Annotated in this window: 53 protein-coding genes, 1 other RNA gene and 2 pseudogenes (1 of these 56 running past the window's edge); 34 read left to right on the forward strand and 22 right to left on the reverse strand. The window is 30.1% G+C overall.

Annotation, left to right across the window (positions count from 1 at the left end; all coding sequences use genetic code 11):
• The 14 genes and pseudogenes from H2280_RS03360 to H2280_RS03425 all read left to right on the forward strand — a co-directional run.
• Positions 1 to 1,133 (forward strand): DUF2972 domain-containing protein (locus tag H2280_RS03360; RefSeq protein WP_337215668.1); only part of this gene is annotated, 1,133 nt, incomplete at its 5' end.
• A 64-nt stretch (positions 1,134 to 1,197) separates the two neighbouring features.
• Positions 1,198 to 1,973: pseudogene (locus tag H2280_RS03365) on the forward strand (class I SAM-dependent methyltransferase).
• An 18-nt stretch (positions 1,974 to 1,991) separates the two neighbouring features.
• A pseudogene (locus H2280_RS03370) lies at positions 1,992 to 2,755 on the forward strand (class I SAM-dependent methyltransferase).
• Between the two features lie 11 nt (positions 2,756 to 2,766).
• Positions 2,767 to 5,109, forward strand: a complete 2,343-nt coding sequence (locus H2280_RS03375; RefSeq protein ID WP_337215669.1) for a PEP-utilizing enzyme — start codon at positions 2,767 to 2,769, stop codon at positions 5,107 to 5,109.
• Complete coding sequence (locus tag H2280_RS03380) at positions 5,100 to 5,711, forward strand: gamma-glutamyl-CDP-amidate hydrolase (protein ID WP_337215670.1); 612 nt, start codon at positions 5,100 to 5,102, stop codon at positions 5,709 to 5,711. Before H2280_RS03375 ends, H2280_RS03380 begins: the two co-directional genes overlap by 10 nt.
• Complete coding sequence (locus H2280_RS03385; protein WP_337215671.1) at positions 5,708 to 6,469, forward strand: phosphocholine cytidylyltransferase family protein; 762 nt, start codon at positions 5,708 to 5,710, stop codon at positions 6,467 to 6,469. The genes H2280_RS03380 and H2280_RS03385 overlap by 4 nt, the downstream gene beginning before the upstream one ends.
• A gap of 92 nt (positions 6,470 to 6,561) precedes the next feature.
• Complete coding sequence (gene aepX, locus H2280_RS03390; protein WP_337215672.1) at positions 6,562 to 7,887, forward strand: phosphoenolpyruvate mutase; 1,326 nt, start codon at positions 6,562 to 6,564, stop codon at positions 7,885 to 7,887.
• The gene (aepY, locus tag H2280_RS03395; RefSeq protein WP_337215673.1) at positions 7,887 to 9,068 is read left to right on the forward strand and encodes a phosphonopyruvate decarboxylase; all 1,182 of its coding nucleotides are present in this window, start codon (positions 7,887 to 7,889) and stop codon (positions 9,066 to 9,068) included. Before aepX ends, aepY begins: the two co-directional genes overlap by 1 nt.
• 4 nt (positions 9,069 to 9,072) lie before the next feature.
• A complete protein-coding gene (locus tag H2280_RS03400; RefSeq protein ID WP_337215674.1) occupies positions 9,073 to 10,125 on the forward strand; it encodes a phosphonoacetaldehyde reductase in 1,053 nt (350 codons plus the stop codon).
• Positions 10,122 to 12,209: a capsular polysaccharide biosynthesis protein gene (locus tag H2280_RS03405; RefSeq protein ID WP_337215675.1), complete on the forward strand. Its 2,088-nt coding sequence runs from the start codon at positions 10,122 to 10,124 to the stop codon at positions 12,207 to 12,209. Before H2280_RS03400 ends, H2280_RS03405 begins: the two co-directional genes overlap by 4 nt.
• Positions 12,188 to 13,390, forward strand: a complete 1,203-nt coding sequence (gene kpsS, locus H2280_RS03410) for a capsule polysaccharide modification protein KpsS (protein ID WP_337215676.1) — start codon at positions 12,188 to 12,190, stop codon at positions 13,388 to 13,390. Before H2280_RS03405 ends, kpsS begins: the two co-directional genes overlap by 22 nt.
• 62 nt (positions 13,391 to 13,452) lie before the next feature.
• Positions 13,453 to 14,574 (forward strand): DUF829 domain-containing protein, encoded by a 1,122-nt coding sequence (locus H2280_RS03415; RefSeq protein ID WP_337215677.1) that lies wholly within the window; start codon positions 13,453 to 13,455, stop codon positions 14,572 to 14,574.
• Positions 14,571 to 15,953 carry a cytochrome P450 gene (locus H2280_RS03420; RefSeq protein ID WP_337215678.1) on the forward strand — a complete coding sequence of 461 codons (1,383 nt, stop codon included), beginning with the start codon at positions 14,571 to 14,573 and terminating at the stop codon, positions 15,951 to 15,953. Before H2280_RS03415 ends, H2280_RS03420 begins: the two co-directional genes overlap by 4 nt.
• Positions 15,934 to 16,350, forward strand: a complete 417-nt coding sequence (locus H2280_RS03425) for a hypothetical protein (protein WP_137623783.1) — start codon at positions 15,934 to 15,936, stop codon at positions 16,348 to 16,350. The genes H2280_RS03420 and H2280_RS03425 overlap by 20 nt, the downstream gene beginning before the upstream one ends.
• On the opposite strand, the gene acpS is transcribed toward H2280_RS03425, so the two are convergent.
• Positions 16,347 to 16,694: a holo-ACP synthase gene (acpS, locus tag H2280_RS03430; RefSeq protein WP_337215679.1), complete on the reverse strand. Its 348-nt coding sequence runs from the start codon at positions 16,692 to 16,694 to the stop codon at positions 16,347 to 16,349. The two genes, H2280_RS03425 and acpS, sit on opposite strands and share 4 nt — an antisense overlap.
• Positions 16,694 to 17,230, reverse strand: coding sequence for a flagellar basal body-associated protein FliL (fliL, locus tag H2280_RS03435; protein ID WP_137623781.1), 537 nt, complete (start codon positions 17,228 to 17,230; stop codon positions 16,694 to 16,696). Before fliL ends, acpS begins: the two co-directional genes overlap by 1 nt.
• Positions 17,231 to 17,343: 113 nt before the next feature.
• On the opposite strand from fliL, the gene H2280_RS03440 reads away from it, so the two are divergent.
• Entirely contained in the window at positions 17,344 to 18,714 is a 1,371-nt protein-coding gene (locus H2280_RS03440; RefSeq protein WP_137623780.1) for a phosphomannomutase/phosphoglucomutase, read from the forward strand.
• A 38-nt stretch (positions 18,715 to 18,752) separates the two neighbouring features.
• Positions 18,753 to 19,130: a DUF1090 family protein gene (locus H2280_RS03445; RefSeq protein WP_137623779.1), complete on the forward strand. Its 378-nt coding sequence runs from the start codon at positions 18,753 to 18,755 to the stop codon at positions 19,128 to 19,130.
• Between the two features lie 58 nt (positions 19,131 to 19,188).
• Here the strand turns inward: H2280_RS03445 and rsfS are convergent, their stop codons facing one another.
• Positions 19,189 to 19,509, reverse strand: a complete 321-nt coding sequence (gene rsfS / locus H2280_RS03450; protein ID WP_337201036.1) for a ribosome silencing factor — start codon at positions 19,507 to 19,509, stop codon at positions 19,189 to 19,191.
• 28 nt (positions 19,510 to 19,537) lie between these two features.
• Entirely contained in the window at positions 19,538 to 20,083 is a 546-nt protein-coding gene (gene nadD, locus H2280_RS03455; RefSeq protein ID WP_137623777.1) for a nicotinate (nicotinamide) nucleotide adenylyltransferase, read from the reverse strand.
• A gap of 60 nt (positions 20,084 to 20,143) precedes the next feature.
• On the opposite strand from nadD, the gene gap reads away from it, so the two are divergent.
• From gap to H2280_RS03480, 5 genes are read left to right on the forward strand one after another with little or no spacing between them, the layout of a single operon-like run.
• The gene (gene gap / locus H2280_RS03460) at positions 20,144 to 21,142 is read left to right on the forward strand and encodes a type I glyceraldehyde-3-phosphate dehydrogenase (RefSeq protein WP_337215680.1); all 999 of its coding nucleotides are present in this window, start codon (positions 20,144 to 20,146) and stop codon (positions 21,140 to 21,142) included.
• A gap of 1 nt (position 21,143) precedes the next feature.
• Positions 21,144 to 22,343 (forward strand): phosphoglycerate kinase, encoded by a 1,200-nt coding sequence (locus H2280_RS03465; RefSeq protein WP_137623775.1) that lies wholly within the window; start codon positions 21,144 to 21,146, stop codon positions 22,341 to 22,343.
• Positions 22,344 to 23,015, forward strand: coding sequence for a triose-phosphate isomerase (locus H2280_RS03470; protein WP_337215681.1), 672 nt, complete (start codon positions 22,344 to 22,346; stop codon positions 23,013 to 23,015).
• 3 nt (positions 23,016 to 23,018) lie between these two features.
• Positions 23,019 to 23,843, forward strand: a complete 825-nt coding sequence (gene fabI / locus H2280_RS03475; RefSeq protein WP_137623773.1) for an enoyl-ACP reductase FabI — start codon at positions 23,019 to 23,021, stop codon at positions 23,841 to 23,843.
• 3 nt (positions 23,844 to 23,846) lie between these two features.
• Entirely contained in the window at positions 23,847 to 25,355 is a 1,509-nt protein-coding gene (locus tag H2280_RS03480; RefSeq protein WP_337215682.1) for a hydrogenase small subunit, read from the forward strand.
• Between the two features lie 32 nt (positions 25,356 to 25,387).
• On the opposite strand, the gene H2280_RS03485 is transcribed toward H2280_RS03480, so the two are convergent.
• The 5 genes from H2280_RS03485 to H2280_RS03505 are packed head-to-tail and all read right to left on the reverse strand — an operon-like array spanning position 25,388 to position 31,138.
• A complete protein-coding gene (locus H2280_RS03485; RefSeq protein WP_337215683.1) occupies positions 25,388 to 26,719 on the reverse strand; it encodes an MmgE/PrpD family protein in 1,332 nt (443 codons plus the stop codon).
• Positions 26,720 to 26,727: 8 nt separating this feature from the next.
• Positions 26,728 to 28,095 carry an adenylosuccinate lyase gene (gene purB, locus H2280_RS03490; RefSeq protein WP_337215684.1) on the reverse strand — a complete coding sequence of 456 codons (1,368 nt, stop codon included), beginning with the start codon at positions 28,093 to 28,095 and terminating at the stop codon, positions 26,728 to 26,730.
• On the reverse strand, positions 28,092 to 29,264 hold the full coding sequence (gene metC, locus H2280_RS03495; RefSeq protein WP_337215685.1) for a cystathionine beta-lyase: 1,173 nt from the start codon (positions 29,262 to 29,264) through the stop codon (positions 28,092 to 28,094). The genes purB and metC overlap by 4 nt, the downstream gene beginning before the upstream one ends.
• Before the next feature lie 12 nt (positions 29,265 to 29,276).
• Positions 29,277 to 30,773: a C4-dicarboxylate transporter DcuC gene (gene dcuC, locus H2280_RS03500; RefSeq protein WP_337215686.1), complete on the reverse strand. Its 1,497-nt coding sequence runs from the start codon at positions 30,771 to 30,773 to the stop codon at positions 29,277 to 29,279.
• Between the two features lie 2 nt (positions 30,774 to 30,775).
• Complete coding sequence (locus H2280_RS03505; protein ID WP_137623767.1) at positions 30,776 to 31,138, reverse strand: RidA family protein; 363 nt, start codon at positions 31,136 to 31,138, stop codon at positions 30,776 to 30,778.
• A 121-nt stretch (positions 31,139 to 31,259) separates the two neighbouring features.
• Between H2280_RS03505 and H2280_RS03510 the strand changes: the two genes are divergently transcribed.
• On the forward strand, positions 31,260 to 31,928 hold the full coding sequence (locus H2280_RS03510) for a helix-turn-helix transcriptional regulator (protein ID WP_337215687.1): 669 nt from the start codon (positions 31,260 to 31,262) through the stop codon (positions 31,926 to 31,928).
• Here the strand turns inward: H2280_RS03510 and H2280_RS03515 are convergent, their stop codons facing one another.
• Both H2280_RS03515 and H2280_RS03520 read right to left on the reverse strand, forming a co-directional pair.
• Positions 31,929 to 32,399, reverse strand: coding sequence for a Cj1386 family hemin-binding protein (locus tag H2280_RS03515; RefSeq protein ID WP_137623765.1), 471 nt, complete (start codon positions 32,397 to 32,399; stop codon positions 31,929 to 31,931). It abuts the gene before it with no gap.
• A 57-nt stretch (positions 32,400 to 32,456) separates the two neighbouring features.
• Positions 32,457 to 33,881: a catalase gene (locus H2280_RS03520; protein ID WP_337215688.1), complete on the reverse strand. Its 1,425-nt coding sequence runs from the start codon at positions 33,879 to 33,881 to the stop codon at positions 32,457 to 32,459.
• Positions 33,882 to 34,060: 179 nt separating this feature from the next.
• Here H2280_RS03520 and H2280_RS03525 point away from each other — a divergent pair, with 179 nt between their 5' ends.
• Genes H2280_RS03525 through H2280_RS03535 form a run of 3 tightly spaced genes read left to right on the forward strand, consistent with a single transcriptional unit; the run spans position 34,061 to position 35,546 of the window.
• The gene (locus H2280_RS03525) at positions 34,061 to 34,378 is read left to right on the forward strand and encodes a DUF2325 domain-containing protein (RefSeq protein WP_137623763.1); all 318 of its coding nucleotides are present in this window, start codon (positions 34,061 to 34,063) and stop codon (positions 34,376 to 34,378) included.
• The gene (locus H2280_RS03530; protein WP_337215689.1) at positions 34,378 to 35,064 is read left to right on the forward strand and encodes a hypothetical protein; all 687 of its coding nucleotides are present in this window, start codon (positions 34,378 to 34,380) and stop codon (positions 35,062 to 35,064) included. Before H2280_RS03525 ends, H2280_RS03530 begins: the two co-directional genes overlap by 1 nt.
• Positions 35,055 to 35,546: a flavodoxin gene (locus tag H2280_RS03535; RefSeq protein WP_137623761.1), complete on the forward strand. Its 492-nt coding sequence runs from the start codon at positions 35,055 to 35,057 to the stop codon at positions 35,544 to 35,546. The genes H2280_RS03530 and H2280_RS03535 overlap by 10 nt, the downstream gene beginning before the upstream one ends.
• A 28-nt stretch (positions 35,547 to 35,574) precedes the next feature.
• Here H2280_RS03535 and H2280_RS03540 read toward each other — a convergent pair whose 3' ends face one another.
• Positions 35,575 to 37,212 carry a 4Fe-4S dicluster domain-containing protein gene (locus tag H2280_RS03540; RefSeq protein ID WP_337215690.1) on the reverse strand — a complete coding sequence of 546 codons (1,638 nt, stop codon included), beginning with the start codon at positions 37,210 to 37,212 and terminating at the stop codon, positions 35,575 to 35,577.
• A gap of 72 nt (positions 37,213 to 37,284) precedes the next feature.
• Here H2280_RS03540 and selA point away from each other — a divergent pair, with 72 nt between their 5' ends.
• Genes selA through H2280_RS03560 form a run of 4 tightly spaced genes read left to right on the forward strand, consistent with a single transcriptional unit; the run spans position 37,285 to position 41,682 of the window.
• Positions 37,285 to 38,601: an L-seryl-tRNA(Sec) selenium transferase gene (gene selA / locus H2280_RS03545; RefSeq protein WP_337215691.1), complete on the forward strand. Its 1,317-nt coding sequence runs from the start codon at positions 37,285 to 37,287 to the stop codon at positions 38,599 to 38,601.
• A complete protein-coding gene (gene selB, locus H2280_RS03550; protein ID WP_337215692.1) occupies positions 38,601 to 40,403 on the forward strand; it encodes a selenocysteine-specific translation elongation factor in 1,803 nt (600 codons plus the stop codon). Before selA ends, selB begins: the two co-directional genes overlap by 1 nt.
• Positions 40,404 to 40,450: 47 nt before the next feature.
• Entirely contained in the window at positions 40,451 to 41,161 is a 711-nt protein-coding gene (locus tag H2280_RS03555) for a thioredoxin fold domain-containing protein (RefSeq protein ID WP_337195594.1), read from the forward strand.
• A 32-nt stretch (positions 41,162 to 41,193) separates the two neighbouring features.
• A complete protein-coding gene (locus tag H2280_RS03560; RefSeq protein ID WP_337215714.1) occupies positions 41,194 to 41,682 on the forward strand; it encodes a hypothetical protein in 489 nt (162 codons plus the stop codon).
• Here the strand turns inward: H2280_RS03560 and H2280_RS03565 are convergent.
• On the reverse strand, positions 41,672 to 42,967 hold the full coding sequence (locus H2280_RS03565) for an MFS transporter (RefSeq protein ID WP_337215693.1): 1,296 nt from the start codon (positions 42,965 to 42,967) through the stop codon (positions 41,672 to 41,674). The two genes, H2280_RS03560 and H2280_RS03565, sit on opposite strands and share 11 nt — an antisense overlap.
• 151 nt (positions 42,968 to 43,118) lie before the next feature.
• On the opposite strand from H2280_RS03565, the gene rdgB reads away from it, so the two are divergent.
• Positions 43,119 to 43,730, forward strand: coding sequence for an RdgB/HAM1 family non-canonical purine NTP pyrophosphatase (rdgB, locus tag H2280_RS03570; RefSeq protein ID WP_337195595.1), 612 nt, complete (start codon positions 43,119 to 43,121; stop codon positions 43,728 to 43,730).
• A gap of 42 nt (positions 43,731 to 43,772) precedes the next feature.
• Here rdgB and H2280_RS03575 read toward each other — a convergent pair whose 3' ends face one another.
• From H2280_RS03575 to mqnE, 6 genes are read right to left on the reverse strand one after another with little or no spacing between them, the layout of a single operon-like run.
• Positions 43,773 to 46,226: an efflux RND transporter permease subunit gene (locus tag H2280_RS03575; RefSeq protein WP_337215694.1), complete on the reverse strand. Its 2,454-nt coding sequence runs from the start codon at positions 46,224 to 46,226 to the stop codon at positions 43,773 to 43,775.
• Positions 46,227 to 46,793, reverse strand: coding sequence for an MlaC/ttg2D family ABC transporter substrate-binding protein (locus H2280_RS03580; protein WP_337215695.1), 567 nt, complete (start codon positions 46,791 to 46,793; stop codon positions 46,227 to 46,229). It abuts the gene before it with no gap.
• A gap of 8 nt (positions 46,794 to 46,801) precedes the next feature.
• On the reverse strand, positions 46,802 to 47,491 hold the full coding sequence (locus H2280_RS03585) for an MlaA family lipoprotein (RefSeq protein ID WP_337215696.1): 690 nt from the start codon (positions 47,489 to 47,491) through the stop codon (positions 46,802 to 46,804).
• A gap of 31 nt (positions 47,492 to 47,522) precedes the next feature.
• Positions 47,523 to 47,966 (reverse strand): phosphoribosyltransferase, encoded by a 444-nt coding sequence (locus H2280_RS03590; protein ID WP_137623751.1) that lies wholly within the window; start codon positions 47,964 to 47,966, stop codon positions 47,523 to 47,525.
• An 11-nt stretch (positions 47,967 to 47,977) separates the two neighbouring features.
• Positions 47,978 to 49,297 carry an NCS2 family permease gene (locus H2280_RS03595; protein WP_337195614.1) on the reverse strand — a complete coding sequence of 440 codons (1,320 nt, stop codon included), beginning with the start codon at positions 49,295 to 49,297 and terminating at the stop codon, positions 47,978 to 47,980.
• A gap of 8 nt (positions 49,298 to 49,305) precedes the next feature.
• Entirely contained in the window at positions 49,306 to 50,370 is a 1,065-nt protein-coding gene (mqnE, locus tag H2280_RS03600) for an aminofutalosine synthase MqnE (RefSeq protein ID WP_337215697.1), read from the reverse strand.
• Positions 50,371 to 50,580: 210 nt separating this feature from the next.
• Here mqnE and glmS point away from each other — a divergent pair, with 210 nt between their 5' ends.
• Positions 50,581 to 52,377, forward strand: coding sequence for a glutamine--fructose-6-phosphate transaminase (isomerizing) (gene glmS, locus H2280_RS03605; protein WP_337215698.1), 1,797 nt, complete (start codon positions 50,581 to 50,583; stop codon positions 52,375 to 52,377).
• A gap of 136 nt (positions 52,378 to 52,513) precedes the next feature.
• Positions 52,514 to 53,905, forward strand: coding sequence for a class II fumarate hydratase (gene fumC, locus H2280_RS03610; protein WP_337215699.1), 1,392 nt, complete (start codon positions 52,514 to 52,516; stop codon positions 53,903 to 53,905).
• Positions 53,906 to 53,934: 29 nt separating this feature from the next.
• Here the strand turns inward: fumC and H2280_RS03615 are convergent, their stop codons facing one another.
• A complete protein-coding gene (locus H2280_RS03615; RefSeq protein WP_137623746.1) occupies positions 53,935 to 54,978 on the reverse strand; it encodes an AI-2E family transporter in 1,044 nt (347 codons plus the stop codon).
• Between the two features lie 4 nt (positions 54,979 to 54,982).
• Entirely contained in the window at positions 54,983 to 55,990 is a 1,008-nt protein-coding gene (gene ruvB, locus H2280_RS03620; protein WP_337195601.1) for a Holliday junction branch migration DNA helicase RuvB, read from the reverse strand.
• Positions 55,991 to 56,079: 89 nt separating this feature from the next.
• Here ruvB and H2280_RS03625 point away from each other — a divergent pair, with 89 nt between their 5' ends.
• Positions 56,080 to 56,490 (forward strand): histidine phosphotransferase, encoded by a 411-nt coding sequence (locus tag H2280_RS03625; RefSeq protein WP_137623744.1) that lies wholly within the window; start codon positions 56,080 to 56,082, stop codon positions 56,488 to 56,490.
• A 1-nt stretch (position 56,491) separates the two neighbouring features.
• Positions 56,492 to 56,851: a transfer-messenger RNA gene (ssrA, locus tag H2280_RS03630) on the forward strand.
• Here the strand turns inward: ssrA and H2280_RS03635 are convergent.
• Positions 56,852 to 57,671 carry the 3' end of an RNA degradosome polyphosphate kinase gene (locus H2280_RS03635; RefSeq protein ID WP_137623743.1) on the reverse strand. The gene runs 1,265 nt beyond the window's last position, so only the last 820 of its 2,085 coding nucleotides appear in the window; its start codon lies beyond the right edge, outside the window — the gene reads right to left on this strand; its stop codon occupies positions 56,852 to 56,854. It abuts the tmRNA gene before it with no gap.

Genomic DNA, 57,671 nt, shown 5'->3' on the forward strand with positions numbered 1-57,671 from the left:
AGTTTGTGTTGATGTTTAGTCATGGTGCTGGTGCTTGTGTTTTTATGAATTTTTTATTTTTATTAGGGCGTTTTTATAGTATTGATTATTTTTGTGGAGGTGAAGGGGATGTGCGCTATAGTAAGTTTTATAATAGACTTTTAGAGTTGAAAAATGAAAGAAATATTGTTACTATTAGTGATGTTCATCCGCTATGGTATGGCAATCAAACCAAAAGAGATAAATTATTTTCATCTTTTCAAAAAATAACACCTATTTTATTTCAAATTAGAGATCCTATGGAATTAATAAAACATGCATATGGTAATAAATGGGGAAATGATTTAGCTAAATCAAGAGATTTTGATCTAACTTTTAAATTCGATGATATTGTAAAAGAAGTTCAAGAATATACTTATGATTTGCCAGATGATCTAGAGGGGCAAAGACCTCAAAGTTTTTTATGGAAAACTTTAAAAGATTGTTTTTCAAAATTTACAGATTGTACCTATCTGGATGTTTCTAAGATAAGGGGCAGGGAAACTATAAAGACTATGCAAATTTTGGCCAAAAAATTTAATTTTCAAAGTCCAAAACAAGAAGATGAGGATTATCTAACAAGAAAATTATTTGGCGGAAATTTATATTTTTTATTCCCTTTGATACTCTATGTCAATAAAGAAGATTTGTTAAAATCAAAACGCAATATAAATGTTAATAAAAAAGCAGATAGCATTATAATTTATATTAAAGCTTTAGAGCATGATAAGAATTATATAGATCTTTATCGTGAAATTGGATTGCCAAAAACAGATAATTTAATCGGTATTTATATTAAAAAAGATGATTATTCTCAATTAAAAAAAGACAGCATTTTTTGCGAAGAAGTATTTTTATATATAAAAAAATTAATGGAAAAATTATATCATAGAATTCAAATAGAAGATAATTTAATGCTTAAAGTTGAAGATGTTTTAAAACATTTACGCAGCAACTCAAGTGCTAGGGTAAGTGCCAAAAATATTTTAGATGAAGAACTTATTTACATAAAACAACATCGCCCAGATATAGTAGCTTCTTGGAAATACTACCAAGAATTTGAAAAAATGTGTGAGGAATTGGATGGTAAAAATGAAATAACAAATAAAAAATAGCAGCAATTAATAAAGCCATTAAAGATATTAAGATATAATTTAAAAATCAATTTAAAGGAGAGTTATGAAACAAGGTGATTTTACAGAAGTTGCAAAGCATTATCACAATAGGCCCGCTTATAGTCCATTTTTATTGGAAAAATTGGTTGCTTGTATCAATGACAATAAAAAGGATCTAAAAGATCTTAATATTGTTGAAGTTGGAGCTGGAACAGGTAAGCTTACTAAGATGTTAGCTCAAATGTTTGCATGCCAAATCAATGCAGTAGAGCCAAATGATAATATGCGCGAAGAAGGAAAAAAATTCACTCAAGAACTTTCTAATATCTCTTGGCATAAAGGAAGTGGCGAACAAACTCATATGCAAGATCAAAGTGCGGACTGGGTTATCATGGCTAGTTCTTTTCACTGGACAGATCCAAATAAATCTTTACCCGAATTTGCAAGAGTGTTAAATGGGGGGGGTATTTCACTGCGATCTGGAATCCTCGTCACATTGTAGAGGGTTCGCTTTTTGATGAGATCGAAAAGGAGATTAAACATATTGTTCCAGAGCTTGCTCGTGTGAGCAGTGGAAGTCAAAATGTTAAAAAATGGGAAGAAATCCTCGTTTCAACAGGGGATTTTACAGACTGCTTTTTTATGGAATGTGATTATAAAGAAATTTGGGATAAAGAACGTTATCTTGGAGCTTGGCATTCTGTAAATGATATACAAGCACAAGCAGGTGAAAAAAGATGGAAAGAAATTTTAGAAATGATAGAGGCTAAAATTTCAAAAATGCAAAATATAGAAATACCTTATAAAATAAGGGCTTGGACAGCTAAAAAAGCTGATTAAATTTTTAAAGGAATATAAATGGAAAAATTAGTAGAACAAGTATGGGATTACACCAAGCATGCAAAATTTTATAGCTATAGACCAAACTATGCGCCAAAAACTATAGACATGTTGATTACTTTGTTGGGGGGGGTAAGAATTTAAAAGTTGCTGATATTGGAGCTGGAACGGGAAATTTGAGCATCATGTTGCTTGAGAGAAATTGCAACGTTGTTTCAGTAGAGCCAAATGACGCTATGAGAGAAATTGGTATTGAAAGAACTAAAGGGCAAAGTATAGAGTGGGTTAGAGCAACTGGAATTGACTCAACTTTGGAAAATTCTTGTTTTGATTGGGTTACTTTTGGAAGCAGCTTTAATGTTATGGATAGAAATGAAGCTTTAAATGAAGCACATCGTTTGCTTAAAAAAGGCGGTTATTTTTCTTGTATGTGGAATCACAGAGATTTAAATGATCCGATGCAAAAGATCGCTGAGGATACCATCATAGAATTTGTGCCAAATTATACAAGAGGAACTAGAAGAGAAGATCAAAGACCTATTATAGAGGCCCGTAAAGATCTTTTTGATAATATAGTTTATATAGAAGAAGATTTTTATTTTCATCAAAGCATTGAAAATTATATCAATGCGTGGAGAAGTGTTAAAAATCCTTATTGGGATTTGGAAACAAAAGAAGGAAATGAGCTTTTTGAAAAGATCAGTCAAAAGATCACAGAAAGACTTCCTAAAGAATTCGATATCAAATACACTACACGTTGCTGGAGTGCTAAAAAAATATAAATGGGGAAAATATGGCGGAGTTAAATTTTCAAACCAAGGCTAAAAATCTTTATAACTTACAATCGAAATTAACCAAAGCAAAAGTTTTGCCTTTGGTTTTAACTTCGCTTAAAGAATTAGAGCAAAACGAAGAAGCGATCTTAGAAAAAATTTCTCATTTAAATACCAAAAAAGTGATTATCAGAAGTTCATCTTCAAGTGAAGATAGCATGGTAAATTCTAACGCTGGAGCTTTTTTATCCCTTGCAAACGTTTTAACTAACGATAAAATAGAACTTTTGCAAGCTTTAAAAAAAGTTGGAAATTCTATGCCTTTACAAGATGATGAAATTCTAATTCAGCCTATGCTCGAAAATATAGAGCTTTGTGGGGTTGGATTTAGTGTAGATAAAGATAATTTTGCACCCTATTTTTGCTTACAATACGATGAAAGCGGTTCGAGTAATTCCATCACCGATGGAAGTGTAAAAAATGCCAAGACTTATTATCATTATCGCCAAAGTTTAGAATTTAAAGATGAAAAAGTAAAGCAAATTATAGAGCTGATTAAAGAGTTAGAGAATTTATATGATTGTCATTTTTTAGATGTTGAATTTGCCTTTGCTAAGTTAGGACATAAAAGTGAGCTTATTTGTTTGCAAGTTAGACCTCTTATTATGCACAATAAAAACAATCTTTTTGATGCTTTACCTAAAGAAGCTTTAGAGAGATTTGCTAAGCGTTTTATGTCTTTACAAGAATTACGCCCTAGGATTTTAGGCGATAAAGCACTTTTTGGAGTGATGCCTGATTGGAATCCTGCAGAGATTATAGGCTTAAAGCCAAAGCGTTTAGCTTTTAGTTTATATAAAGAAATTATAACCGATAATATTTGGGCTTATCAACGTGATAATTATGGCTATAGGGATTTAAGATCTCATCCTTTGATCCATTCTTTTTTGGGTATACCTTTTGTAGATGTAAGACTTTCTTTTAATTCTTTTATTCCAAAGAATTTGGATGAAAAGATCGCTGAAAAACTAGCGAATTTCTATCTTGATAAATTAAATAAAAATCATGAATTACATGATAAAATCGAATTTAGTATAGTGTATTCTTGTTATGATTTTAACACCCCGGCTAAACTCAAAGAGCTTTTAACACATGGTTTTAATGAAAATGAAATCAAGCGTTTAGAATTTAGCTTACTTGAATTAACTAATAAAATTATCAATCCTTCTTCTGGACTTTATTTAAAGGATATTAAAAAAGCTTCTAAATTAAGGCAAAGATATGAAAACATTATCAAATCCGATTTTTCTTTGATCGATAAAATTTATTGGCTTTTAGAAGAGTGTAAGCGTTATGGAACTTTACCTTTTGCGGGTGTTGCAAGAGCGGGTTTTGTAGCGATGCAACTTCTTAATTCTTTGGTCGAAATTAATTTTTTTACCAAAGAAGAAAAAAATAGTTTCTTAAATTCTTTAAACACTGTGAGTAAAATTTTAAGTGAAAAAACTTGCGAACTTAATGAAAACAATAAAGAAGAATTTTTATATGAATTTGGACATTTAAGGGCTGGAACTTATAATATTTTATCACCTAGATATGATGAAAATTTTGATTTGTATTTTAATATCAGCGAGAAAAAAGAAAATAAATCACATTTTAACGATGAAACATTTAAAATGTCAAAGCAAAAACAAGAACAATTAAATACTTTACTTAAAGAGCATGGCTTAGAGATTGATTTTAAAGAATTTTTTGATTTTTTAAAGCAGGCCATAGAAGGAAGAGAATGGGTAAAATTTGAATTCACGCGTTTATTATCTAAAGCTTTATTTTATATAGAAGAACTAGGGCATTACTATAAAATCGAAAAAGAAGATTTAGCGCATCTTGATATAAAAAGTATTTTAAATCTTTATTCAAGTCTTTATTCTATCAATCCTAAAGAGCAGTTTTTAGAAGAAATTTCACGTCATAAAAAAGAATACGAATTAACTCAAGCTATAAAATTACCTTCTTTATTATCTAATCCTGATCAAATTTTTTCTTTTTACACGCATCGTATTATTCCTAATTTTATTACTCAAAAAAGTATTATTGCAAATACAGCTAGAGAAAATGATCAAGATTTGGAAGGAAAAATAGTTTTAATTTACGCTGCAGATCCAGGGTATGATTATTTGTTTGCTAAAAAAATTGCAGGGCTTATTACTTGCTATGGAGGTGCTAATTCTCATATGGCGATCAGAGCTTCAGAATTAGGACTCCCTGCTGTGATAGGTGTTGGAGAAGAAAATTTTAAAACCTATCTTAAGGCAAGTAGAATTAATATAGAATGTGAAAGTGAGCAAATATTTTGTTTATAGGGATCACTCAAAGACTTATTTGCAATCAAAGCTATTTTGAAGAAAGAGAAACATTGGCTTTAGATTGGGGTAGGCTTTTTAATTTAGAAATATTTTCAGGATTTTTACCTTTGTCTTTAAGCTATGAAATCGATTTTAGCATGTATGAAAAACATCTTAGTGCTGTGATTTTAAGCGGAGGAAATGATTTAAGCATTTATGATCATGGTGCTTTATCTTGTAAAAGAGATGACTATGAGAAGAAAATTATCGAGTATTGTTTAAAAACAAATACTCCACTTTTAGGAATTTGCAGAGGTGCACAAATGATCGCACATTATTTTGATTCTTCTTTAAATTCTTGTATAAATCACATAGGAAATCATGAAATTCTTTTGAATGATGGTGCAAATTGCGTGGTTAATTCTTTTCATAATTATGCTATTTCAGCTTTGGGAAAGGATTTAATAAGTTTAGCAAAAGCAAGCGATAAAAGTATAGAGGCTTTTAAGCATAAAGATAAAAATATTTATGGCATAATGTGGCACATAGAAAGAGAAAACGGGCTTGAAAATGTAAATATTTTAAAAGAATGGCTTAATCTTATAAAGGAGAAGCAATGAGAGCTATTATTTTAGCGGCTGGTTTTGGATCAAGATTGATGCCTTTAACGCAAAATAATCCAAAATGTATGGTTAAGTATCAAAATCAAGAGCTTATATCTTATGAAATTCAGGCTTTAAAAGAAGCTGGGGTTGATGAGATTGCTATTGTGGGTGGATATTTATTTGATGTTTTAAAGAAATTTGTTCAAGAACGCTTTAAATTGGATTGTTTTTACGTCAATGAAAATTATTCTTCGACTAATATGTTACATACTCTTTTTTGTGCGAGAAAATTTTTGCAAATCTGTGTTCAAGATAAGCAAGATTTGATTGTTTCTTATGCGGATATTGTTTATTTTAAAAACACAATCGAGCTTTTAAAAAAAGCAAAAGATCCTTTATCTATCGTTGTTGATGAGGATTGGAAAAAACTTTGGGAAAAAAGATTTGAAAATCCTCTTGAGGATGCAGAAACTTTAAAAATAGATGAAAACGGCTTTATAATAGAACTAGGTAAGAAAGCACAAAATTATGATCAAATTCAAGGACAATACATAGGTCTTTTTAAGATAAGTGCTGAATTTTTATCCTCTTTCATTGATTTTTACGATCATTTGGATAGAAATGCTTTGTATGATGGAAAAGATTTTGATAATATGTATATGACAAGTTTTTTGCAAGCCTTAATTGATCATTTTCACAATGCTAAAGCTGTGAGAATTCAGAGCAATTGGTGTGAAATTGACTTTAAAAGCGATTTGGAAATTCAAATTTAATTTATAGTATTTTTAGTATTTTTTTAATTAAAAATGATATTATTCTCTATGCCTAAAAATTAGTTTTAGTTAGTAATTTAAAGGATATAAAGATGAATAAAACACCTGTTGTGTATATAGCTATGTCAGCTGATCTAATACATCCTGGTCATATAAATATTATGAAACTAGCAAGAGAATATGCTGATAAAATTAATGGTAAGGTCGTTTTGGGCTTATTAACCGATTCTGCTATAGCTTCTTATAAGCGTCTCCCATATATGAATTATGAGCAAAGAAAAATTATTGTTGAAAGTATGGAATTTATCGATGAAGTTATTCCGCAAAATACTTTAAGCTATGCTGAAAATATTACAAAGCTAAAACCACGTTTTGTAATTCATGGTGATGATTGGAAAGAGGGGCCTCAAAAAAATGAAAGATCAAATGTGATCGCGTTATTAAAAGAGCTAAATTGTGGAGAGCTTATTGAGCCTAAATATACAGAAGGTATTAGCTCTACTGAATTAAATCAAAATGCAAGATCTTTAGGGATTACAACTAATACTAGATTATCACTTTTAAGGCGCTTGATTGATGCTAAAAAGCCATTGAGAATTTTAGAAACCCATTCAGCAATTTCTGCATTAATAGCTGAAAATACTTTTGTAACTAAAGATGGTATAAAGGTTGAATTTGATGGTTTTTGGTCAAGTTCTTTGGCTGATTCAACTATTAGAGGTAAGCCTGATATTGAAGCTGTAGAATTATCAAGTCGCTTAAATACCCTTAATGAAATTTTTGAAGTTACTACCAAACCTTTAATTTATGATGCAGATACGGGTGGAAAATTAGAACATTTTGTGTTTACGGTTAGAAGTCTTGAAAGAATCGGCGTCTCTGCTGTTATTATTGAAGATAAAATAGGTCTAAAAAAGAATTCCTTACTTGGCAATGATGTGGTTCAAAATCAAGATAATATTGAGGATTTTTGTGCAAAAATTCAAGCTGGAAAAAAAGCTCAAATAACAAATGATTTTATGATTATTGCTAGAATAGAGTCTCTAATTTTAGATAAAGGTATGGATGATGCTTTACAAAGGGCTTTTGCTTATATTAAAGCAGGTGCTGATGGAATAATGATACATTCGCGTCATAAAGATGCAAATGAAATTATTGAATTTTTAAAAATATTTAGATCTAAAGATCAAGAGACTCCTATTGTTGTTGTTCCTACGAGTTTTTGTGGAATTAAAGCCGATGAATTAGCTAAATATGGTGTTAATATAGTTGTATATGCAAATCATATGATTCGTTCTTCTTTTGTGGCAATGCAAAGTATAGCTAAAGAAATTTTAGAGAACGATAGAAGTGAAGAATCTGAAAAAAAATGTATGAAAATTGATGAAATTTTAAATCTCATACCTGGGACAGTTTAATGCTAAAAATGGAGTTATTTGGAGAATCTTTAAAGCAAATCGGATGTTTTCAATTTAGCGGTGTTCCTTGTTCTTATCTTGCTCCTATGATTAATTATGCGATTAATACTAATTCTTTCATTATGTCTAATAATGAAGGTGATGCAGTGGCAATCGCTAGTGGTATTAGTTTAGCAAACTATAAAAAAAGTTTCGGCGTTGTTTTAATGCAAAATAGTGGACTAAGTAATGCCTTATCTCCTCTTACTTCTTTAAATTATACTTTTGAAATTCCTATTTTAGGTTTTGTATCCTTAAGAGGTGAAAGAGACGATATGGGGAATAATACAGATGAGCCTCAGCACGAACTTTTGGGAATAATTACAGATAAATTGCTTCGAACTTGTGATATCGCTTATGATTTTTTAGATAGTAATTTTAATAAGGCTGAGCAGCAATTGCAAGTAGCTTACGATTATCTAGCAAAAGGAAAAAGTTATTTTTTTATTGTTAAAAACAATACTTTTGAAAAATGTGCTTTAAATCACGATAAGAATATTTTTTTTGAAAAAAAAATAAATACACTTCAAGTAAAAGATTCTAATTCTAATTTTTTACCAAAAAGAATAGAAGTGCTACAGCATTTAAGTTATTTTTCTAAAATGAATGAAATTGCTTTATTTGCAACCACAGGAAAAACAGGTAGAGAGTTATATGAAGTTGAAGACTTAGATAATCAATTATATATGGTTGGTTCAATGGGGTGCGTGAGTTCTTTAGCTTTGGGCGTAACTTTGCAAACTTCTAAAAAAGTCATTGCTATTGATGGAGATTCTGCTTTGCTTATGAGGCTTGGAGCTTTAAGTACAAATGCTTATTATACTAGTTTGCATAATAAAGGTAATTTTTGTCATATATTATTAGATAATGAAAGCCATGATAGCACTGGAGGTCAATTTAATCTTTCTCCTAATGTAAATTTTGCAGAAGTGGCATATTTTTGCGGTTATGAGAAAGTTTTTATTATATCTTCATTTGAAGAACTTGAGCAAACTTTGTGCTTTTTTAAAAATAGAAATACTGGAGGAGCAATTTTAATTTATGTTAAAATTCTTAAAGGAAGTAAAGAAAAATTAGGAAGACCTAAAGTTACTCCAAGGCAAGTTGCTTTAAGAATGGCAAATTTTTTGAGTAAAGATTAACAAGATGAATTTCAAATACTACAATCCTGTAAAAATGAATTTTAATGTTGAATATACTAAAGTATTAGACAGTCTTAAAACGAATTCTATATTGCTTATTACATCTAAAAGTTTTTATGAAAAAGGTTTTGTTGGAGTTTTTAAAGAAAGATTAGGACAGCGTTTAAAAGCTTACATCTTTAATATAGCTTCTAATCCTGAAATAGAATTTGTTAAAGAATTAAAAAAAGAATTCGATGGCTATAGTGAAATTATAGCATTGGGCGGAGGAAGCGTTTTAGATGCGGCAAAATATTTTAGTGTATCTGGTGAAATTTTAAAAGAAGGAAAAGATTTAAAAATTTCAAAGAATTCTTCATTTATTCCTATCTATGCTATACCTACCACAGCTGGAACAAGTAGTGAATTAACTCAGTGGGCGACATTTTGGGATAGCGCTAATAATATTAAATTTTCATTGTCTAATGAAAATTTATATTGCAAAGAAGCCTTTTATGATCCAAATTTATACTTAAATATACCTAAAGATTTAACAATATATACGGCTTTAGACGCTCTTTCTCATTCTATAGAATCAATTTGGAATAAAAATTCTAATGATATATCTACAAATCATGCAATTAAAGCTATTGAATTGATTTTAAAATATTTACCACAGTTGCAAAATAATTTAAATTCTAAAGAATTAAGATTAAAGTTAATTTTAGCAAGTATTTATGCAGGTTTAGCCTTCTCAAATACACAAACAGCTTTAGCTCATGCAATTAGTTATCCTTTGACTATGCAATTTAGAATTCCGCATGGATTAGCTTGTAGTTTTACAATTCCAATTTTGCTTGAATGCATAAGTGATGAAAATAGCATTTTATTGTCTTACAAAAAAGATATTATAGATTTGTTTGATGTTCTTAATATATCAACAAATTTTAAAGATTATAAAATAACTAAAAAAGATTTTGAAAATATTTTTAGTAATCTTAATTCTAGAGCAAAAAATGGACTATTTAACTTGGAAAAAGTAAAACAGAAAATTTTATCTTGTTGTGAAAATATATGAAATTTTATAGTGTTTCAAAAAAATTAATTATTAATGTTCAAAATTTTCATTCTGTTTTATGGTTTAATATTTTTTCAAAATGTGAAAAACAAGATATTTTTGTAGGCTGGGGGCAAAAAAAATCCGGCTTAAAAGCACAAGAATTGGCCCAAAAATATAATACAAAATTTATGCTTTTAGAAGATGGTTTTATAAGATCTTTAAATTTGGGCGTTGAAAATGCACCTAGTTTTAGCTTAGTTTGCGATGATATAGGGATTTATTATGATGCTACCAAGCCTTCAAAATTAGAAAATCTTTTAAACACTTATGAGTTAAATCAAGAAGAATTAGACAAGGCTAAAAAAGCTATAGAACTTATAAAAAAATATAAAATTAGCAAATACAATAACAATTTAGATATCCCAAATGATTTTTTTTCAAAAGATGAAAACCGCGTTTTAATCATCACTCAAACTGCAAATGATGCATCTTTAAAATACGGCTTAGCGCAAAATTTTAATACCAATGAAATGATAAAAGATGCTATAAAAGAAAATCCAAACTCTCAAATTTATATTAAAATTCATCCTGATGTATTAAGCGGAAAAAAACAAAGCGATTTTGATATACATTCCTTGCCTAAAGAATACAAGATTATAAGTGAGAATTTTAATCCTATGGCTTTATTAAAACATTTTAATAAAGTTTATACTAAAACCTCTGGGATGGGTTTTGAAGCTTTGATTATGGGTTGTGAGTGTGTTTGTTATGGTATGCCTTTTTATGCGGGTTGGGGTTTGACGCAAGATAAGCAAAAATGTTTAAGAAGGGTTAAAAAAAGAAGCCTTGAAGAAGTGTTTTATATCGCTTATATGCTTTATAGTCAGTATTTTAATCCTTATTTAAATCAAAAAAGTGATATTTTTGACACGATTAAAACCTTGGCAAAATATAAAAGTATAGAACAAGAAAATTCCAATAGATTGTTTATGTTAGGATTTACTCTTTGGAAAAGGTATTTTATGAAACCTTTTTTTAAGGCTAAGGATAATGAAATATTTTTTTTAAATTCCTTAAAAGCTTTAGATAAATATAAGCTAAAAAAAAGTGATAAATTTTTCATTTGGGGCAAGAGAGTCAATTTTAATGAGTTAAGAAATACTCTTGTAAAAAAAGCACAAGATGAAAATTTAACTAGCTTTATTCCAAAAATTTCTTTAGTAGAAGATGGTTTTATCCGTTCTATTTCTTTGGGTTCTGATCTTACGCGCCCTTATTCTTTAATTGTTGATGATCAAGGACTTTATATTGACCCAAATCAAGAGAGTCGCCTAGAAAATATCTTGCAAAATGAGGTTTTTGATGAGCAAATTTTATCAAGGGCAAAAAATATTATCCAAATTTTAAAAGAGAATAAATTTTCAAAATACAATGGTATCAAACATCAAGATATTAAGATTAACGCTGAAAAAGGACAAAAAATTATTCTTATCCCTGCGCAAGTTGAGGATGATGCTTCGATGATTTTAGGTGGCTTTGGGTTATCGACTTTGAATTTGATTAAGGAAGTAAGATCGAAAAATCAAGATGCTTATATTGTTTTTAAGCCTCATCCTGATGTTTTAAGTGGAAATCGCAAAGGCTTAAAGGATGAAAAAATTATTTTAAAATATTGCGATGAGATTATAAAAAATTGTAGCATTGATAGTGCGATAAAAATTTGCCATGAAGTGCATACGATCACTTCTACTTCAGGATTTGATGCACTTTTGCGCTCTAAAAAAGTTTTTACTTATGGTATGCCTTTTTATGCGGGTTGGGGCTTAACGCAAGATAAGCAAAAATGTTTAAGAAGAACGAGAAAATTGACTTTAGAAGAGCTTGTAGCTGGTGTTTTAGTGCAATATCCAAGATATATTCATCCAAAAACAAAAAACTTATGTGAAATTGAACTTTGTTTAGATATAATGTTAAAAATGCAAAAAGATTATTTTTCTAAACCTTTTCAAAAAATAATCATTGATTTTAGAATTTTTATATTAAGAAAAATAAGAAGAATTTACGAATTTGTAGCATTAAAATGGAATTTGATAAAAAAGTAAAAAAAGAATTTAGCGGAAAAAATGTCATTCTTTTGCAAGGACCAGTGGGTAATTTTTTTTATCGTTTGGCAAAAAAACTAAAAAAATACAATGCTCAAATTTTAAAGATTAATTTTAATGGCGGGGATTTTTTATTTTATCCTAAAGCAAAAATTTACAAGGATAAGGAAGAAAATTTAACACAATTTTATGAAAAACTTTTTAAGCAACACAAGACTCAAGCTATTTTGATGTATAATGATTGCCGGTTAATCCATAAAAAGGCCATAGAGGTTGCTAAAAAATTAAACATCGATGTTTGGATTTTTGAAGAAGGGTATCTAAGACCTTATTGTATTACTTTTGAAAAAAACGGCGTTAATGCAAATTCTTTGCTGCCTCGCAATAAAAATTTTTATCTCAATCAAAAAGTTTGTAGTAAAAAATCTATAAAAGAAATCCCTGGTGGATTTAAATACATGGCCTTTTATGCTTTTTTATATTGGTTATTTTCTTTTCTTTTAGCTCCATTTTTTAACAATACCCTTCACCATCGTACCTTATATCCTTTTGAGTTTTTATTTTGGTTTAGATCTTTATATAGAAAATATTTTTATAAATTTGCAGAAAAAAAACTAAACAATAAGATTTATGATCTTAAAAAGAAATATTTTTTAGCTATTTTACAAGTCTATAATGATACACAAGTTAAATATCACTATAAAAAAAGCATAGAAGAATTTATAGAAGAAACCATACTTTCTTTTGCCAATCATGCTAGGGCTAAATCTTATCTAGTTTTTAAACATCATCCTATGGATAGAGGATATAAAAATTATTCTAAATTGATTCAAGAGCTTAGTGAAAAATATCATGTTGAAGGACGAATTTTATATGTCCATGATTCTCATTTGCCAAGACTTTTAAAAAATGCTTTAGGGTGCATTACTATAAATTCTACTGTTGGCTTAAGTGCTATTTTGGAAGGTTGTCCTACTAAGGTTTGCGGCAAGGCTTTTTATGATTTTGAGGATTTAACCTATCCAAAAAAACTTCATTTTTTCTGGAGAGAAGCTCACGCTTATAGACCAAATCCGGTTTTAGTTTGCCATTTTAAAAATTATCTTTTAAGAAGTAATCAATTTAACGCTAATTTTTATAAAAATTCATTTTTAAATCATAAAAGTAAAAATTTTAATTAACAAAGTTTTTAAAAAAAATTGTTATAATTTTGAAAAAAAATAGTTTAAGAAATTGATTTTTTATGGATAGAGAAGTATTTTATATAGCAGGATATGATCCTAAAAGTTATAGATATTATTATGATTTGTTTAAAAAAAATTTAAAAAAATATTCCAATCAATTTGATATTCAAGCCAGTATAAGTAAAGTTGATCATCATAAAACTTTTCCTTTTTTTCAAGTCGATACTCAAAATGTAAAGCTTAAATATCATTTTTTAACTTGGAATGATATAGTAAAAAAAAATTGGTCAGAAAGTTATTTGGATGCTTTAAAAGACTGCTACAGTTTTTTTAGAATTTATACGATCACAGGTCTTTTTATCAAATTTGGTAAAGAATCAATTTATCAATTAATCACTGGATATTATCCATTTTTTTATGTACTTTTTTCTTTATTTTTTTCTTTATTTGCTGGTTTTGCAGCTTTTTTTCTTGCAAAAAATTATATACATTTTTCTTTTTCCATTATTTTAGGAATTTTGCTTTCTTTTTTAATTTTTCGCTTTTTGTTTAAACTTGGTAAAAAATTAGCAGTATTTTGGATAGCTAGAATTTGTGCTTTTTGTGCAAATTGGCACTATAAAAAACAAGGCTTGATGGAAGAGAGAATCAAAATATTTTCCAATACAATCTTGCAAAATTTAAAGCAGAATGAAAATAATGAAAACTATGAATTAATTTTAATAGCTCATAGTGTTGGAACGATAGTTTGTATTGAGGTTTTGGATTTTATTTTAAAGCAAAATTTAGAACAAAAAATATTAAATAAGCTAAAGATTATTACTTTGGGCGAGTGCATTCCTTTGGTGAGTTATCAAAAAAAGTCCAATGATTTTAGAAAAAAATTAGAATTTGTTTCTCAATTTGATTTAAAATGGTATGATTACACTTCGGTTATTGATGGAGCGTGTTTTCCTCAAGTTGATTTTTTTCGTACAAGTGGTGTCAATGCGAAATTTACTCCGCATTTTTTAAGCGCTAAATTTCATACTTTGTATGAAAAAAATGAATATAAAAAAATCAAAAAAGATAAAAACAAAGCACATTTTTTATATCTTTATAGTCCAAGTATTAAGGGCAGTTACGATTTTTTTAATTTTGTTTTGTCATCTCAATTTTTAGAAAAGGAAATAAAAATATGAGCAGGTGTCCTTTCTACCCAAAACCTTATAAAAATAAGGCTTCAACTTTTTTAACCTTTTTGCTTAAGCGTAGATCTTGGCTTGATGGGCTTTATGAGCGTAGCTATAAAATGCAAACAGGCTATGTTAAAATGCCTAATTTTGATCTTTATGTGATCAATGATACCAAAGAAGTAAAAAGAATGATGGTTGATGAGGTTAAAGAATTCCCAAAAAGTGCCTTTTTGCATGAACTTTTAAGCCCACTTTTAGGAGAAAGTATTTTTACAACCAACGGAGAGGTTTGGAAAAAACAACGTGAGCTTTTAAGACCTAGTTTTGAAATGACACGCATCAATAAAGTTTTTAATCTCATGAGTGAAGCTGTAGCAGATATGATGGAGCGTTTTAGTAAATATCCGGATAATTCAGTGATTGAAGTGGATGAAGCTATGACTTTTGTTACAGCCGATGTTATTTTTCGCACTATCATGTCTTCTAAGCTTGATGCACAAAAAGGTAAAAAAATTCTTGATGCTTTTGTGATTTTTCAAGAACAAAGTGTGCATACGGCTATGCGTCGCATGTTTTATTTTCCAAAATGGCTTTCTTATATTCTAGGAGATCGCAAACGAGCGAAAGCAGGAGATACTATAAGGCAAGTTTTAAGCGATATTATAAAGCCCCGCTATGAGGCTGTCAGTTCAGGAGAGTTGGGAAAATTTGAAGATATTTTAAGTTCTTTGCTTTTGGTGGTTGATGCAGAAACCAATCAGCGTTTTTCATTTGAGGAAATTTTAGATCAAGTGGCTATGCTTTTTTTAGCAGGTCATGAAACTACGGCTAGTTCTTTAACTTGGACGCTTTACTTACTTAGCCTTTATCCCGAGGAACAGCAAAAAGCTTATGAAGAAATTATTGAAATTTTAAAAGATGATACTATTGAGATTTCGCATTTGAAACAATTTAAATATTTGACTAATATTTTTAAAGAGTCATTAAGACTTTATCCTCCTGTGGGATTTTTTGCAAGAGAAGCCAATAAAGACACCATTGTAAGAGATAAAACCATTAAAAAAGGATCAGGAGTTGTAATAGCACCATGGCTTATACATCGCCATGAAAGTTTTTGGCAAAATCCTAATGACTTTAATCCTTCGCGTTTTGATGAAGAATATAAAAAAGATGCATATTTGCCTTTTGGTATGGGAGAGAGAATTTGCATAGGGCAAGGTTTTGCAATGCAAGAGGCTATTTTGATTTTAGCTAATATTTTAAAAACTTATAAATTAGAATTAGAAGAAGGTTTTACTCCTGATGTGGTAGGACGCTTGACTATTAGATCAGCAAATGGGATGAGAATTAAATTTAGAAAAAGGGATGTTAAGGGTGAAAAATAGAAATCGAGCGATTTTTTTTCATTTTAAGCATAAAATTAAAGGGAGTTTAAGGGAAAAGTTAGCGGGAACTTTATTGCTTTGTGCTATTGTTCCTTTAGCGGTTTTAGGTTATATTTTTATTGTAATTGTGGGAATTTTTTTCAATACCGCACGTGCTAGACAAGGCGTAAGGGCGCTTGATCATTTTGTCAATGCAAGTTTGTTTAATGGTTATGCTTGGGAGAGTGTGTCTTCTCATGCGTGGAGAGAAAGAAACCATAAAAAGTGGGCTAGAATAGTCATTAAGATTACGGATTTTTTTCAAAAAGATCATTGTAAAAGGGCTAATAAAAGAGAGCAACCAGTTGTTGATTTTATACTTTCAAAGAATTTAGATAAACAAACTATAGGAAATTAAACTAAGACAACGATAGCAATGGCAAAACCGCCATCGTGTGAAATGCTAAGAGATGTTTGCTTGATGCAAAAATGATCCATAATTTTTTTAGAATATCGAAGTTTGGGAGCATTTCTTTCATCTTTGTCAATTTCTATATCTAAAAATCCACAAAGATCGCAAATTCCAGTCCCCAAAGCTTTACTGGCTGCTTCTTTTGCTGCCCAAAGTCCTGCTAAATTTGCAGAACTTTTGATCAATAATTGCTCTTTGGGACTTAAAAATTTATCTAAAAAAAATTTTTCATGCCTTTGATAAATTTTTTCTATTCTGCTAATAGCAACAATATCGCAACCTACACGCATCAAGACACAACAAAATCTGTAAAATAAACGTTTTTAATAAAACCATCGGTTAAAATTTCATTGATTTTACCCACCAATTCATCTTTTAAACGTTCTTTTCCTTTTTGAGTGCTGATTTCTTCAAATGTTTTTGAAGTTAAGGTTCTAATGATAATATCACGAATAACTGGCACTTTTTTATCGAGTTCAGGCTTTAAAAGTTCGCTATTTTGTTCTAGCTCTATTGTGCATTTTACGTATCTTGAGCCACTATCGCTTAAGAGATTTAGCGTGAAAGGATCAAGAGGATACATAGGACCTATATTAGCATAATCACTACCGCGTTGAGTTGGAACTGAATTTTTTGTTTTATTTGTTTTAACTTCTTCTTTAGGAGCTTCTTTGATCTTTGTTTCATCACTAGAGCTACTTGAAATAAGCCAAGCTATAACACCCATAATACTTAAAAGCAATACAAAAAGTAAAACAACTATGATAATAACAAGCATTCCGCCTTTTTTCTTTTTACCTTCTTCGTTTTCTAATTCTTCATCCATAAAAATTTCCTTATTTAGTGAAATTAATGTAAAATTGTATCAAAATTTTCTTTATCTTAATAGTTAAAATTTATTATATTGAAAAATTTTTTAATTATTTTAAGGATTTGCATATGCTTGATGTGATTTTTAGAGAATACGATATACGCGGACTTTATGGAAAGGAACTTCACGAAAAAAGCGTTAAGGCGATAGGTTATTGTTTGGGTCAGACTATGCTTAAAAGATCTTGTAAAAATGTAAGTGTGGGTTATGATGCAAGGTATAGTGCTAAAGAACTTTTTGGATATTTGGTTAGTGGATTAAATAAAGCCGGTATTAAAGTTTATAATATAGGGCTTGTTCCAACTCCACTCGGGTACTTTAGTCTTTATGAGGGGTTGAAATTTGATGCAAATATCATGATCACAGCTTCACACAATCCAAAAGAATATAATGGCTTTAAAATTACCATAGGTAAGGAAAGTTTTTTTGGAACTGAATTAAAAGAATTTTCTAAAGAAGTCTATAAGCATTTAGATGATGAAATAGAAGATAATTTTGATACACAGTCATACGATATTTTAAGTCTTTATGTGGAATTTATGACTAAGCAATTTAGTTTTTTAAAAGATTTTCACTATAAATTTGCTATTGATTGTAGTAATGGAGCAGCTGGAGTTGTGATAGAGCCGCTAATAAAAGCTTTAAATTTAAAAGCCCATCTTATGTTTGCCAATCCTGATGGACAATTTCCAAATCACAATCCTGATCCAACAGAAGAACGAAATTTAGAGGCTGTGAAAAATTTCTTAAGTCAAAATGAAGATTATGGACTTGCTTTTGCATTTGATGGCGATGCCGATAGAATAGTGGCTTTAAGCAAAACTCATATTTTTTGCGGAGATGAGCTTTGTTATTTGTTTGCTAAAAATATCCCAAATCCTAGAATTTTAGGAGAAGTAAAATGCAGCAAAAATCTTTTTGATGAGGTTGCCAAATTTGGAACTATTTTTATGGGAAAAACTGGACATTCAAATATTAAAAAAATGATGAAAGAAAAAGATATTGATTTGGCTGCAGAAGTAAGCGGACATATATTTTTCAAGCATAGATATTTTGGATATGATGATGGAATTTACGCCTTTTTAAGAGCTTTAGAACTTGTTTATAAAGGTTTTGATTTAGAGGGTATGATTAAAGAATTGCCTAAATTATACACTACGCCGGAAATTAAAATTCCAGTAAATGAAGAAGAAAAATTTCAAATCGTTAGCGAATTTCAAAAAGCAGTTGAAAAAGGTGCCTTAGAGGGTGTAAAAAGTCTTTGTGAAATTGATGGAGCAAGAATTGATTTTGGCTATGGTTGGGCCTTACTTAGAGCGTCTAATACAAGTGCATATCTTATCACTCGTTTTGAAGCAAATTCATTAGAGCAAGCAAATGAACTTCAAGATAAAGTAATGAATTTGTTTAATCAAATAAAAGCCAAGCTTAAGAGTTAATTAAGTAGTATTTGAGATTTTATTTTAAGGAGTGATTGATGAAAAAAATATGGATTTTAATAGCCGCATTATGCACTATGGCGTTTGCAAATGAATGCGATAAAAAAATAGAACGCATCAATAAAGAAATAGAATTTGCAAAAATTCATAATGATAATGCGAGAAAATTAAGCCTAGAGCTTGCTTTAAAAGAAGTTAAAAATGACTGCAGTAAAGATCCTCTTTTTTACGATAAAAAGCTAGAGGCTAAAAAGCTAAAAGAGCAAGAAGTGGAAAAAATAGAAAAAGAACTTCATGCTTTAGACGAAAAAAAGGATTATATGAGTAAGGTTGAGTATAAGGCTAAGAAAAAGGCTTTAAAAGAGCAAAAACATCAAATTAAAAAAGAAATTGAAGAATATATTGATCATCTTTGATTTGAAAATTTATTCTCTATGGTTTAAAAATCATAGAGAATGTTTGTTTTAATTAGTTTTATTTTTTTTTCAGACTTTCTAATAATTCTTCTATATTATAAATTCCCCTATGTTCAGGTGTTAAAAGATGGATTAAAATATCACCCAAATCAATCACACTCCATTCTTCACTACTGTCTATATTTAAAAATTCTTCACCTTTGCTTTTGAGTTTGGTTTTTAGCTCATCAATTAAAGATAAAGCGTGTTTTTCTCCCAAGGTTGCAGCTATAATAACGTATTTTACAAAATATTCTTCTTTACTCATATCAAAAGTTTTTATATCTTCTGCTTTTTTTTCATCTAAAATTTTAACAATTAAATCAATTCTTTCTTGCATTTTTTTCCTTTAATTTTTTGAAATTGTATCAATTTTTTTGAAATTTTTTATAATAATTTCGCACTTCATCTTTAATTTTTTCACACACTTCATCAGTATTTAGGGTGTTTCTTATAAACGAAGAGGCTATTTTAATATCGGTTTTTAAATCTTTAAATTGTTCTGGAATTTCTATATTATCTCGTTTAGCGATGACAAATTCAACCAAAGAAGCTAATTTTTCAAATTGATGCCAAAGATGGAGTTTTTCTAAATGATCAGCACCAATTAAAAAATAAAATTGACTTGGCTTATAAATTTTATAAAGATATTCTACACTTTCTATGCTTGGGACTGGGCGTTTTTGCTTGATTTCAAAATCACAAATTTTTACTTTGTCTAAATTTCCCCAAAGTTTAATCACCCATTCTAATCTTTTTTCCTCATCAGCAAAAAATCCTTTTTTAAATGGATTAATAAAAGTTGGCATGATAATTAATTGATCAATGTCAATAGTTTTTAAAGCTTCTTTTATGACAGCATCATGCCCTTTGTGTGGTGGATCAAAGCTGCCCCCAAAAAGTGCGATTTTCATCTATTTTTTAACCTTTTTTTAGTAGAATATTAACATAAAAAATTTGCAAAGGAAAATAAAATGGCCGTAAAAGTTGCTATTAATGGTTTTGGACGCATAGGCAGATGCGTTGCGAGGATAATTTTACAAAGGAATGATATAGAGCTTGTAGCGATTAACGATACTACCGATATAGAGCTTGCAAAATATCTTTTTAAACATGATACGGTCCATGGAGAATTCAAAGGAAGTGTAGAAAGCGAAGATGATGATTTAATAATCAATCATAAAAAAATCAAGGTTTTTAAAAGTCGCAGTGTTAAAGATCTTGATTTTGCAAAATATGGAGCCCAAATTGTTTTAGAATGCACAGGAGCGCATTTAACAACAGAAAAATGTCAAGAATTTTTAAACATGGGCATAGAAAAAGTTATAATGAGTGCTCCCGCAAAGGATAATACCCCTACTTATGTTTTAGGTGTTAATTCTGATCTTTATCACGGCGAAAAAATTATTTCCAATGCAAGTTGCACCACAAATTGCTTAGGGCCAGTTTGTAGAGTTTTACAAGATAATTTTGGAATCAAAAAAGGACTTATGACAACCATACATGCTTATACTAATGGTCAAAGCATTATTGATGCTAAAGCTAGAGATAAGCGTCGCTCACGTGCTGCGGCGCAAAATATTATCCCAACTTCTACAGGTGCTGCTAAGGCTATGAAACTTGTTATGCCAGAGCTTGATGGAAAGCTTCATGGCCAAAGTATGCGTGTTCCAGTTGTTGATGTATCAAGCGTTGATTTAACTGTTTTGCTTGATCGTAAAGTTAAAAAAGAAGAAATCAATGACGCTTTTAGAAAGGCTTCGGATTCAAATTTAAAAGGTCTTTTAATGGTGGATGATGAAGAGCGTGTTTCAAGTGATTTTATCACTTGTTCTTATGGTGCGATTGTAGCCAGTGATTTGACTCAAGTTATAGCGGATGATTTGATAAAAGTGATCGCTTGGTATGATAATGAATGGGGTTATTCAAGCCGTTTAGTCGATATGGCCGTTTATATTGCAAATAGGAATTAAAATGAATGGCATTATTTCTATTAAAGATCTTGACTTAGATCATAAAAAAGTTTTTATAAGATGTGATTTTAATGTTCCTCAAGATGATTTTTTAAATATTACAGATGATAGACGTATTCGTTCAGCTATTCCTACTATTAGATATTGTTTAGATCGTGGTTGTAGTATTATTTTAGCTTCACATTTAGGCCGCCCAAAAGAACTTAATTCTAAATATTCTTTAGATCCTATTGCTAAGCGATTATCAAGGCTTTTAGATAAAGAAATCATAATGGCTAAAGATGTTATCGGAGATGATGCAAAAAACAAAGTTTCTACCTTGAAAGCGGGTCAAATTTTAATGCTTGAAAATTTACGTTTTGAAAAAGGTGAAACTAAAAACGACAAAAATTTAGCCAAAGAGCTTGCTTCTATGGCACAAATTTATATCAATGATGCCTTTGGGGTTTGCCATAGAGCACATGCGAGTGTTGAAGCTATCACTGAATTTTTTGATGAAGATCATAAAGGAGCAGGATTTTTACTCCAAAAAGAAATTGACTTTGCGATCAATTTGATTAAACGTCCAGTACGTCCCTTTGTTGCAGTCGTAGGGGGTTCTAAAGTGAGTGGAAAATTACAAGCTTTGACAAATTTGCTTCCTAAGGTTGATAAGCTGATTATTGGCGGAGGTATGGCTTTTACTTTTTTAAAAGCTTTAGGATATGATGTGGGAAATTCGCTTTTAGAAGAAGAGCTTTTAGAAGAAGCGCATAAAATTTTAACTAAGGGCAAGAATTTAGGAGTGAAAATTTATTTACCTGTAGATGTTGTTGCTGCTCCTTCTTGTTCTCAAGAAGCGCCTATGAAATTTTCACCCGTTCAAGAAATTCCTAGCGGTTGGATGGGGCTAGATATCGGACCTGCTAGTGTAAGGCTTTTTAAAGAAGCGATTTCTGATGCACAAACAATTTGGTGGAATGGTCCAATGGGTGTTTTTGAAATTGATAAATTTTCAAAAGGCAGTATAAAAATGAGTCATTACATCAGCGAGGGGCACGCTACTTCTGTTGTGGGCGGAGGAGATACGGCTGATGTGGTTGCACGTGCTGGTGATGCGGATGAAATGACTTTTATTTCAACAGGTGGAGGTGCTTCTCTTGAGCTTATAGAGGGTAAAGAACTTCCAGGTATTAAGGTTTTAAGAGCAAAGGAGAATTAAATGATTTTTGCTGCAAATTTAAAGTGTAATCATACCAGGGCAAGTTTTAAAAATTATGCTGATGTCTTAAATAAGACCATGGGTACAAAATGTGACGATATTATCGTTTTTCCACCTAGTATTGCTTTTTTGGAGTCTCAAACCAACTTTATACAAGGAGCACAAAATTTTTATCCTTGTGTTAATGGAGCTTTTACAGGCGAACTTGGAAAAGAGCATTTAGATGAATTTGGCATTAAATGTGTTTTAATCGGGCATTCTGAAAGACGAATTTTAGGAGATGAGGCTTTGATAAAAACTAAGTTTGATTTTGCAAAAGAGCATCGTTTTAAAATAGTTTTTTGCATAGGAGAGGATTTAACAACAAAAAATTCAGGTAAAACCTTGGAATTTTTAAAATCCCAACTTGATATAATTGATTTAAAATATGAAAATTTAATCATTGCTTATGAGCCTATTTATTCTATCGGAACAGGAGTGAGTGCAGATATTAAAGATATTAGCAGCGTTCTTGAGTATTTAGCCACTTTAACTCAAGCACCTTTGCTTTATGGTGGAAGCGTGAATGAAAGCAATATAAAAGAAATTTTAAGTATTAAAGAATGCGGAGGAGTTTTGATAGGCTCTGCTGCTTTAAAGGTTGAGAATTTTATAAAACTAATCAAAGGATAAAAGATGATAATGAAAGGTAAAAAAGGTCTGATTGTAGGAGTTGCTAACAATAAATCAATTGCTTATGGTATAGCAAAAGCTTGTCGCGAACAAGGTGCAGATTTAGCTTTTACTTTTTTAAATGATGCCTTGAAAAAACGCGTAGAGCCTATTGCTGAAGAACTTGGTTCTCATTTTGTTTATGAACTTGATGTTAATAATGAAGAACATTTATCTAGTATTGGAGATAAAATTAAAAAAGATTTGGGAAATATTGATTTTCTTGTGCATGCAGTTGCTTACGCTCCTAAAGAAGCTTTGGAAAATGATTTTTTACAAACTTCAAAAGAAGCTTTTGATATAGCAATGGGAACTTCTGTGTATTCTTTACTTTCTTTAACCCGTGCGGTTTTACCCGTTTTGAATGAGAATTCTTCTATTTTGACTTTAAGCTATCTTGGCGGGGTAAAATATGTACCACATTATAATGTTATGGGTGTAGCAAAAGCAGCACTTGAAAGTTCTGTGCGTTATTTAGCAAGAGATTTGGGTCTTAAAGGAATTCGTGTAAATGCTATTTCAGCAGGTCCTATAAAAACTTTAGCCGCTAGTGGAATAGGGGATTTTAGAATGATATTAAAATATAATGAAGTCAATGCACCACTAAAACGCAATGTTAGTATAGAAGATGTTGGAAATTCAGCGATGTATTTACTCAGCGATTTATCTCGCGGGGTTAGTGGAGAAATTCATTATGTAGATGCAGGATATAATATTATGGGAATGGGTGATGTTGAAAAAGATGAACAGGGTAATACTGTTCTTTGCTGGGATAATATAAAAGGATAAAACATGGCAAAGCTTAGCAATGAAGAATTAAAAATAATACTTCAAAATCGTATAGTTGAAATTGAAAATTCAGGTTTAAAAGATGAGAAGATTATCAATGAAGAAAGTGTAAAAACTATTGTTAAGCATTTATCTTTAGGAAATGAAATTCCATCTTTGGCTAAACAATTTTTTGAAATCGCTCCAAAAATGAAAGTAGTTTGGCTTCATCTTTGTGAGTGCACCGGTTGCAGTGAGAGTTTATTGCGTTCTGAATTACCGAGTTTTGATGAATTTATATTTGATTTTTTTTCTTTAGAATATCATGAAACTTTGATGGCTGCAAATGGAACAAAAGCCGAAGAACTTATAGAAGATATTTTAGATCAAGATTTTCTTTTGGCTGTTGAAGGTGGAGTTGCTGCGATTGATACCTTTTTCTTAACCATAGGTGCTAATGCTGAAAGTGGTCATGAAATTTTACAAAAATTAGCTAAAAAAGCTAAGGCTATTTATGCAATTGGAACTTGCTCTTCTTATGGGGGAATTCAAGCTGCATATCCAAACCCTAGTAAGACTTGTGGAATTTCTGAAGTCTTAACTCAAAAAGTGGTTAATATCCCAGGATGTCCTCCAAGTGATGTAAATATTGTTGCAAATTTGGCATTTTTTGCACTTTTTGGAATTCTTCCGGAATTAGATGAGCAAAATCGTCCTGTATGGGCATATGGTAAATGTTTGCATGATATGTGTGAAAGAAAAGCTAAATTTGAAAGCGGAATTTTTGCAGAACATTTTGATGATGAAGCGGCTAAAAATGGAGCCTGCCTTTTTAAAATAGGTTGCAAGGGTCCTTATACTTACAATAATTGTCCAAAAGTTAAATTTAATTCTAAAACCTCTTGGCCAGTTGCCTCTGGGCATGGTTGTATCGCATGTAGTGAAAAGAATTTCTGGGATGAATTTGGCAATTATGAAAAACCTATGGCAAACATTTTTTCTTATGCAAAATTGCAAAATAAAGATTTCTCAACTCAATTTATTTTAGAAGAGCAAATCAAGACTTTATCGAGTATAGATTTTGAATTTGAAACCAATATAAAGCTAATTTTGCAAAATATAGCTAAAAATAAATTAGGAGCTTTATTGGTTGAAAATTATAAAAAAAGTTTTGAAGCAAACTATGCCTTTATAGAGAAAAATTTTGATGAAAGTTCAAATATTTCAAGTGATTTTTGGAAATATCTTGAAATTAATTTTATTTTAGCTAAGGGAGAATTTTTAAAAAATAAAGAAGATTTTATAAATGCAGCACAGAATTATACTTTTAAACATGCTAGTCCTTATGATTTTAAATTAAATTTGAGTGGTGAAAAACCTAAGCTTGATGTAAGTAAATCTTTTCGTATGCCTTTAATTTATCTTTGCGGTGGGCTTGATTTTGAAGGCATTGCTTTTAGTGTTTTAAAAGCTTTTGAAAAGAGTGTTAAGGATGTGCTAGAATTTAACAATCCAAAAATTGTTAATCTATAAGTGGCTTTTGTTTTTTAAACAAAAGCCTTTAACTAGAGTGTAAAATCTTTTTGATTTTCTAAATTCATAATTTGTTTTAGCACATTATGAGCTTTTTCTTTTGTAAGGCTCATTTTGGCATTGTTTAAAAATTTTTCTTTTAATTCTTCAAAGCTTAAAGGGTTATCAAAATTTCCTCTATTAATAAAAACATCTTTTTGAATGACTTGTCCATTTTGCAAAGTTACTTTTATATGTCCTGGAAAATATTTTGGAAATCCTGTAGATTGTTTTTTCTCATAAGTGATTTTTTGTGCAAAATTTATAAGTTCTTTACGCGTTAAATTTTCATAAGAATTTAATGTAATTTTACCATCAAAAAAACCTAAAGCCATTAAAAAAGGTAAGGAAAATTTAGCTTCATAGGCAGTTTTTGGTTGATATTTTTTTTCAATTGGATCACAAACAAAAGAAATAGGAACCTCATCAACAAAACAATGGATATTTTTTATTTCATCGGCTTTTAAACCATCATTTTTTAAAGAAATAGCACACTCAATAAAACCATGCGTAAAATGGCAGCTTGGATAAGGTTTGATAGAAACTTGCATGATCTGCCAAAGTTGACCTAAAGCTTTATCAAGTTCTGTTTTATCTGAGTTTTCTTCTATGCCAAAGCATTTAAAAATATTATCTCTTCCTTCAAAAATACTCAAAGGCCCACTCATATTATTTTTAGCTAAATTTGCAACCAAAATACCATTTTTTACAACATTTGCTAAATGTAAAACTTTAGAATTAGATCCATTGGATAAAAATTCATTCACTCCACTTGCAAAACTTCCAGTAAGACCCAAGGCATTGATAATTTGCTCCTTGTTTAAATTTAGCAAAACCGCACTTGCACTTACACTTCCAAAAATTCCAGCAATAGCACTTGTGTGAAAACCACGTTTATGAAAACTTCCTTTACTCGCAATACCCACTCTAGCGGCTATTTCCCAACCAATAATAAAAGCTTTTAAAATTTGTTTTGCGTCTTTGCAAACACTAAAACCATAGCTTAAGCAAAGTGGAGTTAAAAAAGCACTAGCATGTAAAATCGCTTCTGTGTGAGTATCATCAAAATCAAGAGCATGAGAAGCGATTGAATTAAGCATGGCTGCATTAATGGCATCTATTTTTTGCTCTTGTCCCCAAACGATTGTATTTCCTTCGGTTTTTAAGGCATTTAAAGCATTTAAAACACATTCTTCTTTGTGGGCAGCTAAGGCTGTCCCAAGGCTATCAAGCATGAGTTCTTTAGCTCTGCAAATTACATTTTGAGGTATATCATCAAAATGTAATTTCATAATAAATTCAGCTAATTTTTCACTATAAAACATTTGCTTTCCTATTTCAAAATAGCACTATTTTTGATTTTTGCTAAAAATTCATCCACAAGTTTTGGTGCATAACCTACATAAGTAGTTGCGTCAAGTAAAGCATCAATTTCTTTTTCTTTTAAAACTTTAGAAACTCTTTTATCAGCTAGTAAAACTTCTTTGAAAGTTTTTTGTTTTTCGATACCTAACATAGCATTTTCATAAACGATTTCATGCGCATGTTGTTTGCCATAGTGATCACTTAGAGCAAACATAACGCGTTCTGCCAAAACAAAACCATGAAGAGTATTTAAATTTTTAAGCATTTTATCTTTCTTCACTTCTAAATCACTTAAAGCAAATTTCATATTAGCTAAAACTACAGAAAGCATTAAAAACATTTCAGGTAAAAGCTTCCATTCCATTTTCCAAACCTGCCCATCTCTTTCGTGTTCGTGTCTTTCTATATCGCTAAGTATGGCTAAATTTGCTTTTAAAGCATTGCTTACCGTAACAGCATTTTCGCTGACTGCAGGATTTCTTTTATGAGGCATAGTGCTAGATCCTACTTGACCTTTTCCAAAAGGTTCTGCTACTTCATCAATTTCATTGTGTGAAAGTATAAGAAGTTGATGAGCGATTTTATTGAAAGTTGCATTGATATTACCTAAAACATATCCTAATTCTATAAAACGATCGCGTGCAGGTTGCCAAGAAATATTTGGCACACAAAGACCTAAATTTTCTAAAGTTAGTTTTTCAACTTCATTAGCCTTTTCGCTTAAGCTTGCTTTAGTTCCAACAGCCCCTACGATACTTCCAACATAAAGTCTTTTTTCAAGTTCTAATATTCTTTCAAAATGACGATCAAGTTCGCTAAGCCAAATAGCAACCTTGTGTCCAAAGGTTATTGGTAAGGCTTGTAAAGCCAAGGTTCTTCCCATCATTGCAGTATTTTTGTGAGTTTTAGCAAGTTTTACTAAGGCTTTTGCAATAGCTTTTAATTCTTGCTTAATAATTTGCATGGCTTCTTTAAATTGCAATACAATACCTGTATCAATGATGTCTTGAGTGGTAACTCCAAAATGAACAAATTCGCCTAAATTATCTTTACAAGCTTTTTCTAATCCTCTTACTGTAGGAACTAGGGGATGCTTTGTTTTTTTAAATTCTGCAAAAATAAATTCCATGTCCATAAATTTATAATATGCTTTTTTAGCAATTTCATCGGCTGCTTTTTTAGGGATGATTCCAAGTTTTGCTTGAGCTTTTGCTAAAGCTGCTTCAACATCAAGCCATTTTTGAATGCGATTTTCTTCGCAAAAAATAGCACGCATTTCTTGAGTACTCCAAGAGTCTGCTAATAATTTATGATCAAATACACTTATTCCAGTCATTTTTTCTCCTTTTTAATTTTTTCAAAAGCTTGTTCTAAATCAGCTACAAGATCTTTAGTATCTTCTAATCCTATGTGAAATCTCACAAATGGACCTCTCTTACTCCAATCACTTGCGGTTCTAGGAGGGGTTGTTACCGTAGCTAAGCTTTCATATCCACCCCAACTTGCTCCTATAGAAAAATATTTTAAATAATCCACAAAAGCAATGGCATCATTTTGATTGTATCCATCATTGAATTCTATAGTGATCATTCCATTGCTTCCTTTATGATCACGCATAAAAATTTCATGATTTGGGTGAGATTTAAGTTTTGGATAAAAAATAGTTTTAATTTCTTTTCTAGTTTTTAGAAATTCAACTATTTCATCAGCGCTTTTTTCATGGGCTTTCATTCTCACATCTAAAGTTCTCATTCCTCTAAGTACTAGATACACATCATCAGGGCTTGTAGTAAAACCAAAAGCTTCTGGAAGTTCGTTGAAATTTTTCCATTCTTTTTGGTTGCAAATGACTATACCCATGGTAACATCTGAATGTCCGCTTAGATATTTTGTTGCTGCGATAACGGAAATATCAACTCCAAGCTCCAAAGGATTTAAAAAATATCCACTTGAATAAGTATTATCAATAGCAACTGGGATATTATGAGAATGTGCGATTTTGCAAAGCTTTGGCAAATCAATGATTTCATAAAGTATAGATCCTGGACTTTCACATAAAATCAGCTTAGTGTTAGCTTTGATTTTTTCCTCTATATCGTTCGCATCAGCTTTTAGAAAATCAACTTCAACGCCCATTTTTTCTAAAAATTTATCACAAATGGTTCTAACGGGTCCATAAATTGCATCCGTAATTAAAAAATGTGCGTTTTTGCTCGCATAATTTAAAAGCACCATAGCTAAAGCTGCAAGTCCAGTAGGGAAAAGTTGAGCTCTGTATCCACCTTCTAATTCGCAAATGAGTTTTTCAAGTTCAAAATTAGTAGCTGTACCTCTTGCTCCATAGCTTAAAACTCTTTCAGTTTTTCTTAATTCTCTATATTTTTGCCAAGTTGCATGATCTTTAAAAAGTATAGTCGATGCACGCATTAAAGTTGGATTTACTGATCTTACTTCGGCATTTTGATCCCCTCTTCCTTGATGGATTAATTTAGTTTTTGGTTTCATTTTTTCTCCTTTTTAAAGATAAATATAAGTCATTATGATATTTACAATACTTGCTACTAGCATAGGAATAGCTGTTCTTTTTATCACTGCAAAGGGACTAACTTTTGTCATGGCAGATATAGCTAAAATTGCAGGAGCAATAGGGCTGACACATCTTCCAAAACCTGTCATAATTTGAATAGGTGCTATCATGGAAATGGTTTCAACTCCAAAATGCTTTGCTATATTTGGGATAAGTGAAGCAAAACTGAAAAATGCCGCATTTCCAGACCCCATTAAAAAAGCACAAAAAGCGAGAAGTATAGAAATAACAACAATAATAGCTAGTGCTCCAAAACCTGCATTTTTTAAAATTTCTATCAAAGTATCTACAAAACCAACCGATAAAAGTCCGCTAGCGAATACTTGACCGCAAACAATAAGTGAAACTGTAATCACAAACAAATGTCCCATGCCTTTAAAGAAAATCATTATTGAATTTAAAGTTTCAATAACGCTTTTATAGCGTATCATCTCAAAAATAATTGCTATAAAAGTTGAAATCATCATAGCAACAGAAACATTGATTTTAATGCTTGATTGATAATGAATTTGTAATAAAGCCAAAATACTATCAAGTACAGAGCTAAAACCTAGGATTAAAATTAAAGGTACGATAGGTAAAAGAGCATATATTCTAGGTGGTTTTTTGACTTCTTTTACTTTATTTTCGTTAAGTTCTTCTTCAACTTTTTTAGGATCGAAAACAAAATGTTCTTTTTTATCAAAAAAATAATTGCAAAGATAAATAGAAATTCCTACAGCTATAATGATGGGTAAAGTTGTGGGAAGTTGATAATGAACGAAATAGAATGCAGGATCGATCTTAGCTACATTTGAAGCCATGATGACATTGCTACTTCCAGGCCCATGATCGATATATTGACAAATTGCAATTACACTTAAAGCAGAAAGTTTGGAAACTCCCGTTCTAACCAATATCGGATACATAGTTACCATTAACAAAAGCGCTAAACCAGCATGAGAAGGTATAAAAAGAACCAAAAATTGAGAAATAAAATATGCAAGTATAAGCAAAATATAGGGTGATTTTACCATTTTTAAAGGTTTTTCAAAAACTTTAAAAAGAGCATAAGAAGCACCAACATGATCCATGTAAGCAGAAAAACCTGCTATACACATCAAAGTAAGCCCAAGACCTGCTAAAGTGCTTGATAAAGTTTGATTAAAAACTTCAAAAATATTAAAAAAACCTAAATTTAAAGATCCTTTTTCAAGGATAGGGTGCCCTAATTTATAAAAATCTATACTTTTTAAATAAGTATAAATGTGAGGATAACTTATTTGAATATTTGATTCTGGAAATATACGGATTAAAAACGAAGTAATTGTTGTTATGCCAAGTAAAAAAAATCCACTTAAAAGCAATGCCATATGAGCATTGACTTTTTTATAAAGTATGAAAATAAGTAAAAAAATACTTAAAAGTGAAAAACCAAGACCTAGCATATTTATCCTTTTAAAGCGATAACTTCTATCTCCACTTTTGCTCCTTTTGGTAAATCTTTAACTGCAAACGCACTTCTTGCAGGATAGGGAGCTTGAAAAAATTCAGAATAAACCTCATTAAAAGCAGTAAAATCTGAGATGTTAGCTAAAAAGCAAGTTGTTTTTAATACTTTATCGTAAGAAATTCCATTTTCTTCTAAAATGGCTCCAATATTTTTTAACGATTGTTTGGTTTGTTCTTTTATATCTTCACTTTCTATTTCTCCAGAATTAGGATTTATAGGAAGTTGTCCTGAAATAAATAACAACCCATTAGCCTCTCTATAAGCTGAATAAGGTCCAATAGCTTTTGGATAATTTGACATTTTTTTCTCCTTGAGTATTAAATTATTATTGTTATAATAGAATATTATCATTTTAAGAATAATTTGTCAATATTTTATTATTATGATAATAAAATATTATTTATTTTTTAAAGGAAAGCTTATGGATGAAAAACAGAAGGAACAATTTATCAAATTAACAAAATTTTTAGGGCAAGTTTTAGGTAAACAATACGAAGTTGTTTTTCATGTCATAGATAAAAAAGGTGCTTATATCGCTGCTATTGAAAATAATCATATTAGCGGTAGAACCCTAGAATCTCCTTTGAGTGCTTTTGCAAGCGAACTTATACAAAAAAAAGCTTATTTAAACAAAGATTTTTTACATGATTATAAGGCTTTAATTGGAAAAAATAAACTCGTAAGAGGTTCGACTTTTTTTATAAAAAACGCTGATAAACTCGTGGGAATTTTATGTATAAATCATGATACAAGCGTTATAAGAGAGGTAATTTGCAAAATCATAGATATAGAAAAATTAGACGATATGGACGAATTTCTAAGCCAAGATGAAAGCAGTAATTTAGAAATTAATGGTTTGGCCAATGTAGAAACGTTGAGTCGATCTATAGAAGAAATTTTAGCTCAAAATATTGATATGAGTTATTTAAATTCAAATTATCAACTTAGCATTACTCAAAAAGAAGAAATCGCAAAAACCCTTTATGAAAAGGGTATTTTTAATATCAAAGGTGCTGTATCTATCGTTGCAAAATTTTTAAAAATTTCAGAACCTAGCGTTTATAGGTATTTAAAAAAGTTTAAAAAATAATCATTTTCTTTTTATGAAATTCAATACAGCAAAAGAAATTTTCTTTAAGAAACTTTTTTTAGAATTTTTTAACAAAAAGGCTGAAATTTCTTTGCGTCCAAACATTAAAGCAAAGGTGTAAGGAGTCATACCCAATCCATTATTTTCATCAATATTTGCACCATGTTCTACCAAAAGCTTACACATAGGTAAATATCCTTTAAAACAAACTCCAGCAAGCGGGGTTTGTCCGCGATCATTTTTTTCATCAACCTTTGCACCTTTTTCTAAAAGCATTTTTGCGCTTTCATAAGAGTTATTATAAGCGGCTAACATAAGCAAGGTATCGCCTTTATGAGTTTTTAGATTGACATTTAATCCTGCTTCTATCATTATTTTAAGATTTTTATGGTCATTATTTCTAGCAAAATTAAAAGCCATATTGCATAATTGTTCAAATCTTTTTTCTTCTTCTATGCTAAGAGTTGTCATCTTTTTTCCTTAAATATTAATAATCTTTATTTTACCGCCTAAGGCGGTAAGTAAAAATTATTTTTTTAAAGCTTTTTTAACCCCATTGGCATAATCAGGTGAAATTTTTTCAAAATGCTTTAAAGCTCTATCTATAATTTTTTCATTAACATCTTCCATGGAATTAGCAATATTTTCAAAAAGTTGCTCTTTTTGGTTTTCATTCATAAGATTAAATAAAGCTCTTGGTTGGGTGTAAAAATCTTCATCAAGCGGGGCATGTCTTTGTGCTGATCCTTCTAAAAATAAATTAGGCTCGAGATAACTTCTATCTTCTTTTGGACTATCATCATAACTGTTTGGCTCATAATAAGCTTCTTTATTTTTATAGCTATCGCTATTCATTGCTCCAGCTACATTGTAAGTGTTTGTTTCATTTTTCGGGCGATTAACGGGCAAAAGATGATAATTTGTACCTATTCTATATCTTTGCGCATCAGGATAACTAAATATTCTAGCTTGAAGCATTTTATCAGGACTAAAACCTATTCCAGGAACTATATTGCTAGGACTAAAAGCAGCTTGTTCGACTTCATTGAAATAATTTTGTGGATTTTTATTTAAAATCAATTCTCCAACATCCATTAAAGGAACAACACTATGTGGCCAAATTTTTGTTAAATCAAAAGGATTGAATCCAAGTTTATCTGTATCTTTTTCAGCTAAAATTTGAAGTTGGACTTTCCATTTTGGAAAATCGCCTTTTTCAATAGCATTGTAAAGATCTCTTTGATGACTTTCTCTATCTTTGGCGATCAATTCTTGGGCTTCTTTATTGCTAAGATTTTTGATTCCTTGTAAGGTTTTAAAATGGAATTTAACCCAAAATCTTTCATTTTTATCGTTGATAAAGCTATAAGTATGACTTCCAAAACCATGCATATGACGATAAGTTGCAGGAATTCCTCTATCACTCATAAGTATAGTAACTTGATGTAAGCTTTCAGGGCATAGAGTCCAAAAATCCCAAGCAGCATTGTTGCTTCTTAAATTACTGCGAGGATCTCTTTTTTGAGTGTGAATAAAATCAGGAAATTTATACGCATCGCGGATAAAAAAAGTTGGAGTATTGTTACCCACTAGATCCCAATTACCTTCTTTGGTATAAAATTTAACAGCAAAGCCACGAACATCGCGTTCAGCATCAGCAGCACCTAATTCTCCCGCAACTGTTGAGAAACGTAAAAAGAGCGGAGTAACTTCGCCTTTTTGAAAGACTTTAGCCTTAGTATAAGCGGATAAATCAGCAGTGATTTTCATTTCCCCATAAGCTGCACTACCTTTAGCATGTACTGTGCGTTCAGGAATTCTTTCTCTATTTTGATGTGCAAGTTTTTCAAGTAATAAATAATCTTGTAAAAGTAAAGGTCCTTTTGCACCAGCACTTAAAGAATTTTGATTATCAGCGATAATATTTCCAAAATCATTTGTCATTCTTTTCATTTTTAATTTCTCCTAAATAATAATTTTTATTAATTGATAAATTGTATTCTAATAAAAATTAAAATTAACTTAATTAATTGACAAATTTTGAAATAAAATTTATTTTGATAATAAATTTCAAAATAAATTTAGTTAATTCATATTATAATAATAATTATCAAAATATATAAGGAGGATATATGTCGGTTTTAGTTATCGGTGCGGATGAAATTACTCCTATAAAGGCTGTTTTGCATGATTTGGGTGCTAAGAAAATTGAACATTGGGACGCGCGTAATGAAAATAGAGTTAATCGCAAACCTATTCCTTGTGATACAGAGTGTATAGTTATGCTGACAAGTTTTTTAAATCACAATACCATGAGAAAAATTAAAAACGAGGCTAAAAAAAGAAAAATTCCATTAGTTTGTGCTAAAAGAAGTGTCAATTGTGTGTATTGCGAGTATTGTAAAATTTTTAATTTAAATAAAGAAATGTGCGATTTTAAAGGATTTTAATGTTGTTTGGTTTTGAAAAAAATAGAGAAATAATTCCTGAAATCTATCGTTCTTTAGATAAAAAATATCTTATAATGACTTTTTTAATTCAATATAATTCTTGCGTAGAAGATGAGATGAAAATTCCTCTTATTTATGGAAAACAAGCCAAAAGCATTCAAGAAGCTTTTGATAATTTTATAAAAGATATTTCCAAAGCAAAATTTGGAAAAATTAAAACTATTTTTAAAAGTAATGAATTTCAAGAAAGAAGATTGATTTTTCAAACAAGAAATTTAAAAAAATACAATTTAAATCAAATTCTAAAATTTTATCGCAATGGATTATATTTTGATGCGCAAAGTTTATTTAGTGATTATGTGTATGATAAAATTTCTAGGCAAAATCCAGATGAGATGATTGATCAGCAGGGAAATATTATTGTGGTAAATAAAAAATTTGCTATTTGGGCACTTTGTAAGAAAATTGATATCTATAATTTGAAAATTGAAAATGAAATTCAAAAAATATCAACTTTTGTTGAAAAAAATAATTTTGAAAAATTATACATTGTTTGCCCTCGCAATGAAAATTTTAAACATTTTATTGAAATAAAACATTTTTTGTATGATTTAAACAAAACTATGGTAAAATTAGTTCCGTATAAAATATCAAATCAACTTATAAGGAGAAATAAATGTCAGTAGCAGTAGTTTATGGAAGTGCTATGGGTAACACCGAAGGTGCAGCGAATATGATCGCTTCAAAATTGGGAATCAGTGATGTATTAAATATTGCAGATATTGATGCAGCTAAAATCAATTCTTATGATAAACTAATCTGTGGAACTTCAACTTGGGGAAGTGGAGATTTGCAAGATGATTGGGATGGCTTTGATTTTTCAGGACTTAGCCTTAGTGGTAAAACAGTAGCTGTTTTTGGTATGGGTGATAGCGAAAGTTATTCTGATACTTTTTGTGGCGGTATGGGAAAATTAGCTGAAAATTTAAAAAATGCAGGTGCTAATTTAGTTGGAGAGGTTTCAACTGATGGCTATAGTTTTGAGGCAAGTGATGCTGTTGTAAATGATAAATTTGTAGGTCTTGCTTTAGATAATGACAATCAAGAAGATCAAACAGAAGCAAGAATCGATGCTTGGATAGAGCAAATTAGATCTTATTTTGCATAATAATTAAATATCGACTTTTAGTCGATATTTATAAATTACTCATACTTTTTATCATTATTTTTGCCTTACATTCTGCACAGCAATAAAGTGTTTTAATTTTATTTTGATCTTCTTTAAATTTAGGTTTCATAAGTTCTGCTATTTTTTGCACAGCTTTTTTAGTAGCAAATTCTTTTCCGCATTCTATACATGCAAAAAGTTCATCTTTTGCCATCGTTTGATATTCAAAAAACTTAGGATTGAATTCCATCCCACTTCTTGTTAGCTTTAAGGTATCTTTTTCAGCACAGCTCATTTCACAATACCCACAAGTAGTGCAAAGCGAAGCATTAAATTTTAAAGCATTTTCTTTATGATCTGCGATTAAAGCCCCTACGTTACAAGCTCCAACACAAGAAAGACAAAGGGTGCAAGTTTGAGTATTGATTTCTATTTTACCATATCTTATCCAATCTCCGCTTTTTAAAGAACCAAAATCATCATTTTGTATAAGTTTTTGTATTCTTTTAGAAAAATTTTCTCTTGTGCTAAGAGTATTATTATGAAATTCAAAGTATAAATCTTCTAAAAATTCTTGTTGCTTTAAATGAGTATTTAATTCTTCATTAGCAATAAAAATAGCTTTTTTATTAAATTTTCTCTCAAAAAAAGTATTTAAAAGTTCTATAGCTTCATGATTTCCTTGAGATAGTGTTTGAGTGAAAAAGACTATATTAGCACCGCTACTTTGTAAAAGAGCTAAAAAATGCATAGGAGTAAGCCATCCATCTTTTATGATTAGCGGTAAAGTGTTTTTTGGAAGTTCTAAATTTAAATTTTCTAGAGGAATTTTTTCTGAAATGAGTAAAATTTTATTTTTTTTTAAAAAGTTGCAAATTTCAAAAAAGCTGTTTCTAGGTAAATTAGTACTATCAAGCGATCCGCTAGGACAAATGCTAATACAAGAACCACACTCCAAACAATCTATTTGTGAAAAAATTAGATTTTTATTTTCATCATCTTTTAAAATAGCTGTTGTGGGACAAATTTCAACACATTTAGCACAGTGCTCACTACGCCTTGAATGATATTGGCATATATTTAAATCATAGGAAAAATAATTTTTGTAAGTGTAATTTGGGATAATGCTATTTAAAAATTCAAGCAGAGCTTCTTTATTTTTGAAATTTTGCATATCATAGCAGCCACTTTGCCTTGAAAAATCTTTTCTTAAGAATTGGTGATTGAAAATTAAAATATCAAAATCAATTTCTATTTCATCGGATATTATCGCACATAATTCTCCTATAGTCCCAAAAATACCTTTGACTTCTTCATTTTTTAAAGCAATGACTTTAAAATCATTTTTTTTCAAAAAATCAACAAGTTCTTCTTCTAGATCGATAAGAATAATGCGTTTTTGAATGGGTTTATTGTCTTCAAAATCAAGTCCAAAATCATAAATATGATTTCTAATTTGATAGAGTTTTAAAATATTTTTAGCCTTTTCTAAAGTATCATCTTGAGAATTTCTAAGGTAAAAATTAATTTCTGGAGCGTAGATGCTAGATTTTTGTTTTTTATCATTAGAGATTAAAACTTCTATATCTTTATTTGTTTCCCAAATTTCAATTTCATCAGGCAAGGGGATTAAATCTTTATTTTTTATGAAAACAAATTCTTTCATTAAGTTTTTCCTCTAAAAAAATATTTTTTAAATTTTATGTTAAAATAACCAAATATTTTCTTAAGGTTTAAGATGGACAAAATAAAAAAATTCCCACAAATTGGAACTTTAATCGAGGATGAAACTTTAAAGGAATATCCCTTTTATTTAAGGGCTTATTTTTGCAAAAATATCGTAGCTAATCTTAAGGCCTTGGGTGAGAATAGCTGTGAAAAAAATATTCTTTTAGAAAAAATAAAATCAGAAATTCAAAAATATTTGCGTAAAGATTTACAAAGTGTGATCAATGCTACAGGTGTGATTATCCATACAAATTTGGGTAGAAGCGTGATTGATGAAAGTATTTTTAACCAATGCAAAGATCAAATTTGTAATTATGCAAATCTTGAATTTGATTTAGAAAATGGCAAAAGAGGAAGTCGCTACGCTTTGGTACTTGAAAAACTTAAAATGCTTTTTGAGTGTGAAGATGCTTTAGTGGTAAATAATAATGCTGCAGCGGTTTTTTTGATTTTAAATTCTCTTTGTTTAAATGAAGAAATTATTAGCTCTAGAGGTGAATTGGTCGAAATAGGTGGGAGTTTTCGTGTGCCTGAAGTGATTAAGGCTGCTGGAGTTAAGCTTAAAGAAGTTGGAACAAGTAATAAAACGCATTTAAAAGACTATGAAGAAGCTATCGATGAAAATACAAAGTTACTATTAAAAACACACAAATCAAATTTTGCCCTTATAGGTTTTCAAAGCGATGTAAGCATTGTGGAGCTTGATAAATTAGCTAAAGAAAAAGGAATTTTAACCTATTATGATTTAGGTTCTGGGTGGTGTGAAAATTTAAATAAAGAATTGGCAAAAAATGAACCTATGATTAAAAAAGTGCTTAAAAATTGCGATATTTTAAGTTTTAGCGGCGATAAACTTTTTGGTTCTGTCCAAGCTGGAATTATACTGGGAAAAAAAGATTTGATTGAGAAGATTAAAAAAAATCAGCTTTTAAGAATGTTAAGAGTGGATAAAATCACTTTAGCGCTGCTTAATGAAACGCTTAAAGCTTATCTTGAAAAAGATTATAATAAAATCACTACTTTAAGACTTTTAAACGATGATATTAAACATATAGAGCAAAAAGCTTTGTGGGTGCAGCAGAGGATTAAATTTGAAAGTGAAATTAAAAATAGCAAGAGTTTGGTCGGGGGTGGTTCTATGCCTGATAGAACTTTAGAAAGTCGAGTTTTATCTTTTAAGGGCAAGGCTTTAATATTGCAAAAAAAATTTAGAGAAAAAAACATTATAGGTCGCGTTGAAAATGATAGTTTTGTTTTAGACTTTAGAACGATTAGGGAAAGTGATTTGGATACTTTGATTCAATTGATTAATTCTATGGAAGATTGATGAATTCTTTACTTATTGGAACTGCAGGGCATATTGATCATGGAAAAACTTCTTTAATTAAAGCTTTAAATGGCTTTGATGGAGATAATTTAAAAGAAGAAAAAGAAAGACAAATTACGATCAATCTAAGTTTTTCGGATTTAAAATTAAAAGATAAACACTTTTCTTTTATCGATGTTCCAGGTCATAAAGATTTAGTTAAAACTATGATTAGCGGAGCATTTGGTTTTAGTGCTTGTTTGTTTGTTATTGATATTAATGAAGGTTTAAAAGAGCAAAGCATAGAGCATTTAGAAGTGCTTGAAATCTTAGAAATTAAAGATATTATTATTGTATTTAGCAAATGCGATTTATGTGAAAATTATAAGGAACGTGGGCAAGAAATTTTAAAAAAGTTAAATTTTACCCCTTTAAATGTTTTTTATACATCTATAAAAGATCAAGCTAGTATCGATGTTTTAAAAGATTATCTTTTAAATTTAAAAGATAAAAATGCAAAAGATGATTTGATTTTTCGCTATTACATAGATAGAATTTTTTCACTCAAAGGCATAGGAACTGTTGTGACAGGTAGTTTAAATGAGGGAAAAATCAGTGTTAATGAAAAAATTATTTGCTTGGATAATCAAAAAGAACTTTTGATCAAAAATATACAAAATCATGATCAAGATTGTAAAGAAATTGGAGCTTTTAACCGTGTGGCATTGAGTTTAAATTGCGATCATAAAGATTTGAAAAAAGGTTTTGTTTTAAGCAAGAAAGGTATTTTTAAAGGATTTTTAGAATGCGATGTTTTAATCAAAGCTAAAAGAGGATTAAAAAATGAGAAAATGCTTTTTTGTGTAGGAAGCAAAAGTGTAGAATGTAAGCTTACAATTTTAAAAGAATTAGACAATGATGAATTTTTTGCCCATCTTGTTTTTAAAACCCAGCTTTTTTTATGTTTTGATGAAAAATTTATCTTACTTCAAAATAATCGTATTGTCGGGGGTGGTAGAATTTTAAATCCTGTAAGTGAGCCTTTAAAGAAAGAATTAAAAAATAAATTATTATTTTTACTTAAAAATAGAGACTTTAAAGCGGTTTTTAGTTTTTTAAAAGATATCCATAAAATGGGATTTGGTTTGCTTTCTAGCTATCAAAGATTTAAATTACTTCATAAAGAAGCTTTGGATTTGGCAAAGAAATTAAACGGGGTTTTTGTGGATGAAAAAAATCTCAATGTTTATAATCTCTTAGCTTTGGATGAATTTAAAAAAATGATTATTTTTATACTAGAAAAAAATCCTTATGCTATGTTTTCTCCGACTTCATTATCTTTGAGAATCTCTTGGGCGAGTGTGGAATTTTGTGAATTTGGGCTTAAAAATATGCAAAATTTGCTCGATTTTAAAAATGGAATATATTTTAAAAAAGGGATTGACTTTGAAAAACTCAAACAAAGAAACAACAATGAACTCTATGAAATATTAAAAAAACAAGGTATTAAGCCACAAGCTCCTTATAATCTTTATGAAGATTTAGATCTTGATCGAAAAAGCGGTGATGAAATTTTAAAAAAACTCACTCAAGAAAAGTTAGTTATCAGACTTTCTCATAATCTTTTTGTAGAAAAAAAAGTTTTAGATCAAATGATGCAAGAATGTTTGAAAATTTTACAAACAACAGAGCTTGATGTGCAAAAAATGAAAGAAATTTTTCATCTATCAAGAAAATACGCAATAGCGTATTTAGAGTATCTAGACAAAGATGAAAGGGTGCAAAAAAAAGAGAAAAAAAGATTTTTAAAAACAAGTATTTAGAAAATCATTATACAATAAATCTATATTTTATTTTTTAAGGAATATGAATGAGAAAATTAAGCTTAATTTTAGCTTGTTCAGCATCTTTATTTGCTGCAAGCAATAGTGAAATCAGTGATTTTTATTCAAAAAGTATCAAAATGCAGTTTCCAAATGCTACCGTAAGTGTCAAAGATCGTCAAAAAGTTGGAAATACAGGATTTGAAAGTGTGATTGTTAGCGTGAGTGTTGATGGTCAAACTCAGGATCAAATTCTTTTTACAAAGGATAATATTATAGTTCCTGATATTATTGATATAAAAACAAGAACTTCTTATGCTCAAGAATATGAAATGAAAAAATTTAAAGAAGCTAGAGAACATTTTGCTAAAAATGCCAAACCTGTGGCACAAAAGGAAAAGATGGTGATTGCTATGGGTGATAAAAATAAACCCGCAATGTATGTATTCTCTGATCCAGAATGTCCTTTTTGTAGAGAGCAGCTAGAGCAAATTAAAGATGAGCTTAAAGATTATCAAATCAATTATATTTTAACTCCAGTGCATGGAAAATCAGCTTTTGAAAAGTCAGCACTCATTTATAAAGAAGTTAAAAAAGCTAAAAATGATGATGAAAAAATAGCGATTTTAAAGAAATATTATAATCCAAATATTAAAAACTACCCAAAAGTCAGCGATGCTGAATTAAAACAGATATTCTCTCTTTATGAAAAATATCGTGCTTTAGGGCTTAGCGCTACACCAACCATCATAAAATGAAAATTTTTATTTTTATATTTTTGGCACTCCTTATGAGTGCCTGTGCTAATTCTACCTTTGTTGAAAGTTCTATACAAACTAATAATGAAGGCATATTTCTTCAAGCACATCCTAATGAAACTTTTGAAATTCTTTTTCAAAATCCAAGTAAAATTAAAAGCGAGCTAGAGTATAAATTAGCCAATAAATTGCAAAATTTAGGACTTAAACAAAGCAATCAAAATCCAACATATAAAATTTATCTCAATCTTGTGGATATGAAAAAACATTCTTATGCACAAAGGATAAGCACTTCAGCTAGATTTTTTTATGATTTTGATCCTTTGGAAAGCCAAGGAGAATGGCTTGTTGAGAATTATTACAGTATGCAATTAAATATAGAGATTATTAAAAATGGTAAAACTCAAAGAACAAGCTTAATCGCTAGAACAGCTTATTTGGCAAATAAAGAGCGTTGTCAAGCTTCATTAGAAGATAAAATTCTCAATCAAATTGCGAGTTTTTTCTATTTTAAATTTTAGCTTTTAAACTTTCTTCATTTGTAATTTTACTGTCAAATTTAATAATTAAATTTTTGGAATTTTTATAAATATCTACAACCCCTATATTTTTTCCAAATTCTTTTAAATCTAAAGATGTATTTAAAGGTAGGTAGATATTTTTAAATTCAGATGGATTTTTTAAGAAAAAGAGACTAATCAGCCAAAAAATAGCTAAAACAACTAAGATAATTGTTAAAAGATTTAATTGATTAAGATGTAAAAATATTCCACCAACAGAACCACCTATAAAACTTCCTGCATAACCAAAGGCATTAAAAAGACCTAATGCTGCACCTTTTTCATGGACTTTACAAAATTTTGATGCACAACTTTGCATAATAGGTTCATGTAGGTTAAATCCGATAAAAAATATAACAATAGCAACAATAAAAAGATTGATGGAATTAGAAAGACTAAAAAGAACATAAGAAAAAATAAAAAATACCACACCAAGTAATAAAATTTGCTTAGCCAATCCTTTTTTTTCTCCTAAACTTCCGGCAAATCCCATGGCAATAAATCCCGCAATCATAGAAGGCGTATAAACAGCCCAAAGTTTATTTTCATGAAAACCTAGATGTTTAACTAAAATAATAGGTATGCTTAAAAACGCTATACTCATAAGCATTTTTTGCATACAATTAGTAATATTCATTAGGGCTAAATTTTTTTGTCTAATAAGATGTAAAAAAGGTGTTTTTTGATTGTGATGAGTGATTTTATTTTCTTTTGGAACAACGCTATAAAGTAAAACAATACATAAAGCCGATAAAGCTGCACTCAAATAAAAAAGACTAGATAAGCCCCATTTTGCACTCATTAAAGGAGAGATAACCATAGAACTCGCAAAACTAAGACCTATAAAAGAACCCATGATAGCCATAGCTTTACCGCGATTTTCTTCTGTGATAAAATCGCTAATCATAGCTGTAGCGACGCCGCCAATAGCCCCAGCACCTTGAAGCATTCTGCCTAATAGCATCATGTAAATATCATGGGAAAAGGCACAAATTAAAGAACCTACAATAAAGACTAAAAGTCCTATAAGCATTGTTTTTTTACGACCTATTTTATCGCTTAAAATTCCAAAAGGCATTTGTAAAATCATTTGCGTAAGAGAATAAATTCCTACCAAAAATCCCACTAAGAATTCATTCGCATGTTCTAATTTTAGAGTATAAAGACTTAAGACAGGCAAAACAATGAAAAGTCCAAAAAATCTAGTTCCAATTATAAATGATAAAGCTAAAACATTATTTAACATTGCTACCTTCCTAAATTTTAAATTGAGATAATTTTACTATCATTTAGATTAACTTATTTTTAATTTTATAGGATATTTTTCTTGTAAGCTTTTAAAAATTATGCTAGACTTTTTTCAAAGTTTTCATAGCTAAAAAAAGAAAGGATAGGGTATGAAAATTCTTTTGGCAACAAATAACGCACATAAAGTTCTAGAATTTAAAGACATGATTAAAGATTATTCTTTATATTCCTTTGGTGATATTCTTAAGCCTTTTGAAATCGAAGAAAATGGTAAAAGTTTTAAAGAAAACGCTTTGATAAAAGCTAGAGCTGTTTTTAATGCTTTAAATCAAGAACAGAAAAAAGATTTCATTGTTTTAAGTGATGATAGTGGAATTTGCGTTGATGCTTTGGGAGGAAAACCTGGAATTTTCTCTGCTCGTTTTAGCGCTAAAGGTGATGATAAAAGCAATAGAGAGAAATTACTTTCTGAAATGAAAAATTTAAATATTTATGAAAGTAAGGCTCATTATAAAGCTGCTATTGCTTTAGTGACTTTAAATGGGGAGTATGTAACCCAAGCAAGTATGCATGGAAAAGTCATCAATAAAGAAAAAGGAGACAAAGGCTTTGGTTATGATAGTCTTTTTATTCCAAAGGATTTTGAACAAACTTTAGCTGAACTTGAATCTAGTCAAAAGAATAAGATTTCGCATAGATTTAAAGCTATGGAGCTTGCTTTAATTATTTTAGAAATGATTAAAAGGGAAAAAGAAAGATGAAGAAATTTATAAAATACATGATTGCGGTTGTTCTAATTTATGCTATTTATGTTGGTTTTCAAGTTTGGCTTTCTTAGAATAAATACTGATTAAAAAACTAGGGAGTAAAAATAAACTCCCACTTAAAAGTAAAATCATAACAAAGACTGTTAAAACCCCAAAATAGATTGTAGGGATAAAATTACTACTCATCATAACGCTAAACCCTAATACTATGCTTATAGTAGTATAGTAAAGTGCTGATCCTATGCTAAGATGAGAGTTGATTATAGCTTCTTCAATACTTTTGCTTTTAATTTCTTCCTTAAAACGATAGATATAATGAATAGCATCATCAACTCCAATGCCAATAGCAATAGCAGCTATTGTAATACTCATCATATCAAGAGGAATTTGACACAACCCCATTAAGGCAAAAACAACACTTAAAGGAATAACATTAACCAGTATAGCTATAATGGAAAATTTTAAATCACGAAAAACAAAGATAAAAAGAATAAAAATGGCTAATATAACAAATACAAGTGTATCAAATTGCGAAGAAAAAAGACTTTGAAGCATATTATTGTAAAGCACCATAATACCTGTGATTTGTATTTGCACATCATCATTTTTTAAAAGCTTGTGTAAATTTTCATTAAGCTTGATCAAAAATTCGTTACGTCTTAAATTTGGATCAGAATCAACAATACGCATTGTAAATCTTAATTCATTGTTTTTTATATTGACAAAAGGAGAAATAAGATCTTGTTTGAAATTTTGAGGCAAATTTTCATTTAAAAATGCCAATGCAAAATCATCTAAATCCTCGCCATGATTGATATTTTTACCTAAAATCAAAAGACTGTTTAAACTAAGAACTGAACCGACAAATTTTTGATGTTCTAAAAATTCATGAACTTTTTTAGCAATACGTGTTTTTTTGGAATTAAACCAATAGGTATCTTTTTTCTCTAGATCTTCAAATTCATCTTCAAAACTATCTAAGGCTTTATTTGAGTTGGTAGCTGTTTGATTATTTTTAAAGCGTATGATTACATCTAGAGGCAAGGTTCCGCCTAAATTTTTATCAATAACAAGTAATCCTTTTTTAATCTCACTGCCATCTCTAAAATAATTCACAAAAGAATTTTCAACCCTTAGTTTAGAAATTCCAAATAAGGATACTAAAATCGCTATACAAGAAATTCCATAAATGATATAACGTTTTTTTTGATCAAGACTTATTTTTGCACAAAATTCTAAAAGATTGAATTTAAATTCTTTTTTGTGGTATTGCTTTGGCTTGAGTAAAACTAGAATACTTGCTAAAAATAAATAGCTAAAAATCAAAGCCAAACCAATGCCCACGCTCATCATAATGCCTAATTTTATAATAGGCTCTATATTTGAAAATATAAGGGAAAAAAAGCCTATCATGGTTGTAACTATAGCATAAAGGCTAGGTTTTGCTTTAGCCAGTAAGGTTTGAAGCACAAGGCGTTGAATTCTTGCATTAGGGTAGGTTTGAGAGATTTCTATAAAATGAGTGATTAAATGTATAACCACACTTAAAGTTATGATTAAAACTAAAGCAACGTAGTTAGAAGAAATAACCGTGATTTGAAAATTTAAAAGAGCAAATACTCCACTTGCCGCACTCAAACTGATAAAACATATAAAAAGGGGCAAAAGAACAAAACGCCAAGTTCTAAAAAAATAATATAATGCAATTGCCAATAAAAAAACTAAAGAAACTCCATAGATTAAAAGATCGGATTTTATATAGGTGATCATATCATCAGCTATCATACTGACACCGCCAAGATAAAGTTTATCTTGATTGGTTTCGTATTTTTTTATAATATTTTTTATAAAATCTAAATTTTGTTTATTGAGAATTTTTTGCTGATCTTGATGTTTTTTAATCGCTAAACGAATAGCATTTTTTTCTTTTTCATTTTTAGCTAAATCTCTTTTTTCTATAAGTTCATTGTAAATATAATCTGTTTTTAGATAAATGATAATTCCTGTGATTTTTCCATTTTTTGAAATAATATTATTTTTATAAAAAGGATTGTTTAAAATTTCATTTTTTGCCTTTGTTTGATTAACATCTTTGCTTTGTATATCGGGTATATTTTTTAAAAGTTCTTTAAGATCTGTGTTTTCAGAGCTTTGTAATAAGGGTGCATTGATGATACTAAAGACGCGTTCAACTAAAGGTGCTTTTTCTAAATCATTGTGAAGTTTTTGTAATTTAGATAAATTTGTTTTTGAAAAAGGATTTTCATCTTGAGGTTTAAAAGCAAGAATCAAAAAATTATCATTTTTATAATGTTTTGAAATTTCTCTAAAGGTTTTTAAATCGGTATCATCTTCGAGCAATAAACTTTCAGCACTTGCATCAACACTTATTTTAAAAGCAAAAAAACTAAGAAATAAACAAATAAAAAAGGTTCCCAAAAAAGTAGTTTTTGGGTAAGAAATAATCAGTTTTAAAAATTTTGAAAGCATTTATTTAATGGTAATGCTTTTGAGTTTTTGCAATAAAGCGTTAAATCCCTCACTCGATAAAATGTCTCCAAATTGAGAGCGATAAGTTTGAATGATGCTAACCCCCAGTACATCAACATCATAAATTAACCAATTATTATCATTGTTGTAAAATTTGAAAATAATATTTTTTTCCTCTCCATTATCCACAATAGAAGTTGTAAGAAAATATCTTTTTTCGTTTTTAAGTTCTCCATTTTTTACTTTTAGAATTTGATCTTTATAAAGACTTAATTTATCAGTAAAGCTTTTTTTAAGACTTTGCTCAAAAGCTTTTGAAAATTCTTCTTGCTCTTGTTTGCTAAGTTTATCATAGTTTTTTGAAAGACTAAGTTTTGCTATAAGTTTATAATCAATGATATCATCAAAGAGTTTAAAAATTTCATTTGCGACTAAAGTTTTATTTTTTTGAGTTTTTAAAAAATTCAAACTTTTATCAATGTTATTTTGCATAGTATGTGGGATATCGTTTAAATTTAAAGCCCAAATATTTCCTAAAAAAAAGAATAATAAAATAATTTTTTTCATTTGTTTCCTTATTTACTTAATTCTTGCCTTCTTTGTTCGTAAGCATCTCTTAAAAATGGATATAAATTTGGTGAATTATAATAAATTTCATCAATTTCATCAAGTTTGAAACTAAGCTCATTGCTAAAATCATAAGCACTGATTGCTATACTTTCCCATTGAGGATTTATATAGCTTATAGGATCTGCATACCAAATTGCAGGTAAAGTTAAAGTATCTCTTAAATTACTAGGCCCCAATACAGGCAATACTAAGTGAAATCCTCCGCCAACTCCCCAGTGTCCTAAGATGGTTCCAAGATCAGCAGGATGTTTTTTTAAACCCATTTGACTAGCTGGATCCATTAAGCCACCAAATCCCATAATTGTATTTGTTGTAAATCTTTTAAATTCCTCTCCGGCATTTTTAAATTTCAATTGTAAAACATTGCCAACAAAACGTAAGGGTGAAAATAAATTGTCAAAAAAATTCCTTACTCCTGTGCGTAAAAACTGAGGTGTAATTTCATTATAACCCTTTAAAATAGGGCGAAATCCATAAGTATATAAGGCTACATTAAAATGAGTCATGGCTTTATTATAACTTGCAAGTGGATCATTGATTTGATAACTTTTGTATTCTTGCTCAAAATCTTCAAAATTTTGATCCAACGCAAAAGAATAGCTTAATAATAACAATAATATGATTTTAATTTTCAAAATTTAAAACTCCAAAAAATAACGACAAAGATTAATTAATTTTTATATCCCAAAAGAAATCTATCCATTCTTTAGCTTCTTTAACCTTGAAATCAGGTTCTAAAAGAGCCGTTTTTTTATAGAAAATCGTTGCAATTTTTAATTCTATATGAGGAAATTGTTCTTGCAGTCTTTTTTTAATTTCAGATAAGCTTTCTCCGCTATCTACTATATCATCAATGAGTAAAATTTTTTTATAATTTTTAAGATCTGGGATATTAAAAATTTCAATGGTATCGAGTTTTTTAGTATCGTCATAATGTATAGAATTGAGACTAAAAAGGTTGCGAGTATCTAGGGCAACGGCTAAAGAATGTCCTAAAGTCATACCGCCTCTAGCGATGGCAATAAGAGCATCAGGATTAAATTCTTTTTTTATTTGTGTGGCTAAAAATTTAACGTCTTCTTCAAAATAATCATAAGAATAAAAAAACATCCATCCCCTTTTTATTGTAGTGCTATCAGTAAAAAATTACCTAAAGAAATCAAGCTTAAAACAACAATGCCTAAGCTAATTTGATCCCATTGGCGTTTAAAAACTCTTATTAGTAGATAAGTGAGAAAACCAAAAGCAAAACCCGAGGTAATAGAATAGGTTAGTGGCATCATGATGATGGTAAAAAAGCTACCCACCGCTATAGCCTCATCTTTAAAATCTATATTTTTAACTTCCATAAACATTAAAATTCCAACCATAATAAGAACAGGATAAATTGCATTTGCAGGTATGGCTTTAAAAAGTGGAAGTAAAAAAAGAGTTAAAATAAAACATAAAGCCACAACAAGTGCTGTAAGACCAGTTCTTCCACCACTTTCTACTCCAGTTGTGCTTTCAACAAAAGCTGTTACAGTGGATGTCCCAACTAAAGAACCAAGAGTAGATCCTGTAGCATCCGCCATTAAAGTTTTCCCAAGTTTTTTTTCACCATTTTTAGCATCATCAAATATTTTTCCTCTTTCTCCTACGCCAGTAATAGTACCAATGCTGTCAAAAAGTTGAGTGATGAAAAAAGTAAGTATGATAGGAATCATACTAATATTTAAAGCACTTTTGATATCTAATTTTAAAAAGATTGCCCCTAAGCCATTGGTAGAGTCAAAAGCAGGTAGGGAGAATAGCTGAGTAGGAAATTGTGCTTGATCGATATGGAAAATCCAAGCAATGATTGAGCTGATTAAAACTCCAAAAATAAAAGCCCCTTTAAGTTTTATAGCCCAAAAAAAGATAATAAGTGCAAGAGTAAAAATTCCAAAAAGCACATGAGAGCTTCCAAAATTTCCTATTCCCACTAAGGTATCTTTATTATGCACAATAATCCCCATTTGACTCAATCCTAAAAAAGTGATAAAACAGCCAATACCTGCACAAATCGCTAGTCTCAAATCTTTAGGGATATTTCTAATAATCCAAAGGCGAAAGTGTGTAAAAGAAAGGATAAGAAAAATAATACTTGAAATAAAAACTGCTCCTAAGGCACTTTGCCAAGGAATTTTTTGTGCTCCACAAACCGCAAAGGTAAAATAAGCATTTAAGCCCATACCAACACTCATAGCAACTGGCGTATTAGCAAAAAAAGCATTAAAGGCACTTGCTACGATAGTAACTAAGGCAGTTGCTGTGATTAAAGCCTCTATAGGCATACCAGTATTACTTACAATTGCTGAATTAACAGGGATGATATAAACCATAGCTAAAAAAGTGGTCAATCCAGCAATCAACTCTGTGCGAAAATTAGTTTTATTTTCTTTAAGTTTGAACAAATTTATCTCCTAAATTAATAAATTTTTAACTCATTATATAAACTATCTCGTTCTACAGGGATTAAATTAGCAGTTTTAATCATATCTATAAAAGTTTTCAAACTTGTTCCTTTGGCTGATTTTGCCCCTCCGGCACTTTGAATACTTTCTTTTTCAATGGTTCCATCTAAATCATTAGCGCCAAACTCTTGAGCTACCATAGCTAAATTTAAAGTCATCGTTGCCCAATAAGCTTTGATATTTTTGATATTATCAAGTACCAAACGCGAAATAGCAACGGTTTTTAAAATCTCTTCGCTGTCCATAATTTTATCAGTTTGTATAAAGCTATTATCCCTTTGCCATACTAAAGGAATAAAAGCGTTAAATCCGCCGGTTTCATCTTGTAAATTTCTAAGTCTAAACATATGATCGATTCTATGTTCTCTTTCTTCTATGTGTCCAAAGAGCATAGTAGCATTACTTAGTTTGCCTTTTTGATGCCATAGTTTGTGAATTTTCAACCAATTCTCACTGCTAACTTTTCCATGACAAATTTTTTTACGAATTTCTTCATCAAAAATTTCAGCCCCACCACCAGGCATTGAATCTACGCCATATTCTAGCATTTTTTCAATCGCTTCTTCATAACTCATTGCAAAGCGTCGGTGTAAGAAATCAATTTCAGCTGCTGTCATAGCTTTTATGTGGATATTAGGATATTTTTCTTTGATCATTTTAAAAATTTCTAAATACCATTGCCAACTTGTATCTTTATTATGAGCAGAAACTATGTGCACTTCTTTTGTGCCGCGAGTTACGGTTTCATCAACTATTTTCATAATTTCTTCATGAGTCATTATATAAGGATTTGGATTTTTGCGGTGAGCTGAAAAGGCACAAAATTTACAAGTATCTGCACAGATGTTGGTTGGATTGATATGGCGATTGATATTGAAATAGACTTTTTTACCATGAAGTTTTTCACGTCTTTTGTGGGCTAATTTGCCTAGAGTAAAAAGATCTAAATCCCAAAGTTTATTTGCTTCTTCTTGATTGATTCTTTCTTCATTTTCTAATTTTTTAAGTAAATTTTTCATTTGATGATCACTTTTTGTTTTTCAAAATTTTAAAACAAACATTATAAATTCTTACTGAAAAAAAGATTTAACTTATAAGTAAATTTCGATAAAATAGTGTTTTATCAGTATTTTTAACAAAGAAAATCATAATTCTTAGAATAAATCATTAAAAAAGATAAGTTAAAATTCATTATTTAAAATAAATTAATAATTTTTAAGAGAGTAAAAATGTGTGGAATAGTAGGTTATATAGGAAAAAATGAAAAAAAACAAACCATAATCAATGGACTTAAAGAACTTGAATATCGTGGCTATGATAGTGCAGGTTTAGCAGTAATGAAAGATAAAGAACTTAGTTTTTTTAAAGCTGTAGGAAAACTTGAGAATTTATCTAATAAATGTAGTGGTTTTTCTAGCGAAGGTTATGGATTTGCCATAGGCCATACGCGTTGGGCAACACATGGAAAACCAACAGAAATCAATGCTCATCCACATTTGGGACAATACTCTTGTGTGATTCATAATGGAATTATAGAAAATTATAAAGAAATTAAAGACAAATTAGAGCACAATGGCGTTCATTTTCTAAGCCAAACTGATACTGAAGTGATAGTGCAACTTTTTGAATTTTATGCTAAAGATATGGATGCATTTGAGGCGTTTAAAAAGACTATTGATGAGTTACGTGGAGCTTTTGCGATTCTTTTGATCACAAAAAAAGATCCTAATCGTGTCTTTTTTGCTAAAAATGCAGCTCCTTTAATTGTGGGAAAAAATGAAGAGAATGAGATTTATTTTGCTAGTGCTGATACACCTTTAATCGGACTTTGTAGCGAGGTGATTTATCTTGAAGATTTGAGTTTAGGCTATGCTAATAAAGAAGAATTGGTGATTTTTGAAAATCATAAACTCAAAATCAATTCTTTTACAAAATTGCGAGGTGATAAAGCTTTTGCTAAAAAAGATGGTTTTCGCTTTTTTATGGAAAAAGAAATTTATGAACAAAGTCGTGTTATGAGTGAAGTTTTAATGGGACGCATCAATGGAGATGAGGTGGTTTTTGATGAGCTTGAAAATGAAAATTTAAGCAATATTGATGAAATTACTTTATGTGCGTGCGGAACAAGTTATCATGCAGCTATGGCAAGTGCTTATTTGTTTGAACGTTTAGCAAAAATTAAAGCTAAGGTTGAAATTGCAAGTGAATTTCGCTACCGCGAGGCAGTGATTAAGCCTAATTCTTTATTTATTGTAATTTCTCAAAGTGGAGAAACTGCAGATACATTAGAGGCTTTAAAAATAGCAAAGGAGCAGGGTGCAAAAACTTTTGCAATTTGCAATGTGGATAATTCTAATATGGTGCGTTTAGCACATTTAAGTCTTTTAACCCGTGCAGGTATTGAAAAAGGTGTAGCCTCGACAAAGGCTTTTGCGACACAAATTTTAACCCTTTGGATGTTGGCTATTTTTATTGCACAAAAGAAAAATTTTGATACTTCTATAGAAATTCAAGCATTACTACATACACCAAATTGTGTTAAAGTAGATACTAAATTACACGAAAAAATTCATCGCTTATCTAAGCGTTATCTTGATGGACATGGATTTTTCTTTATAGGACGTGATGTTTTTTATCCTCTAGCTTTAGAGGGTGCTTTAAAATTAAAAGAGCTTTCTTATTTGCATGCTGAAGGTTATCCAGCGGGAGAAATGAAACATGGTCCTATAGCGTTGGCTGATTCTAAGCTTTATACCATTGCCTTAATGCCTAAAAATATGCTTTATGAAAAAACAAAATCTAATGTTGAAGAATTAATTGCTAGAGATTCTACTGTACTTAGTATTTCTCCTTTGGAATTTGATTTGAGTGATGATTTTATAAAAACTAATGAACAAAATCATTATATGTGTGAATTTTTTGAAATGATGGTGATCACTCAACTTTTAGCTATGGAAATTTCTATTAGAATGGGTAATGATGTAGATATGCCAAGAAATCTTGCAAAAAGTGTAACAGTAGAATAAAAAATCATTAGTGTGCAGTTTTGAAACAAAGTTTGTTTAAATCTGTGCTTATTTATTTAAAATTTAAATTATAAGCTAATTTTATGTCTATTTTTGTTTAAATCATTGTATGAAATTAAAATTGAAGGAAAATACAATGGAGTATAGAATAGAGCATGACACTATGGGTGAAGTTAAGGTTCCAAATGATAAATATTGGGGAGCACAAACCGAGAGAAGTTTTGAAAATTTTAAAATTGGTTGCGAGAAAATGCCAAAGGTTTTAATTTATGCCTTTGCAAATCTTAAAAAATCTTTAGCTTTAGTTAATAATAGACTTGGCAAACTCGATGATGCTAAAAAAAATGCTATAGTTCAAGCTTGTGATGAAATTATTGCGGGTAAATTTGATGATAATTTTCCACTTGCGATTTGGCAAACAGGTTCAGGCACTCAAAGTAATATGAATATGAATGAGGTAATTGCAAATCGTGCCACTGAAATCATGGGTGGAGATTTTCGTAAAGAAAAACTCGTACACCCAAATGATCATGTCAATATGAGTCAAAGTTCAAACGATACTTTTCCAACGGCTATGAGTATAGTTGCAGTCGAGCAAGTTGAAAAAAAACTAATCCCTGCTTTAGATAAACTCATTGCGACTTTTGAAAAAAAAGTAAAAGAATTTGAAGGCATTATCAAGATAGGGCGTACTCATTTGCAAGATGCTACACCGCTAACTTTAGCACAGGAATTTAGTGGTTATCTTTCCATGCTTTTACATTCTAAAGAGCAAATCATTGCTTCTTTGCCAAGTTTAAGAGAATTAGCTATTGGCGGGACAGCTGTAGGAACAGGTCTTAATGCCCATCCAGAGCTTAGTGAAAAAGTTAGCGAAGAATTAACTAAGCTTATGGGGACTAAATTTATTTCAAGTCCAAACAAATTTCATGCTTTAACAAGTCATGATACAATTAATTTTACTCACGGAGCTATGAAAGGTTTAGCGGCAAATTTAATGAAAATTGCTAATGATATTAGATGGTTATCTTCTGGCCCAAGATGTGGCCTTGGGGAGCTTAGTATCCCAGAAAATGAGCCAGGGAGTTCTATTATGCCAGGTAAAGTAAATCCTACTCAATGTGAAGCTATAACTATGGTTGCAGTTCAAGTTATGGGAAATGATGCGACGATTGGATTTGCAGCGAGTCAAGGAAATTTTGAACTCAATGTATTTAAGCCTGTGATTATTTATAATTTTTTACAAAGTCTTGATCTTTTAGCTGATTCTATGCATTCATTTAATATCCATTGTGCTATAGGTATAAAACCAAATCGTGAAAAAATTGATTACAATCTTCATAATTCCTTAATGCTAGTTACTGCCTTAAATCCACATATTGGTTATGAAAATGCTGCAAAGGTAGCTAAAAATGCACACAAAAAAGGAATTTCTTTGAAGGAAAGTGCGATGGAGCTTGGTTTAGTTAGTGAAGAAGATTTTAATCAATTTGTTGATCCGACTAAAATGATAGGGCCAAAGGTTTAATTTGAATTTATCTAGCTTAGCTAGATAAATCAGATCAATTTCTTATCTTTTAAAATCACGTACATTCTAATTGTAGAAATGAAAAAGGTTAAAATTGCAGGACCTAAAATAATACCCCAAAAACCAAAGCTTGATATTCCTGCCATCATTGCTAAGAAAATCAAAAGTTCATTGATTTTTGTTGGCGTTTTAACGAGTTTTTTATTGATCCATTTTATAATTAAAGGTTTGATTAAAGTATCAGCGATAAAAGAAATAACAACGACAGAATAAATTAAAATTACAAGTGCCGAATTTAAACCATTAGACGCAAATTCATAAAGACTTACAGGTATATAAACTAAAGCACCACCAACGGCTGGTATTAAGGAGCTAATAGCAAAAATGGAACCCATTAAAATACCATCATATCCATAAAATAGGGTAATAATCCCAAAAAGAGTTCCTTGAAAAATAGCAATGATTACCATAGAATAAAGCACAACAGCCATCACATTGCCTACTTCAGATAAAACATCATCTAATTCTTTTCTATCTACTGGCACAATTGATTTTAGATAAATGACAAGTTCAGTTCCGTATAGATTAGCAAAAAAGTAAAAGACACAAATTAAAGCCATATCTATGAGGAATTTGGCTCCAGATTTTGTAAAACTTGAGGCATAATTTAAAACTTGTTTTGAAATATTGTTTAAATCTATAGACGCTAAAAATTCTTTGATTTTTGGTTCTAAAAAATTCAGTCCTTCAGGCAAGGTAAATTGATAGTTTTTGATATAATCTAGTGTGTGAGAAATTAAATTAATATCAAAGTTTTTTAAAGTTTTAGCTAATTCTATCATAGTGTAAAAAAAAGGAGCAAAAAATAAAATTACCATGCAAGAAGTTGTTAAAATTGAAGCAAAAAATTTATGTCCTTTAGTTAAATGCAAGAATTTCGCATTTATATTTGATGTTGCTACTGCCATTAAACTTGCGATAATGATCACGAGTAAAAAGCTTTTAAAAAGATAAAGTAAAAGCGATAAAATAACCAAAATAAAAGAAATTAAAAATATTTTTCCGTTTTTCAAAAAATTACTCCTCAAATAAATTTTTTTGATATTTCATTTTTAAAGCTTGAAAACTTTTATGACTTGCTATGCGTCCCTTAGCGGTGCGCTCTATATAACCATTTGCTAATAAATATGGTTCTATAACATCTTCAATTGTATTTTCATCTTCGCTTAAAGCTGCAGCTATACTCGCAAGTCCCATAGGTTTTTGTTTTGCTGCTGTTAAAAGTTCAAGGTATCTTAAATCCATCGCATCAAAGCCTAATTCATTTACCCCTAAAGAATTTAAAGCCTCATTAGCTCTTTTTAGAGTAATATTTTTTTCATCATTCACATCTGCAAAATCTCTTACTCTTTTTAAAAGTCTAAGTGCGATTCTGGGTGTTGATCTTGATCTTTTTGCGATTTCAAGTGCTGCATCTTCTTCGCAAGTTTTATTAAGTTTTAAGGCAGCTTTTTGAAGTATAGTTGCAAGTTCATTATCTTTATAAAATTCTAAACGAAATTGCATACCAAAGCGATCTCTTAAAGGATTGCTAAGCATACCCGCACGTGTAGTAGCGCCTATGAGTGTGAATTTAGGTAGATCAATTTTTATCGTTTGTGCCGCAGGGCCACTCCCTATAATAATATCCAAACGATAATCCTCCATAGCCGGATAAAGCACTTCCTCAATAGCAGGACTTAGACGATGAATCTCGTCGATAAATAAAACATCTCCTTCGCTTAAATTCGTTAAAATGGCAGCTAAATCTCCGCTTTTTTCTATCATCGGTGCGGCTGTTGTTTTGATATTCGCTTCCATTTCATAAGAGATTATGTTAGCTAAAGTTGTTTTTCCAAGTCCAGCTGGGCCACTAAAAAGAATATGATCTAAACATTCATTACGTTTTTTAGCTGCAGCAATAAAAACATTTAAATTTTTTTTGATACTTTCTTGCCCTATATAGCCATCAAAACTTGAAGGACGTAAGGAATTTTCATAAGTTTCATCAAAAGAATATTTTTCTATTTCTACTATTCTATCCATTTTTCATTCTTGTTTTTCTAGGAAAATTAAAATAAGATTTTAACTAAATTTTGCTAGAATTTACTTAAACTTTATAATATGGTTTAAAAATGGGAATTTTAACAAAATTAGAATTAGAATATGAAATTGACGATATAGAAAAGTTTTTGCAATTTTTTAGAACGATGTGTGACAGGTTTGAACCCTTGATTATAAAGCTAGGTAGCGATAGTGTGCGCTATAAGGAAGCAATTAAGGAGCTTGAAACCTTAGCACACAATACTGCATGGGCTGCGAGGCGTTTAGAACTTAGTGAAATCACTGATTTTTGTGTATTTTGTGAAGAAATGATGGCACAAGCAAATCGTTTTGAGGGTCCAGCTAGTGAAGAATTTACAGATTGGATGCTTTTAGTGAGTGATCAGTTTGAGAAATATTGTCGTTCGTATGAAAATGATGATTCTGTTTTAGCTGTTTTTAATCCTTTAATTGTTAATGTTCCAAATATTATTTCTAAATAATGGGAGCGACTTGGCTTCGACAGGAGTAAGTCTGCTTAGATGGCATGTCGCTTTAGGCAAAGCGTAAAAAGCCTAAATAAAATTAAACGCAAACAACGTTAAATTTGCTCCTGCTTACGCTAAAGCTGCGTAAGTTCAGTTGAGCCTGAATTTTAAGTGATACTATCTAGCTTGAAATTTGGTCATCTTAAGATAGTGTAGCTTAAAACTTGACACATTTTAAGTGAAATTAAAGTCTTAGCTATATTTTTAAGTTTTGGAAGATGAGCGAAATATAGTGAAACAGTCATCTTTGCTAAACATGTAGAGATCTTTGTGGGGTTATTTTTGGACAGGGGTTCAATTCCCCTCGCTTCCACCATTAATTCTCCTTAAATAATTTTGACGCTAATTGTGTTGCTCTGGTTTGATCCGTATCCTTTTTCAAGGTTTGATATATCTTATTGACATAATCCTCTAAGGTTTGTTGAGAATCTATGGTTTTATCATTTTGCCCAACTTTGATATATTCTCCATCGCTTTGTAATTCATAAGCTAAAGTATTATCGCTAAGTTGCAAACGTAAAAATTGCGCTAATTTAGCTTTATTTCTTTCATCAAAAATTGGAGTCATCAGTTCTAAGCGACGTTCTAAGTTTCTTGGCATCCAATCCGCACTTGATATAAAATAATTAGGTTCGCTATGTTTAAAATAAAACACTCTTGCATGCTCTAGATACTTTCCTATGATGCTTCTTACACGTATATTTTTACTGTATTCTTGATTGGGTTTTAAGCAGCAAATTCCTCTGACAATTAGATCGATTTGAACTCCTTGCATGCTCGCCTCATAAAGAGCTTTGATAATATGACTATCCACAAGAGAATTCATTTTAGCAATGATAACACCTTCACTACCTTTAGTGGTTTCTATACGGATCATTTCTAGAATTTTTTCTTTAATTTGATTAGGACTCATAGAAAGGGTTTTAAGCCGACGATTTTTATTAAAACCAGATAAAATATGAAAAAAGCTTGTTACATCTTGAGCGATTTCAGCTTTATTGGTAAAATAACTCATATCCGTATATATTTTTGCACTACTTGCGTTATAATTTCCCGTGCTTAAATGGATATAAAATTTAAGTTTTTCTCCTTGCTTGCGTATAACTTGAGAGACTTTAGCATGGACTTTAAAACCT

This window comes from Campylobacter sp. 2457A, assembly GCF_020135895.1.
Lineage (GTDB): Bacteria > Campylobacterota > Campylobacteria > Campylobacterales > Campylobacteraceae > Campylobacter_D > Campylobacter_D taeniopygiae.

What these genes read in the sequence shown, in the direction of transcription:
- H2280_RS03375 (WP_337215669.1), top strand. Translation starts at nt 2,767, where the DNA reads ATGGCGGAGTTAAATTTTCAAACCAAGGCTAAAAATCTTTATAACTTA.
- H2280_RS03385 (WP_337215671.1), top strand. Translation starts at nt 5,708, where the DNA reads ATGAGAGCTATTATTTTAGCGGCTGGTTTTGGATCAAGATTGATGCCT.
- aepX (WP_337215672.1), top strand. Translation starts at nt 6,562, where the DNA reads ATGAATAAAACACCTGTTGTGTATATAGCTATGTCAGCTGATCTAATA.
- aepY (WP_337215673.1), top strand. Translation starts at nt 7,887, where the DNA reads ATGCTAAAAATGGAGTTATTTGGAGAATCTTTAAAGCAAATCGGATGT.
- H2280_RS03400 (WP_337215674.1), top strand. Translation starts at nt 9,073, where the DNA reads ATGAATTTCAAATACTACAATCCTGTAAAAATGAATTTTAATGTTGAA.
- H2280_RS03405 (WP_337215675.1), top strand. Translation starts at nt 10,122, where the DNA reads ATGAAATTTTATAGTGTTTCAAAAAAATTAATTATTAATGTTCAAAAT.
- kpsS (WP_337215676.1), top strand. Translation starts at nt 12,188, where the DNA reads ATGGAATTTGATAAAAAAGTAAAAAAAGAATTTAGCGGAAAAAATGTC.
- H2280_RS03415 (WP_337215677.1), top strand. Translation starts at nt 13,453, where the DNA reads ATGGATAGAGAAGTATTTTATATAGCAGGATATGATCCTAAAAGTTAT.
- H2280_RS03420 (WP_337215678.1), top strand. Translation starts at nt 14,571, where the DNA reads ATGAGCAGGTGTCCTTTCTACCCAAAACCTTATAAAAATAAGGCTTCA.
- H2280_RS03425 (WP_137623783.1), top strand. Translation starts at nt 15,934, where the DNA reads ATGTTAAGGGTGAAAAATAGAAATCGAGCGATTTTTTTTCATTTTAAG.
- acpS (WP_337215679.1), bottom strand. Translation starts at nt 16,694, where the DNA reads ATGCGTGTAGGTTGCGATATTGTTGCTATTAGCAGAATAGAAAAAATT.
- fliL (WP_137623781.1), bottom strand. Translation starts at nt 17,230, where the DNA reads ATGGATGAAGAATTAGAAAACGAAGAAGGTAAAAAGAAAAAAGGCGGA.
- H2280_RS03440 (WP_137623780.1), top strand. Translation starts at nt 17,344, where the DNA reads ATGCTTGATGTGATTTTTAGAGAATACGATATACGCGGACTTTATGGA.
- H2280_RS03445 (WP_137623779.1), top strand. Translation starts at nt 18,753, where the DNA reads ATGAAAAAAATATGGATTTTAATAGCCGCATTATGCACTATGGCGTTT.
- rsfS (WP_337201036.1), bottom strand. Translation starts at nt 19,509, where the DNA reads ATGCAAGAAAGAATTGATTTAATTGTTAAAATTTTAGATGAAAAAAAA.
- nadD (WP_137623777.1), bottom strand. Translation starts at nt 20,083, where the DNA reads ATGAAAATCGCACTTTTTGGGGGCAGCTTTGATCCACCACACAAAGGG.
- gap (WP_337215680.1), top strand. Translation starts at nt 20,144, where the DNA reads ATGGCCGTAAAAGTTGCTATTAATGGTTTTGGACGCATAGGCAGATGC.
- H2280_RS03465 (WP_137623775.1), top strand. Translation starts at nt 21,144, where the DNA reads ATGAATGGCATTATTTCTATTAAAGATCTTGACTTAGATCATAAAAAA.
- H2280_RS03470 (WP_337215681.1), top strand. Translation starts at nt 22,344, where the DNA reads ATGATTTTTGCTGCAAATTTAAAGTGTAATCATACCAGGGCAAGTTTT.
- fabI (WP_137623773.1), top strand. Translation starts at nt 23,019, where the DNA reads ATGATAATGAAAGGTAAAAAAGGTCTGATTGTAGGAGTTGCTAACAAT.
- H2280_RS03480 (WP_337215682.1), top strand. Translation starts at nt 23,847, where the DNA reads ATGGCAAAGCTTAGCAATGAAGAATTAAAAATAATACTTCAAAATCGT.
- H2280_RS03485 (WP_337215683.1), bottom strand. Translation starts at nt 26,719, where the DNA reads ATGTTTTATAGTGAAAAATTAGCTGAATTTATTATGAAATTACATTTT.
- purB (WP_337215684.1), bottom strand. Translation starts at nt 28,095, where the DNA reads ATGACTGGAATAAGTGTATTTGATCATAAATTATTAGCAGACTCTTGG.
- metC (WP_337215685.1), bottom strand. Translation starts at nt 29,264, where the DNA reads ATGAAACCAAAAACTAAATTAATCCATCAAGGAAGAGGGGATCAAAAT.
- dcuC (WP_337215686.1), bottom strand. Translation starts at nt 30,773, where the DNA reads ATGCTAGGTCTTGGTTTTTCACTTTTAAGTATTTTTTTACTTATTTTC.
- H2280_RS03505 (WP_137623767.1), bottom strand. Translation starts at nt 31,138, where the DNA reads ATGTCAAATTATCCAAAAGCTATTGGACCTTATTCAGCTTATAGAGAG.
- H2280_RS03510 (WP_337215687.1), top strand. Translation starts at nt 31,260, where the DNA reads ATGGATGAAAAACAGAAGGAACAATTTATCAAATTAACAAAATTTTTA.
- H2280_RS03515 (WP_137623765.1), bottom strand. Translation starts at nt 32,399, where the DNA reads ATGACAACTCTTAGCATAGAAGAAGAAAAAAGATTTGAACAATTATGC.
- H2280_RS03520 (WP_337215688.1), bottom strand. Translation starts at nt 33,881, where the DNA reads ATGAAAAGAATGACAAATGATTTTGGAAATATTATCGCTGATAATCAA.
- H2280_RS03525 (WP_137623763.1), top strand. Translation starts at nt 34,061, where the DNA reads ATGTCGGTTTTAGTTATCGGTGCGGATGAAATTACTCCTATAAAGGCT.
- H2280_RS03530 (WP_337215689.1), top strand. Translation starts at nt 34,378, where the DNA reads ATGTTGTTTGGTTTTGAAAAAAATAGAGAAATAATTCCTGAAATCTAT.
- H2280_RS03535 (WP_137623761.1), top strand. Translation starts at nt 35,055, where the DNA reads ATGTCAGTAGCAGTAGTTTATGGAAGTGCTATGGGTAACACCGAAGGT.
- H2280_RS03540 (WP_337215690.1), bottom strand. Translation starts at nt 37,212, where the DNA reads ATGAAAGAATTTGTTTTCATAAAAAATAAAGATTTAATCCCCTTGCCT.
- selA (WP_337215691.1), top strand. Translation starts at nt 37,285, where the DNA reads ATGGACAAAATAAAAAAATTCCCACAAATTGGAACTTTAATCGAGGAT.
- selB (WP_337215692.1), top strand. Translation starts at nt 38,601, where the DNA reads ATGAATTCTTTACTTATTGGAACTGCAGGGCATATTGATCATGGAAAA.
- H2280_RS03555 (WP_337195594.1), top strand. Translation starts at nt 40,451, where the DNA reads ATGAGAAAATTAAGCTTAATTTTAGCTTGTTCAGCATCTTTATTTGCT.
- H2280_RS03560 (WP_337215714.1), top strand. Translation starts at nt 41,194, where the DNA reads ATGAGTGCCTGTGCTAATTCTACCTTTGTTGAAAGTTCTATACAAACT.
- H2280_RS03565 (WP_337215693.1), bottom strand. Translation starts at nt 42,967, where the DNA reads ATGTTAAATAATGTTTTAGCTTTATCATTTATAATTGGAACTAGATTT.
- rdgB (WP_337195595.1), top strand. Translation starts at nt 43,119, where the DNA reads ATGAAAATTCTTTTGGCAACAAATAACGCACATAAAGTTCTAGAATTT.
- H2280_RS03575 (WP_337215694.1), bottom strand. Translation starts at nt 46,226, where the DNA reads ATGCTTTCAAAATTTTTAAAACTGATTATTTCTTACCCAAAAACTACT.
- H2280_RS03580 (WP_337215695.1), bottom strand. Translation starts at nt 46,793, where the DNA reads ATGAAAAAAATTATTTTATTATTCTTTTTTTTAGGAAATATTTGGGCT.
- H2280_RS03590 (WP_137623751.1), bottom strand. Translation starts at nt 47,966, where the DNA reads ATGTTTTTTTATTCTTATGATTATTTTGAAGAAGACGTTAAATTTTTA.
- mqnE (WP_337215697.1), bottom strand. Translation starts at nt 50,370, where the DNA reads ATGAAAAATTTACTTAAAAAATTAGAAAATGAAGAAAGAATCAATCAA.
- glmS (WP_337215698.1), top strand. Translation starts at nt 50,581, where the DNA reads ATGTGTGGAATAGTAGGTTATATAGGAAAAAATGAAAAAAAACAAACC.
- fumC (WP_337215699.1), top strand. Translation starts at nt 52,514, where the DNA reads ATGGAGTATAGAATAGAGCATGACACTATGGGTGAAGTTAAGGTTCCA.
- ruvB (WP_337195601.1), bottom strand. Translation starts at nt 55,990, where the DNA reads ATGGATAGAATAGTAGAAATAGAAAAATATTCTTTTGATGAAACTTAT.
- H2280_RS03625 (WP_137623744.1), top strand. Translation starts at nt 56,080, where the DNA reads ATGGGAATTTTAACAAAATTAGAATTAGAATATGAAATTGACGATATA.